Source organism: Lacinutrix chionoecetis (genome assembly GCF_053604665.1).
In genome coordinates, this window is sequence record NZ_JBSHNQ010000056.1 from 1 (window position 1) to 57,671 (window position 57,671).

Genomic DNA, 57,671 nt, shown 5'->3' on the forward strand with positions numbered 1-57,671 from the left:
TAACTATCAATTATTAAGGTTAGAACTGTCTATGTCAGACACCTCAAGTCGTACTATGGTTTTAGGCTTTGATGATGCTTTTACAGACAATGGCAGAGAATACGGTTTCGATGGTGGTTATATTACCACGCCATTAAGTAATGACTTAGGGAGTTTATTAAATGGAGATCAATATGTTATTCAAGCCTTAGCGCCTATTACAGACGATAAAGTGGTAGACTTAACTTTTACAGCAACTGGTACAGAAACCTATACTATTAAAAGCGTGGAAATAGCTAACATAGACCCGAATCAGGATCTCTATTTAAGAGATAACCTACTTAATTTGTATTTCGATTTAAGGAATGAGCAGGGTTACGGCTTTACATCAGCTGCTGGGACGTTTAACGATCGTTTTGATGTGGTGTTTAGCCCAAACCAGGCTTTAAGCACAGAGGAGTTTAATTCCGCAGATAACACTGTTATTTTTTACAATAACAGTCAGGAAACATTAGTTGTAAAGGGTTTAAAAAGCGATGCCAAGCAAATAACACTCTATAATACTTTAGGGCAATCTGTTTTTACTAAACAGAATATAAAATCTGATGCTTTAGATAATGGAATCTCAATTTCTAACTTAAGTACTGGGTTGTATATTGTGAGTGTTAAAACCATGGATAACAGAATAATCGATAAAAAAATAATAGTCGAGTAAATGTGCATTTATCAACTATTTTTAAAGCTTCAGTTTTATACTGAAGCTTTTTTTTGTACTTAAAAATAGTCTTTTCAGTAGAATTCCTTAATTTCGCATTTCTTATAAGAATTTAGACAAAATGAGCACAGGATTCCCTGAATATAAAGGACTTAACTTACCAAACGTAGCAGAAGAAATTCTAAAGTATTGGGAAGAAAATAATATCTTCGAAAAAAGTGTGACCACACGTAATAACGCAGAACCTTATGTGTTTTTCGAAGGTCCTCCAAGTGCCAATGGTTTACCAGGAGTACACCATGTTTTAGCACGTGCGATAAAAGATATTTTTCCACGTTATAAAACCATGAAAGGTTACCAGGTTAAGCGTAAAGCGGGTTGGGATACACATGGATTACCTATAGAACTTGGTGTAGAAAAAGAATTAGGTATTACCAAGGAAGATATTGGTAAAACCATTTCTGTAGAAGATTACAACGCAGCTTGCCGTAAAGCAGTTATGCGCTATACAGACATCTGGAACAACCTTACTCAAAAAATGGGTTATTGGGTAGATATGGACGATCCTTATATAACTTACGAGCCAAAATATATGGAAAGCGTTTGGTGGCTTTTAAAAGAAATATACACCAAAAACTTAATGTATAAAGGCTACACCATCCAGCCTTATTCACCAAAAGCAGGTACTGGTTTAAGTTCGCACGAACTTAACCAACCAGGAACATATCAAGACGTTACAGACACAACCGTTGTAGCCCAATTTAAAGCTTTAGAAAATACATTACCAGACTTTTTACAAAACGAAGGTGATATTTATTTCTTAGCTTGGACAACCACTCCCTGGACGTTACCAAGTAACACAGCATTAACTGTTGGACCTAAAATTGATTATGTTTTAGTTGAAACATACAATCAATATACATTTAAACCAATGAATGTTATTTGCGCTAAGCCATTGGTTGCAAAACAATTTGATGGGAAATTTAAAAAGGTTGAAGAAAAATCTGCTCTTTTAGACTATAAAGATGGTGATAAGAAGATTCCTTTTTATGTGGTAAAAGAATTTAAAGGAAAAGATTTAGTAGGTATAAAATACGAACAATTATTACCATATGCCTTACCAAACGATAATCCAGAAAATGCATTTAGAGTTATTTCTGGAGATTTTGTTACAACTGAGGATGGTACCGGAATAGTACACACAGCACCAACGTTTGGAGCAGACGATGCTTTAGTTGCAAAGCAAGCAGTACCAGAAATACCACCACTTTTAGTAAAAGATGAAAACGACAATTTAGTACCGCTTGTAGATTTACAAGGCCGTTTTAGACCAGAGATGAAAGAATTTGGTGGTAAGTACGTTAAAAACGAATATTACAATGATGGTGAAGCGCCAGAACGTTCAATAGACGTGGAGTTAGCCATAAAATTAAAAGAAGAAAACAAGGCCTTTAAGGTTGAAAAATATAAACACAGCTATCCTAATTGTTGGCGTACAGATAAACCAATATTATATTACCCACTAGATTCTTGGTTCATTAAAGTAACAGATGTTAAAGACAGAATGTTCGAGTTGAATGACACCATTAATTGGAAACCAAAATCTACGGGAACTGGTCGTTTTGGTAACTGGTTAGCTAATGCTAATGATTGGAATTTATCGCGTTCGCGTTATTGGGGAATTCCATTACCTATTTGGAGAACCGAAGATGGTAAAGAGGAAATTTGCATAGGCTCTGTTGAAGAGCTTAAAAATGAAATGCAACGTGCCGTTGAGGCAGGTATTATGAAAGCTGATATCTTTCAAAGTTTTGAAGTAGGAAACAATTCCGAAGAAAACTATGCTAAAATAGATTTACATAAAAATATTGTAGACGACATCGTTTTAGTTTCTGCAAGCGGACAACCAATGCGTCGTGAAGCAGACCTTATAGATGTGTGGTTCGATTCTGGTTCTATGCCTTACGCACAATGGCATTATCCTTTTGAAAACAAAGAAAAAATCGACGAAAACAAAGCATTTCCAGCCGATTTTATCGCCGAAGGTGTAGACCAAACACGAGGTTGGTTCTATACTATGCACGCCATTGCAACTATGGTTTTCGATTCTGTAGCCTATAAAAATGTTGTGTCCAATGGATTAGTGTTAGATAAAAACGGTCAAAAAATGTCTAAGCGTTTAGGTAACGCTACAGATCCGTTTGAGACCTTAGATACTTACGGAGCAGATGCTACACGTTGGTATATGATATCGAATGCAAATCCTTGGGATAATTTAAAATTCGATTTAGAAGGAATAGAAGAGGTAAAGCGCAAGTTCTTCGGAACACTTTATAACACCTATTCATTTTTCAGTTTATATACTAATATTGACAAATTTGCGTACACTGAAGCAAATATACCTTTAGCAGAAAGACCAGAATTAGACCGTTGGATTTTATCAGAATTACACACATTAATTGAAAAAGTAGACGCGTTTTACGCCGCATACGAGCCAACTAAAGCGGCACGAGTAATTTCTAATTTTACACAAGATTATTTAAGCAACTGGTATGTACGTTTAAGCAGAAGGCGTTTCTGGAAAGGCGATTACCAGCAAGATAAAATTTCGGCTTACCAAACCCTATATACTTGTATGGTAACCATTGCTAAGCTTGGTGCGCCAATTGCACCTTTCTTTATGGATAAGTTGTATTTAGACTTAAATTCGGTTACCAATAAAGAAGCTTTTGAAAGCGTACACTTAGCTGAATTTCCGACTTTTGAGTCAAGCTATGTAGATAAGTCTTTAGAACGAAAAATGGAAAGTGCACAAACGATATCGTCTTTAGTATTGTCATTAAGAGCAAAAGAAAAGATAAAAGTGCGTCAACCGTTACAGAAAATAATGATTCCTATAGATTCTATAGAACAAAAGAATGAAATTAATGCTGTGGCAGATTTAATTAAAAGTGAAGTAAACGTCAAAGAAATTGAGCTTTTAGAAGATGCTTCAGATATTTTGGTAAAACAGGTAAAACCTAACTTTAAAGCATTAGGACCTCGTTTTGGAAAAGATATGAAGCTGATTGCCAGTAAGATAATGCAATTCACTTCAGAAGATATAAAAAATATTGAACAAAATGGTACTATTGATGTCGAGTGTAATGGAAAAATTATTACATTAGAACGCAGTGACGTTGATATTACTTCTCAAGACATCGAAGGATGGCTTGTAGCTAACGAAGGAGCTATTACAGTAGCTTTAGATGTAACTATTTCTGAAGAATTACGTGAAGAAGGGATTGCTCGTGAGCTCGTGAACCGTATTCAAAATTTACGTAAAGATTCTGGTTTTGAAGTTACAGATAGAATTTCTGTAGCGCTCCAAAAAAACGATCAAATCACTAAAGCAGTTAAAACAAATTTAGAATACATCAAGGCCGAAACATTAACAGATAACCTTGAGATTGTTGAACAGGTAAATAACGGTATAGATATTGCATTCGACTCAATAAATACAAAATTATTTATCACAAAAAATTAATATTATGGCATCAGAAAATACAGTAAGATATTCAGATAAAGAATTAGCAGGATTTAAAGCTATTATCTTAGAAAAAATAGAGCACGCTAAACACGATTTAGAGCTAATAAAAAGTGCCTACATGAATGACCATAATAATGGTACGGAAGATACGTCTCCTCAGTTTAAGGCATTTGACGAAGGTAGTGCTGTTATGAGTAAAGAGTCTAACTCACAATTGGCAATCAGGCAAGAGAAGTTTATTCGCGATCTTAAAAATGCTCTAATTAGAGTAGAAAACAAAACGTATGGTGTTTGCCGTGTTACTGGTAAGCTAATTAACCCAAAACGTTTGGAACTCGTGCCACACGCTACTTTAAGTATTGAAGCAAAGAATATGCAACAGTAATAAATAACACATCATAAAATAAAAAAATGCCAGCATATAATATGCTGGCATTTTTTTATTTTATTACATGGTAAACCATAAATTCCACGGAATTTTTGCCAAGACTAAAAGTAAGGCTAAGGTATAAAATATAGCTAAAGGTTTTAATTTCCCTGCAGAGGTTAATTTCTTTTTATGTTTAGAATAGCCTATGGTAATAAAAACCACGGCTAAAAGCATTGCAATGGGATGCTCTACTGCATTAGATCTTAAAGCAGCATTACCCATTACTTCTTTCATGGTGTTTTCTCCAAAATAATCTTGTGTAAACCATAGTATTATTCCTATAAGAAATTGAATGTGCGAAACAATTAACGTAAATAACGCAATACGAAAGTCTTTTGCTTCGTATTCTTTTTTTCCAAAATATTTAACAAGTGCATTAACTGCAGCAATTACCATCATTAATAAAACAAGGTAAGCCCAATAAGAGTGCAACATTCTAATCATAATAACTGTTTTTTTAGTTGTTTTAACAAATGTAGTAATAAATAAGGCATAAAAAAACCGCTTCATAATGAAGCGGTTTTAAATGTATTAAAAATTAGAATTTAAAAGTTGTAACGCATACTCGCATTAAATGTTCTTCCAATTCCTAAGTAATAACCAAATGCATCTCTTTGGTTAATATATGCTTCGTTAAAAAGATTATAAACGTTTGCTCTAAAAGTCATTTTATTTGCTCCTAAATCAAAATTATATGTTACACCTGCGTCTGCCAATGTGTAAGCTGGTAACCTAATAGAACTATAAGTTCTACCTGCTAAAGCATCTGCAGCAACATCTGCTGGATCAACAAATTCATATAAATCTGTATAAATATTATAATCTATATCTGCAGATAAACCTTTAAATAATTCGCTTCTTAAGCCAAGACCAAATGAGGTTTGCGGTGCATTACCAACTTTTACATTAGTTAGGTTAACATCTCCATCTGTTGTAATAAAGTTTCCTGTTTCATTATTTTGTAATGTAAATGGCGTATTACCTTCGTACTTCCAGTTTCCTAAAGAACCATAGGCTTTAATATTAAACTTAGATCCAAATCCTCTGTATTCCATATCGAATTCAATACCATTATGCACTTGTGTAACATCTGTTAACCTGTACGTTGAAGTTTCATCATCGCTTGTGCCTAATACATTATCTGCTCCTGGTTGTTGTGGGCCGTTTATTGACAAAAACCTATTTCCCCAAGTGGTGTTGTAAATATCTAAATTAAAACGAAATACGTTGTTTTTAAAACGGTATCCACCTTCGAAACCTGTTATTTCTTCATTATCTACGTCTGGCTCAACGATATTGTTAGAGTATCTAATATCAGAAAATATATTATCTAAAAATGGTTGGCGCGAATAAGTACCTGCATTGGCAAAAACTGAATGATTATCATTTAATTTATAAGCTGCACCACCTTTAACATTATAGCCTCCTTTAGATACTTTATCAGATTTTCCTAAACCTTCACCTCGTCCAGAAAATCTACCTTCTCTTTGGTAAGACTGTGTTGAAACAGCAGCCTGAATAAATGCAGAAAATGAATCTTGTTTGTATTCTGCTTGTCCAAATCCACCAATATATCTAATATCTTCAGAATAGTTGTAATCGTATCTTTGGTCATCATCTGCATAGTTAAATAATGCCGACCATGGATTTGCTTCGAAAGTTTCAGATATAACGTAGTCACTTGGTCTATCGGTTCTAAAATTATCGTTATAGCCATTTAAGCCTAATAAATTTTCCAATTGTCTAAAGTGATCACCTCTGTATGTTCTGGCATCTAGACCTACATTAAACGACCAATTTTCGCTTTTTTCAATGTTTAAATTAGATAGTAATCCATACCAATTGTGGTTGTTAACAGATGATCTTCTTAGGTAAGAATCTCCAAAATTACCGTTACCGTTAGCATCTGCTGTTGCTATGTTGTTTAGTACAATTTGATCAAAATTAATTTCTCTTTCATTTGGACCTGTTATGCCAACATCAGAATATCTTACTCTTCCGTTACCCACATTTCCTGTTCCACCACCACGTCCCCACGAGGCATATAACACGGTTGATAAATCTAATCCTTCATTAAGGTTTAAATCCCAGTTTAAGTTTGCTACTGGTTTATGGTAGTAATTACGTCTTTCTGTAAAACGCTCTCCATTTAAAAAACCAGAATTATCGTTGGCTTTCTCACCATATTGCTCATAAAACTCTAAGTCTTCTGAGAAATTTTGGTCATGCCATTGTGGTGCTCCTGTTAATAAGAAATTGAACGTGTTCTTTTCATTTGGTTTATAACCAACAGAGAATAAATAATTTTGTCCTTGTCCAGCAGTTCCTATTGAATACTTTCTATGTGCTTGCCAATGATCTAACAATACCGAATAAGCCCAACCACTTTCTTGTATTCCTGAGTTGTATGCAACAGTAGCTTTTCCGTAGGAGTCATTACCTCCTAATAATCTTACAAAACCACCTTTTCTCTTGTCTGTCGTTTTTGAAACAATGTTAACCGTTCCACCAACCGATGAAATTGCTAATTTTGAAGAACCCAGACCACGTTGTACCTGCACCGCATTTGCTACATCACTCATTCCAGACCAGTTAGACCAATACATTCTACCGTCTTCCATACCATTAATTGGCTGTCCGTTTAATAAATAAGCTGTATTTATCTGGTCAAACCCACGTAAGAAAATCTGGCTATCACCAAATCCTCCTGCTTGACTTGAAACATATACTGAAGGTGTGTTTTTCATTGCCTCACCAAATTCAACATTACCCGAAGCTTTTAGTTGAATGTCTTTACCTCTAATTGTAGAAACAGCAACCGGAGTTTCTCTCGATCCGGCTAAATCAATAACTCCTGTACCTATAATTACTACTTCTTCTAAAGAGTTGTCTGATGCTAAAGATATTGATCCAAGATCAACACTTCCTTTAAAAGGTAAAGTTATAGATTCGTAACCCACAAAAGTGATTACTATTTGTCCAGAATCTGATAGTGTTTGTAATGAAAAATTTCCATTAAAATCTGTAGAAGTTCCATTTGTTGTTCCTTTTTCCAAAACGTTTGCGCCTGGTAAGGGTCCATTAATTTCTGAATCTAATACAGTTCCTGTAACTGTACTTTGAGCCATTGTGATTGCAGAACAGAAAATAGCAGCTGCAAAAAACAACATTTTAATTGTGTTTTTCATTGTGTTGATTTAAAGTTAATTTGTTTAAATTTTTTGCAAAAATACGTATAATTATGCCTTGTACATTAACTTAATGTTAACATATTTTTACATTATGAAGATACTATTTAAACTATTGAAATTTAGATATTTGCAAATAACCTATTAACAAATTTTTTAACAATAATTACCTGAACTTAATAAAAAATGCTAAGAGGCCTTGGGTGGAACTATCATGGTTTACAGACGTTTCCTCATGTATGTCTTTTAAAATAGTATTGGCCAATTGCTTACCTAATTCTACACCAAATTGGTCGTAGCTATAGATATTCCAGATTACTCCTTGTACAAATATCTTATGTTCGTACATAGCAATAAGCTTTCCTAAACTCTCTGGAGTGAGCTTCTTAATAAAAATAGAATTGGTGGGTTTATTGCCTTCAAACACTTTAAACGGAGTAAGTTTTTCTATTTCTTCATTTGAAAGATTTTGTTTTTTTAATTCGTTTATCACTTCATCTTTAGACTTTCCGTTTAATAAAGCCTCAGTTTGTGCGATATAATTTGAAATTAATTTCTCCTGATGATCTATGTTACCATGAAGACTTTGAGCAAAACCTATAAAATCTGCAGGAATTAATTTCGTGCCCTGATGAATAAGTTGAAAAAATGCATGCTGCGAATTTGTACCTGGTTCTCCCCAAATTAATGTGCCAGTTTGGTAATCTACACGATGGCCATTTCTATCTATACTTTTTCCATTACTTTCCATAATGCCTTGTTGCAAATAGGTTGCAAATTGATTAAGGTATTGCGAATAAGCAATTACAGCTTCACTTTCAGCTTTAAAAAAGTTGTTGTACCAAACGCTTAATAGCGCTAATACAACAGGAATATTATTCTCGAAGGCTTCATTTTTAAAATGAAGATCCATTGCATTAGCTCCTTTTAAAAGTTTGTTGAAATTATCGAAACCAACTGCTAAACTTATGGTTAAACCTACTGCACTCCATAAAGAAAAACGACCGCCAACCCAATTCCACATAGGAAATATGTTGTCTTCGTCTATTCCAAAGGCCTTTACTTTTTCGATATTTGTAGAGACAGCCACAAAGTGTTTGGCGACATCCTCTTGTTTACCATGCTTAAGAAACCAAGTTTTAATGGTGTTAGCGTTAGATAATGTTTCTTGGGTTGTAAATGTTTTAGAGACAATTACAAATAGTGTTGTTTCCGGATTTAATTTTGTGATAACCTCACTTACATGATCGCCATCTACATTGCTTACAAAATGAGTAGTTAAATTATTTTTATAATACTGAAGCGAATCTACAACCATTGCTGGACCTAAATCACTTCCGCCAATACCTATGTTCACGACATCTGTAAATACTTTATTTGTGTAACCTTTTCTTTTTTCGCTAATAACGCTTTCTGTAAAGGCCTCTATCTTTGCTTTCACCTCAAAAATGTCAGGCATTACGTTTTTGCCATCTACTAAAACAGTATCTGTTTGTTCACCTCTTAAGGCAGTGTGTAAAACGGCTCGTCCTTCGGTTTTGTTTATAGTTTCTCCTTTAAAATAAGCATCAATGGCTTCTTTTAAGTTTACCTCTTTAGCTAATTCTAAAAGCAGATTTAAAGTGTCTTTAGTAATACGGTTTTTAGAAAAATCGACGTAAAAATCGTCCCAATTAATACTAAATTGATTTGCTCTGTTTTTATCCTGAGCAAACAACGCTTTCATTTCAAGATCTTTTGCGCCTAAAAAATGTGCTTCTAATGCTTTCCAGGCTTTGGTTTTAGTTGGGTTTATTGAAGGTAAGGCCATTGGTTTTAATGCTTGTTTTAGAATCTTGTAGATTCATGCTTAACAGGTCAATTTCGTTAGATTCTACTGGATATTCGATATCGTTATCTAATTTCGCTTTAAGCGGTTTTATATGCTCTAAAAATTTAATTTTTAAACTATCTGATATGGGTTTTGCCTCTGGTAATTTTTCTTTAAATGGATCTACCTGTTTCCCATTTTTCCAGAAGCGATAACACACATGAGGACCAGAAGTATTACCTGTCATGCCAACGTAACCAATAACTTCGCCTTGTTTTACAAAATCTCCAACTTTGGCTTTACGGGTTTTCATGTGCAGGTATTGGGTTGTATAAGTGGCGTTGTGCTTCACTTTTACATAATTGCCATTACCGCCTCGTCTTGCAGATTCTATAACCGTTCCGTTTGCGGTTGACATAATTGGTGTACCTTGTTTAGCGGCAAAATCTGTTCCTTTGTGTGGCCTTACACGGTTACCATACAAAGCTATTCGTCTTTTTAAATTATAACGGGAGGAAATACGACTAAAACTAACAGGCGATTTTAAAAACGCACGACGTAAATTTTTAGCTTCATCATTAAAATAATCTCGTATGCCTAAAACAGAATCGGTTTCAAAATCGAAAGCATAGAAAGGTTCTTTATTATGTTCAAAATAAGCTGCTTTTATATCGTGAATACCAGCATAAATAGAATCGTCTATATATTTTTCGGTATAAATAACTTTAAATTTATCGTTTTTTTGAAGTCTTGAAAAGTCGATAGTCCAAGCGTAAATATCACTCATCTTTAAGGCTAACATAAATGGTTTGCCTTGCTCGTCCATGGCGTTAGAAATATTGGAAGTTATCACTCCAGAAGCTGTTTTCTCTACGTATTTAATAGGTTTATAACTAGTGTAGGTTTTTATAGAATCCTGAAAATCTATTACCACATAGCGTTCTTTGGTTGGCTGGTATATAAAGCATTTTGGACTTTGAAGCGAATCGTTAGTACACAGTAAAGTATATGGTTTTCCTACTTGTAGTCTTCTAATATCGAAACTGTCTTTAGAGGCTTCTGCTATTTGAAAAATTTTCGGGTAGCTAATGTTATTTTTTTCAAGAATATCGCCAAAAGTATCACCGCTTTTAATGGTGTCTTTTTTAACAATAAATTCGTTTAAGTTAAAACCGAATTCGTAGATTTCTTCGGGTTCATCGACTAAAACAGTATCAAGGTCGTTAGTGACCTCAATATCTTTTTTACAGCCTAATACTGAAATAAAGCAAACTAAAAGTATTACAAATTTTTCCCCCAATCGTCTAATTCTTGTTGGCTCCATAAATCTGGAAAAAATATTCGTCTTTGATATTTTGGATGCATATATTTTACCCATTCGCTTCCTCCTGTTGCTTCTGCTGTTTTACCACCAATATTTAGGTAGTGATTTGCTGTGTTATAATGTGCCATTACCCAAGTAATATTTACTGTGTAGTCGTAATGACGCATTGCCTTAATTAAATCTTCGTCTTCTTTAACCGTTTGTGGCAATTTTTTAAAAATACTCCACAAGTTGTGTGTGTTATAGAATTCCACAAATCTAATAAATTCGTCCTTGTATTTCTCTTCGAAAACTGTTAATGTATAAGATTTTTTACCTGTTTTATAGTCTTTTCCTGCTGCCTGCCAATATAAATGCTCGAAAGCATGCTCAAAAGGTGTGTTTCTGTCTATAGTTTCTCTAAAGCGATTATCTATTAAATTAATTAATTCGGTAGAGGCGAATTCTATTTTTCTATACTGCGCACTTTGAAAACCACTTGCTGGTGTTAATGTGTTTCTAAACTTGTTGTATTGTTCCACATCCATACCGTCTTTCATTACTGTAAAGGATGAGGTTAGGACATCGAAATAACGACTAATGCGCATTATTTTAGTTTCGAAAAAAGCAGCTGTAATATTTTCTTTTTTAGCCACTTGATCAATTTCCCAAAGTATCATTTTAAATAATAGCTCATTTACTTGATGGTACATAAGAAATACCATTTCGTCTGGTAGCGTGGTACGTTGCACTTGTAAGTTTAAAAGTGCATCTGTTTGGATGTAATCCCAATAATCTATGGGTTTACTATGTAACAAGCCATCTAAATGTGTGTTTACATTCTGGCCTAATGCTTTGTATTTATCGGTGAGTTGGTCGGTTATTTTTTTGTCTGTACTCATTTAATTATCAACTACAATTTTAAAAGGATGTTTAAGACCCTTAAAGGCTTCTAAATCTGCTCTTAAAGAGCCAACAGCCAAGTCTGCTTTAATACGTAAAGGTACTTTATTTTTGTCTTTTGAAACCCAAAGTGTTAAACTTTCTTCTTCTTTAAACACACGACCAGCCATTACGTACGGTCTAAATTTAAGAGCTTCTATCTTGCCAAATTCTGTACTAATCGTTTCTTCGCCTAAATATTTTAGTTTAAAACCGTAGTTTTCTTCATCGAAAAACATATCTGTTTTAATTTCATCACCCGATTTTAAAGTAGAAACGTCAATTTTATTCCTTAAGTAGTAATACATGGAAACCATGTCTTGTACATTGGGTTTTGTATCAATGGTTTTTTTAGTATTGTATTTTTTATTATGTACTAAAGCTGTTTTTTTATCGTGATCAAAATCGATCTCAATGTTCTTTTTATGCCCACCTTCGTCAATATCTCTAATAAACTTATAAGGGATAATTTTGTTTACATCAATGTAGCTTTCATAACGGTCTTTTACTTTAAAAAACCATTTTATCATGCCTGTTGTCCAGCCTTTTCCCACTACATGAAACACAGGCTTCCCATTAAGTTCTGTTTCTTTTACAGAAAGTGTTGCGTTACCTGCTTTAAGGAAATTGCTATAGCTCATTTTAAATTTAAACCATTCGCCATCCTGAAACGCGCCATCTTGTGCAGATGTTGTATTTATTGACACTATTGCGAGTATTATAAGTAGTAATTTTTTCATGTTATTTGAGTATTATAATCAACTTAAATTCTAAGCATTTATTGCTTAGATACTATAGATTACAATTACTATTCCAAAAATATAAAACAAAAAAATGCCATCTTATAATTTGATGGCATTTTTTGTATATTTAACACAAAACACTATTACAGTGTTCCACGTTTAGCTTGCTCGCGCTCAATAGACTCGAACAAAGCTTTAAAATTTCCTGCTCCAAAACCTTTTGCTCCCATTCTTTGAATGATTTCGAAAAATAGTGTTGGTCTGTCTTCTACAGGTTTTGTAAAAATTTGAAGTAAATAGCCTTCTTCATCTGCATCTATCATGATTCCTAAACCTTTAAGTTTTTCGATATCTTCTTTTAATTCGTGGCTAAACTCTTCTAATCTACCAGGAACTGATTTATAATATTCGTCTGGTGGTGTTGATAAAAACTCTACACCATTTGCTCGTAATTGAGAAACTGTTTTTAAAATATCGTCTGTTGCTACTGCAATGTGTTGCACGCCTGCACCTTCGTAAAAGTCTAAATATTCTTCTATTTGAGAACGTTTTTTACCTTCGGCTGGCTCGTTAATTGGAAATTTTATACGTCCATTTCCATTAGACATTACTTTACTCATTAATGCAGAGTATTCTGTGTGTATTTGCTTATCGTCGAAAGATAAAAAGTTTTCAAAGCCCATAACGTCTTCGTACCATTTCACCCATACATCCATTTGGTTCCAGCCAACATTACCTACCATGTGATCAATATATTTTAATCCTGCTGTCGGTGGATTGTAGTCTGATTCCCATTTTTGGAATCCTGGTAAAAATGCACCGTTATAGTTTTTACGTTCTACAAACATGTGTACCGTTTCGCCATAGGTGTAAATTCCTGCTCTTACTACTTTGCCATGTTCGTCTTTTTCTACGGTTGGCTCCATATAAGATTTTGCTCCTCTTGAGGTTGTTTCTTCATACGCTTTTCTGGCATCTTCTACCCAAAGCGCTACTATTTTTACACCATCGCCATGTTTTACTATATGTTCATTTATTGGTGACTTGCTGTTTAACGGTGTTGTTAGCATTAACTTTATCTTATCTTGTGTTAATACATAACTTACAGAGTCTTTTGAACCTGTTTCTAATCCTCTATAAGCATGCGATTGAAAACCGAATGCTGTTTTATAAAAATGTGCTGCTTGCTTGGCGTTACCCACGTAGAATTCTACATAATCTGTTCCTAAAAGTGGAAGGAAGTCTTGTGCGCCTTCGAATATTTTTTCTAAACCGTAGTTTACTGATTCTATTTCTTTTTTATTCATAATGTTTTATATATAGATTCCTGCCCTCGCAGGAATGATAATTATTTTAATGTTCTAACCAGGATTTGTAATAATCTTCGTCTGCTATTTTCATAGCTTCTTCTGTAACCATTAACGGTTTAAAAGTATCGACCATAACTGCGAGTTCTTCGGTTTTGGTTTTACCTATACTTTTCTCTGTAGTTCCTGGATGTGGACCATGTGGTATTCCTGCTGGATGCAGCGAAATATGTCCTTGGTCTATATCGTTACGGCTCATAAAATCGCCATCTACATAATACAGCACCTCATCACTATCTATGTTACTGTGGTTGTATGGTGCTGGTATACTTTGTGGATGATAATCGTATAAGCGAGGCACAAAACTGCAAATTACAAAGGCATCTGTCTCGAAGGTTTGATGCACTGGTGGTGGTTGATGCACGCGACCTGTTATAGGCTCGAAATCGTGTATTGAAAATGCATAAGGATAATTGTAACCGTCGTAACCTACAACATCAAATGGATGGGAGGCATATACCATTTCGAAAATTTCGTCTTGCTTTTTAATTTTCATTAAAAAGTCGCCGCTTTCGTTATTGGTTTCCAGCTCGTAAGGTCTGCGTAAATCCCGCTCGCAATATGGTGAATGTTCTAATAATTGCCCAAACCAGTTTCTGTAACGTTTTGGTGTATAAATTGGCCTTCGAGATTCTACTATAAACAATCTGTTATCTTCTGTATCGAAGTCTATTTTATAGATAATGCCTCGAGGTATAATTAAATAATCTCCATATTTAAAGTCTAAATTACCTAAATGTGTACGTAATTTTCCTGAGCCTTTGTGGATGAAAATCATCTCGTCTGCATCGGCGTTTTTATAAAAATAATCTGTTGTAGATTTTTTTGGCGCTGATAATATAATAGTACAATCGCTATTGGTTAGAACAGCCTTTCGGCTTTCTAAATAATCGTTTTCGGGTTCTACTTGAAACCCTCTAAACCGATAGGACTGAATATGATTTTTCTTTGCAATTTTTGGCGCAACACTGTATTGTTTTTTTATTTCTTTTACTTGTGTTGGTCTTTGCTCGTGGTAAGAGTTTGTACTCATACCATCGAAACCTATGGTACCAAAAAGTTGCTCGTAATATAAGGACCCATCTTTTTTCCTGAATTGGGTGTGCCTTTTATGTGGTATGTTTCCTAATTTATGATAGAACGGCATTTTTAATTTTGAGTTTAAGGATTAAAGCTTAAAAAATTTAAAGCTTGTAATAAATGCAAAATAAGGATAGCCTAAATTACTCTGGATTTCTCTTTATAAGAAATTTTAAGAACGTTAATATGTCTTGCCATTGGTAATCCATTAGTAACAAATATCGTGAATTTTTTGCAGGTTTTAAAATAAGAAATTTAAAACCAAAAACCTAAATTAAAAAACCAATAACTTTCATTTGTTTCTGGTGAGAACGTATATTTAGCTTCTATTGGGCCTAAAAAGGTTTCTAAACCATAGCCAATTGCATAGCCTGAATAATCTGGCCAAGAGAACCAGTCTATATCTGTAGAACTAAATAAGCCGTCTGCTACATTAGCATAGTTGGCAGCTAAAGTAATGTGGTTTTTATTAAAAATCTCGTAATCCAGATTTATGGTTCCTTTAATAAAACTGTCTCCAGGAATTGCTAAATAATCGTAACCATAAAAGGTTTTGAAATTATTAATAAAATTGTTGCCATAGCCCCCTAAAACAAAATCTAAATAGGTGTTATCTTTTGCGTTAATTTTTGCTCCAGCTTCATTAAAAATACTAGCGCTAAATTTGGGAGAGAAAGCATAGGCATAGCCTAATTCTGCTTTTAAAATTGAAAATTCTGAAAAATTATTATTAAAATCTGAAGAGTAGAGGTATAAATTAAAATCGGTATTAAAATAGAAGCCGTCGCTTGGATAGTATTTGTTATCGAAAGAATCGTAACGCAGATTGGCAAAAACACTTACATAATCGCTTTTATCGAAATTGGTTTCACTCTGGCTTGTTTGAGAGATTACTGTTTCAGTTTTAATTTTATAGCGTTTATGTTCTGCACCAAGCTTAAGGGTTAAATCGTTTTTGTATTGTGTTTGAACAAATATTTTGTTGGTTAAATCTGTTACCTTAATACCTAACTTATTTATTCCGGCAGTTGCCAATTGCTCTGGAGACAAGAGTGATGCTGCAGCAACATTTTTATCGAACTCATTATAACGAGAACTTAAACCAACGCTCCAGTAAAACCCTTTATCTATATAATACTCAAAATTATATCTTACATTATCTCCTGCTATTAAATCTAATGAGACCGCATCACTTTTAAATAAAAGCTGATTTTTAGTTACATTCGCCAAAAGTGCACTTTTGTATAAGCCGTCATAATGAATTCCAAATTTTAAAAAGGCTGTTTTATTGGTTTCGTTAAGTTCGGTATATAGATCGTATCCAGAAACCCCATCATCTATAGTAGGCACCAATTTGTAAGTAAAACTATCAAAATTATTAGTTGCTACTAAATTGTTTGTTCCACTAATAAAACGCTGATAACTAACTTTCTGATTAGGTTTTAACTTTAACTTTCCTAAAACATAAGAAATAGTATAATTGTTCAACCCTTTAAAATGAATTTGATTTATTTGAAGCGTATCTGGTATTTTTGGCACACTAAAAAAATCTCTTTTTTTAACTTGTTTATTAACCAATGTATTAAGTTGGTCCATTTTAAGTTTGGCAGCAATTTCTCCATTTTCTATTATTTTATTACCATCGCTAAAAGAGACTACTGTAAACTTTGTTATATCTGGTTTAATATAGATATCGGTTTTAGGGGCTTTAATTTTCATATCGTTTATGGTACGAAAATTATTTATCTGAAATAATATAGATGGCGCAGAAGACAAATCGTTTCTATTTGCCAATCCATCTTGCACATCGACTCCAATAATAACGTCCATACCTTTAGCACGCAACTCGTCTATAGGGTAATTATTGGTAACACCACCATCTATTAACAACTGGTCATTTATATTTACAGGCTGAAATAAAGACGGAAATGCGCCACTTGCTTTAACTGCTTGTGCCAAATTGCCTTTATCTAATAGCACAGGTTGCCCAGTTTCTATATTTGTAGCGATACAGAAAAACGGGATTGGTAATTTACTGAAATCGTCTACCTTATTAACGTGTAAAGTGAGTTGCGATAATAAATTAAAAGTGTTTTGACCTCGGGATAGCGCAGATGGCAGTTTAACCTGAAAATTATCAAACGGCAAAATAACTGCATATTTTTCGAAATTTTCTCGCTCGTAAAAGGTTTTTGCAGCTCTTGGAATGTTGTCGTTAATAATTTTATCGAAATCTACATTTCTAAATATTGAATCCAGTTCTTCACCAGAATACCCAGACGCATATAACGACCCTACAATGGCTCCCATACTGGTACCTGCGATATAATCTACACGAATACCTAAGCTGTCTATAACTTTTAAAGCGCCAATATGCGCAAGCCCTTTTGCTCCACCTCCACTTAAAACAAGACCAACCTTGGGCTCATTTTTAATATTCTCCTGTGCATTTATCTTAGTGTTTACAGATATTAATAGTAATATTACAATGATAAAATATTTCATTTATTAGATTTCATTTTTGTGATAATAATTATACACCTTTTCTGCTCGCGACACACCAACAACGTGCTCAAGTTCATCCAGCTTAGCGTTAGCAATACGTTTGGCAGATTTAAAAACTTTTAGCAAATCGATAATAGTTTTTTCGCCAATGCCTGGTATTGTTTCAAGTTCTGTATTTAATGCTTGTTTACTGCGCTTATTTCTGTGATGCTCAATACCAAAACGATGTGCTTCGTTTCTAAGTTGCTGAATAATTTTTAATGTTTCACTTTTTTTATCTAAATATAATGGAATTGGATCGTTTGGATAGAATAATTCTTCTAAACGTTTTGCAATACCAATAATTGCAATTGTCCCTCGTAAGTTTAAGGCGTCTAAACTTTTTAAGGCCGAAGATAATTGGCCTTTGCCTCCATCGATAATAATAAGTTGTGGTAATGGCTGCTCCTCATCTAATAATCTTTTATATCGTCTGTAAACCACTTCCTCCATGGAAGCAAAATCGTCTGGACCAACAACTGTTTTTATATTAAAATGCCTGTAGTCTTTTTTGCTTGGTTTTCCATTTTTAAAAACTACACACGCAGCCACAGGATTAGTACCTTGAATGTTAGAATTATCGAAACACTCTATATGTCTGGGCTCTTCGGTTAAGCGTAAATCTTTTTGCATTTGCGCCATAATTCTATTTACATGGCGATCTGGATCTGTTATTTTAACTTGCTTAAATCGTTCCATCCTGTAATATTTTGCATTACGTATGGAGAGGTCTAAAATTTTTCTTTTATCACCTAATTGTGGTAGGGACACTTTAATGTCTTCTCCAACATCCACTTTAAAAGGTACATAAATTTCTTTTGAATTAGAATTAAAACGCGCTCGAAGTTCTATTATAGCAAGTTCCAACAATTGCTTATCTGTCTCATCTAATTTTTTCTTTATCTCTAAAGTGTGAGACCTTATTATAGAACCGTAAGATATTTGTAGAAAATTAATATAGCCATAACTGTTATCGCTTACAATAGAAAATACATCGACATCACTAATTTTAGGATTAATAATGGTTGATTTTGCTTGATAATTTTCGAGTATTTCTATCTTTTCTTTAATTTTCTGGGCGTCTTCAAAATGCATGTTGTTAGCTAATTCCTGCATTTGCTCTTTAAATTGACCAAGCGATTCTTTAAAATTTCCTTTTAAAATTTCTCTAATGGCGATAATATTTTCATGGTAGCTTTTTTCGGTTTCCAAGCCTTCGCAAGGCCCTTTGCAATTACCTAAATGGTATTCTAAACACACTTTATATTTACCCTCTTCAATTTTATCTTCAGACAAATTATAATTACAGGTTCGTAGTTGGTATAAGCCTTTTATTAAACCTAATAAGGTTTTTACGGTTTTCATACTTGTATAAGGGCCAAAATATTCGCTCCCATCTTTAATCACGCGACGCGTAGGGAATATTCTTGGAAAACGCTCATTTTTTATACAAATCCACGGATAGGATTTATCGTCTTTTAGTAAAACATTATAACGAGGTTTATGTTTTTTTATTAAATTGTTTTCAAGTAACAGGGCATCATTTTCTGTCTCAACAACAATATGTTTTACATTGGCAATTTTTCTAACTAAAACTCTCGTTTTTCCGTTGTCATGTGTTTTAGTGAAATAAGAACTAACTCTCTTTTTTAGGTTCTTAGCTTTTCCAACGTAAATAATATTACCTTCGGCATCAAAATACTGGTACACACCAGGCGCACTGGGAAGTGTTTTAAGCTGAATATCTAAGGAAGGGTTTGCCATAAACCAAAGGTAATTATTTATAGACCGTTTTAAAAAAGCAAACGGTAACTTTATTCAATAAAATTTTACGATTTTTGAATCACCAATTAATTACACAGGAACACTATTAAAATAAAAGAATGAGTAAAAAAATAATTGGAAGAACAGATAAAATAGATTTTCCAAAACTTAATTTATTTGCAATCGACGCCAAAATAGATACAGGTGCCTATACCTCTGCAATACATTGCTCTGAAATTGTTGAAGAGGATACTAAATTGAAATGTACTTTTTACAGTAAGGGACATCCACATTTTAGTGGTAAAATTGTTGTTTTCGAAAATTATACCTTTACAGATGTAAAAAGCAGTAATGGTTTTGTTGAAAACAGATATAAAATTAAAACCGATGTTATCTTTTTTGGGAAAACTTACAAAATAAACTTAACATTAAGCACACGAGAAGAAATGAAATTTCCTGTATTAATAGGAAGACAATTTTTAAAACAAAAATTTATGGTAGATGTGGATTTAAAAGATTTATCATATAACAAAACAACCTAATGAACATAGTTATATTATCGAGAAATGCACATTTATATTCAACTGAAAGAATTGTTGAGGAAGGCCAGAAACGTGGTCATAAAGTAGAAGTAATAGACCCTTTAAAGTGCGATATTATTATAGAAAGAGAGAAACCTGCTATCTATTATAAAGATAGATATCTTGATTATGTAGATGCTATTATTCCACGCATTGGAGCCTCTGTTACCTTTTACGGTTGCGCTGTTGTAAGACAATTTGAGATGATGAATGTTTTTTCTACTGTTACCAGCGACGCCATTTTACGTTCTCGCGATAAACTAAAAAGTTTACAGCGCCTAAGTAAAGCAGGAATTGGCATGCCTAAAACTGTATTTACAAATTATTCGCGCGATGCACGAGAAGTAATAGCACATGTTGGTGGTGCACCAGTTATAATAAAATTATTAGAAGGTACTCAAGGTTTAGGTGTTGTTTTAGCCGAAACAAAAAGTGCTGCCGAGTCGGTGTTAGAAGCCTTTAATGGGTTACAGGCCAGAGTTATTGTTCAAGAATTTATAAAAGAAGCCAAAGGCGCAGATTTACGTGCATTAATTGTAGATGGGCAAGTAGTGGGAGCGATGAAACGTCAAGGAAAAGAAGGCGAGTTTCGTTCTAATTTACACAGAGGTGGAAGTGCAAATATTATTAAATTAAGTCATGACGAATTAAAATTAGCTATGAATGCGGCTAAGGCACTAAAACTCCCTGTGTGTGGTGTAGACATGCTTCAATCTGCTCGTGGTCCTTTATTATTAGAAATAAACTCCACTCCTGGATTAGAAGGTATAGAAACTGCAACAGGAAGGAACATAGCAAAAAGCATTATTGCATTTATTGAAAAAAACATCAATTAAATAGTGGAGAAAAAGGAAGATATATTAGAAATTTTAGGCACTAAAATAAAACTGGGAGAGGGTAAAGAAGTTAGTTTTAATCTTGCCAAACTCCATACCAGAACACCTGTAGATGTTCCTATTATAATAGAACGCTCTAAAAAACCTGGTCCTACAATTTTATTTACTGCAGGTATTCATGGCGACGAAATTAATGGTGTAGAAATTTTAAGACAGATTATTGCTAAAGGTATTAACAAACCTAAAATAGGAACTACAATTTGTATTCCTGTGCTAAATATTTTTGGTTTTATTAGTATGGATCGCGAATTTCCAGACGGTCGCGATTTAAATCGTGTTTTCCCAGGAAGTAAATCTGGTTCTTTAGCTAGTCGAGTAGCCTATTCTTTAGTGTCTGAAATTGTACCTCATGCCGATTTTATAATGGATTTTCATACAGGTGGCGCCATGAGATTTAACGCGCCACAAATTAGAATAGCTGAAGGAAATGAAGATATTAATATAGCTGCCGAAATTTTTGGAGCTCCTTTTTTACTGTATTCTAAAAACTTAAATAAATCCTTTCGAAACACCTGTAACCGCATGAATAAACCCATCTTACTTTTTGAAGGTGGAAAATCCTTTCATATAGATAACACTGTTACCAATACTGGTGTTAATGGTGCTAAGCGCATAATGAATCATTATGGTATGTTACAAAGGAAATTTAATGTATCTAAACCAAAAAAGAAGTGTATTTTTATAAAGGACAGCAGGTGGATTCGCGCCAATTTCTCTGGCATGTTTAAAGCTTCAATAGTTATAGGCTCTAAAGTTGAAAAAGGCGAGGTGATAGGAAATATTACAGATCCCTATGGCAAGTTTAATCATTTTGTAAAAGCTTCTAACACTGGATATATTATTAATGTAAACGAGTCGCCAATTGTATATCAAGGTGACGCCCTTTTTCATATTTCTACAGAATTGGTAGACAGATAATGATAACTAAAGCAGATTTACGGAAAAAATACAAGAAACTTCGTAGCAACTTAAACGAAGAAACTAGAGATGCACTTAGTATTGACATTGCCAATAAACTATTAAATTTAGACATCTGGGAGCATGAGTTTTATCATCTTTTTCTTTCAATAGAATCTTTAAAAGAAGTAAATACAAGTTTTATACTTAATATCCTTTCGGGAAGAGATAAACATATCGTGATTTCTAAAAGTAATTTTATAGATAGAAGTCTTCAACACTTTCTATTAACAGACAACACTAAAATTAAATTAAATAAGTACAACATTCCAGAACCTGTGGATGGCATTGAGATAGAGCATTCAAAAATAGATGTTGTTTTTGTTCCGCTTTTAGCTTTTAATAAAAACGGTCAGCGAATAGGCTATGGTAAAGGTTTTTACGATACTTTTTTAGCCAATTGCAAACCAGAAACTATAAAAATTGGCTTGTCTTTTTTTGAGGTAGAACCTAACTTATTTCCTGTTTTAAGCACAGATATTGCTTTAGATTATTGTATTACTCCAAACAACACGTATGTATTTTAAAAAGTATCCTCATTTTTAGGAAATGCTTTTTTATTGAAAAATAACAAAATACCAAAACCACTTGCAATGGCAACATCTGCAATATTAAAAACAGGTTCAAAAAATATAAAATTTTCTCCGCCGGCAAAAGGCATCCATTCTGGTAAGTTACCTTGCCACAGTGGGAAATACAGCATGTCTACAACATTACCAAATAAAACTTTATCGTAACCTCCATTAGTAGGCAAAAAAGAAGCTACTTGCCCGTAGCTATCGTTAAAAAACACTCCATAAAATACAGAGTCTATAATATTACCTAAAGCTCCTGCAAAAATAAAAACCAAAGCCAAGATAAGTGTTTTAGATTGTTGTTTTTTAACAGCGTTTACTAACCAATAACCTATACCTGCTATGGCTAATATTCTAAAAAGCGTTAAGCACAGTTTTGCTGTTCTATCACTAATGAAAGGGATAAAATCACTTAATTTGGTTCCCCAAGCCATACCATCATTCTCTACAAAATAGATTCTAAACCAACTAAAAACATTTAAAGATTCGTGTAACTGAAAATGCGTTTTTATGTATAATTTACTTATTTGATCGATAAGTAAAATAATGACAATTAAAATGAAGGCTTTCTTTAAAGACATTTTAAAATTTTGAAGCTAAAATAACACCTATTTAACTATTTTTTTGTTTTATAGATGTTAATGTTTCCGTGGATAGAATGGATTTCGATTTTACTTTCTGAAGGTTCTATTTTTTCGCTAACAAGATTTCCAGTCTTCGTTTTTGCATTAATGGTAGCAGTATTTGTTTCCAACATAATATTTCCATTGAATGTGTTTATAATAGCATCTCCAGAGAAATTAAGCAAACCTATGTTTCCTTGATGCAGCTCTACTATTAATTGTTTGTAGGTACCAGCTATTTGTGAAGAAGCAATGCTGCTTTTACAATACAAATTCAGGTTTTTAGGAATTTCAAGAAACAATTCTATAGACAACACTTTGTGTGCACTTAATTTATCGTTTGGGTTTTTAAATATTGTTTGATTTACAGTTGAGATTATTAAAGAATCTTTTCTAGTATCGGTAAAAACTATAGTGTTTTGTGCATATTCTCCTTCTGTTTTAGTAACTATTGAAATACTATTAGTTTCTGTAGTTTTAACATCAATTTTAAATAGCGCATCACCTTCTACAACAATGGTTTGAATGCTGCCGTTGGTTATTGTTTTTTCTTCAACTTTTTGAGCGTTTACTAAAACAAAGGATAACAGAAATAATATGAATACTTTCAATTTCAAGATCATTCAATGTAATAAAAAAAACGCCAACTCATTAAGCAGGCGTTTTTCATTTTAAAAATAATGAATTTATTCTATTTCCTTAATTAAGTAAATATAAACTGGAAAGTGATCACTAAACCCGTCTGTAAAACCTCCATCTGCGAAGCTTCTTAAAGGGTAGCCTTTATATCGACCTCTTTTATTGGTTAAATAATTTTTATTGTAAATGCCGGCTTTGTAATATCTAAAGGACGAATAATCTGTTTCAATTAATGGTTTAGTAACCATAATTTGGTCGAATAAACTCCAGGCATCTCTATACGCTGTTGTGCCCAAACCTTGTTTTTTAAACATATTAATATAAGGGTTATAAATCCCTTTTATTTTCACATTTTTTTTCTTCCCTTTTGCTTTTAATACGTCTTTTACACTCTCATTAGTTGGGTCATCGTTTAAATCTCCCATGGTAATAATTTTAGCATAAGGATCTATAGCTTGTAAAGAATCTATAATACGTTTGTTAAGCTTGGCAGCTGCAACACGTTTAGGACGACTTCTCGCCTCACCACCACTACGCGATGGCCAATGGCTTACTATTATGTGCACAAGATCACCCTCTAATTCGCCAGAAACCAGTAATTGATCTCGCGTGTACACACGCTTTTTTGTATTGTCATCGAAAATCTTTAAAGTATGTGAGCTCTTTGAAATGGGTTGAAATAAATCTTTTTGGTACATTAAGCCAACATCGATACCACGTCTGTCTGGAGACTCAAAATGAACAATACCGTAATCTTTAGCTAATAGTAAAGGATCGTTTGCAACGTCTTCTACAACTTTTACGTTTTCAACTTCACAGATACCAATAATTGCCGGTGCATTTCCAGTGGTTTCTGTACCAATATCTGAAATTACACGAGCCATATTATGTACTTTCTTTTTGTAAATTTCCTCACGATCTGCCTTAATTTCCATCATTGGGCTGGCTTCATCGTTTTTTTCTGTATCGTTTACAGTGTCGAATAAGTTTTCAAGATTGTAAAATGCCACCGTATGGATTTTATATTTCTTTTCTTCTTGAGCATTAACGCTTACAAAAGCAGTAATAAGTGCAACTGAAAGCCATAGTTTAAAATTCTTCATTAGGTAAATGTTATGTTTATGTTATGCAAGCATACAAAATGCTTGCCAAAGGTAAATGTTTCTAATAAATAATGTACCTTTGCACGCCTTAAATAACTATTATTTAACGTGTAATCTATTAACTATTTAATCTAGGTATGAAAAAAAGTTTTTTTATTTTTCTATTCGGAATGCTTTCCATTACTACATTACTCGCTCAAGAAACTATTGTAAAAGGTAGTGTAAAAGATGCTGTAACGGGTGAGCCTATTCCAGATGTAACAATTACTGTTGAAGAAACAGGACAAACCGAAACTACCGACGGTTTGGGACAATTTCAATTTAGCCAACCTGTTCCTTTTGGAGAACAAATGCTTAAAATTTACAAAGTTGGATTTTTACAAAAAAGATATCCAATAGTAGTAAATGAAGGTAAAACGGTCGACATTCAGGATATGACTCTTGAAATAGATCAAGGTAGTCAGGCAGATTTATTTACTATTACTTTATCTGATGATGAATTAAACGATGACACCGCAGGAGCAGACAATATTTCTGGATTGTTATCATCGTCACAAGACGTATTTCAACGTACTGCGGCTTTCGAATTTAGCTCATCTTTTTTTAGAGTTAGAGGTTTAGATTCAGACAATGGAACCGTTTTAATGAATGGTATTGAAATGAATAAATTCGATACTGGAAGACCACAATGGAGTAATTGGGGCGGATTAAACGATGTTGTTCGTAATCAAGAATTATCAACCGGTTTAGCGCCTTCAGCTTACACATTTGGAGGTATTTTAGGAACCACAAATATATCTACAAGAGCTTCTTCTTACAGAGAAGGTGGTCGTGTTACTTATTCTTCTTCAAACAGAAGTTACACCAATCGTTTAATGGCAAGTTATGCTTCCGGATTAATGGAAGATGGCTGGGCTTACACAATTATGGCAGGACGTCGCTGGGGAGATGAAGGTTTTCAAGATGCATCCTTATACGATTCAAACTCATTTTTTGCTTCGGTTGAAAAGAAAATTAACGATAAACACAGTTTAAATTTCACCTCTATTTATGCACCTAATAGAAGAGGAAAATCATCACCAAACACTCAAGAAGTTTACGACCTAAAAGGTATTAAGTATAATGAATATTGGGGTTATTTAAATGGTGAGAAGAAAAACTCAAGAATTAAAGAAGTAGAAGAACCTATTATTATGTTAAACCATTACTGGGATATTTCTTCTAAAACAACTTTAAATACAAATATTGGTTACCAGTTTGGTAAAGTAGGAAACAGTCGTTTAGACTATGCTGGAGGTGCAAACCCAAGTCCTGCTTATTACCAGAATTTACCAAGTTTCAGTTTAGCAAATCCTGATGGACCAGATTTTAGCCAGGCTTATCAAGACCAACAAGAATTTATTAACGATGGTCAAATTGATTGGAATCGTATTTTTGATGCCAACCTAACTAATAATGCCGCTGGCGAAAGTGCAGCATATGCATTATACGAAGATAGAAATGACGATAAACTTTTAACAATCAACACGATCTTTAATACCGAATTAAACGAAAACATTATTTTAAATGCAGCAGTTAATTACAGAAAATTAAAATCTGAAAACTTTGCTGAAGTTATTGATTTATTTGGTAGTACTACAGGTTATACCAACGTAGATTCTTTTGATGGTTTTCAATTCGATTTATTAAACCCAGATCGTGTAATTTTTGAAGGCGATAAGTTTAGATATAACTTTAACTTATTAGCGAATGAATTATCTGGATATGCTCAAGCACAATTTAAATATAATAAAGTAGATTTCTTTTTAGCTGGAAGCATTACTAAAACCGATTACCAAAGAGAAGGCTTATACCAAAACGAAGCTTACATAGATAGTTCTTTAGGTAAAAGTGATAAAGTAGATTTTACAGGTTATGGCGCAAAAGCTGGTTTTACCTATAAAATTACTGGAAAACATTTATTAGATTTCCATGGAGGTTATATTACACAGGCACCTAATTTACGTAACACATTCTCTAACTCAAGAGAAAACAATAGTATAGTTGGTGACAGAACTGGTCAAGAAATTACCGAGGAGAAAATTTCTTCGGTTGACGCAAGTTATATTTTCCGCTCACCAATAGTTAAAGCCCGAATAACTGGTTTTTATACTAAAATAGAAGATGCCAACGAAATTTCTTTCTACTTCGCAGATGGTATTGGTGGCGATAATGCAAACTTTGTACAAGAAATATTACAAGGCATAGATAAAAAGAATATTGGTGCGGAATTAGGTATCGAAGCACAAGTTACACCAACTATTAAATTAAAAGGTGCTGCTTCGATTGGGCAATATACTTACGACAATAATCCTAATTTGTACTTGACTACTAACAGTGATATAACTGCACCAGATGAGTTAACACAAAACGGATTTAAAAACTTTGGAGAGGCAAACCTGAAGGATTATAAAGTAGCTGGTGGACCTCAACGTGCAGCATCTGTAGGTTTTGAATACAGAGACCCAGATTACTGGTGGTTTGGAGCAACAGCTAACTTTTTCTCGAATACTTATTTAGATGTTAGTCCAATTACAAGAACAGAAAACTTTTATTTAGATGCTGATGGATTACCATTTAATGATTACGATCCTGCTATTGCTCGCCAATTGTTACAACAAGAAGAGTTTGATGAGTACATGGTTGTAAACCTTGTAGGTGGTAAGTCATGGAAAATTGGTGATAAGTTTGTTGGTTTCTTTGCCAGTGTAGGAAACTTATTAGATAAAGAGTACAAAACTGGTGGTTTCGAGCAAGGTAGAAACGCAAACTATCGCGAATTAAGAGATGATAACAGTAATCCAACACGTGTGTTTGGACCAAAATACTGGTATGGTCGTGGTATAAATTATTTTGTAAATGTGTACCTTAGATTTTAAAAAGAAAAAGAAAAATTAATAATATTAAATTTAACATTATGAAAACGAGTAAATTTTTAACATTAATATTAAGTTTTGTAGCCGTGTTAGCTATAACATCTTGTGTGGAAGACGATGACTATACTATACCTGATAGTTTAGGAACTGAAGAAAATGCAGGTTTAAATCAAATTTTATCAGATTTAGAAAGTGGTGCACTAACCGAAATATCTATTTCGGCTTTAAAAGCTCAGTTTGTTGGTAGTACAGAAATAATTGAATCTGATATTGTAGTAAAGGGTTATGTAAGCTCATCGGACGCTACAGGAAACTTTTTTAAAGAATTTTACCTTCAGGATGCTCCAGAAAACCCAACTGCAGCCATTGGTGTTGTTTTAAATCAAGTAGATTCTTATAACCAATTTAACTTTGGAAGAGAGGTTTATATTAAATTAAACGGTTTATACTTAGGTGAAAACTCATCTGATGTAGTAACCATTGGAGGTACTTTAGACGATGGTGACGTAGACCAATTAACACCAAATCAAATCCCAATGCATTTATTTAGATCTGGTTTAACTACAGAAATAGTACCTACAGTATTATCTCCTAGTGACGTTAACGATTCTCATTTAGGGATATTTGCTATGTTTGAAAATGTACAATTCCCTGCGGGCTTAGCTGGTTCTACTTTTGTTAACCCTACCGATAGTTTCGATACAAGACATCCATTAATAAGTTGTGAAGACGGTTCTAGCTTTTCTTTAGAAACCAGTTCTTTTGCAAGTTTTAAGCAAGTACCACTACCTATAGCAGGAAGAGGATCAATTGCTGGTGTTGTTACTCAAGGTTTTGGAGGTTCTCCTAAAGTTATGGTTTTAAACACCACAGAAGATATTGATTTTAACGATAACCGTTGCGACCCTGTATTCGAAGAGTCTTTTAGTGATGCTGTCGATAATTCTACATTAAATACTGCAGGCTGGATTAATTTTGCTGAAGCAGGTAGCGAATTATGGACAGAACAGGTATTTAGTAACAATGGTTATGCAGAATTCTCTGCATTTCAAACTGGAGATTCTAGCAATATTGGTTGGTTAGTATCACCTGGTATTGATATGGATGCTCAAGATGGTGAAATATTAACCTTCCAAACAGAACATGCTTTTCCAGATGCTGGACATGATGCTATTGAAGTATTAATTTCAACAGATTTTTCTGGAAATGAAGCTGATATTACTTCTGCAACATGGACAAATTTAGATTTTACATCAAGTTTAGAAGCAGATTTCGATAGCTGGTATACATTTACAAGTTCTGGAGAAATAGACCTATCGTCTTACACAGGAACAGCTTACATTGCTTTTAGATATACTGGAAGTGATACTTCAAATCAAAACACAACAATTCACGTAGATAATGTTACGGTATTTGTACCATAAGTTATAAATATTATTATTCAAAAAACCTGATAGTTAATTCTATCAGGTTTTTTACTTTTAAGATATGACAATTTTCGACCGCTTTTTCTATTTTATATTTACACGTTTTAAAGCACAGTTTAAACAAAAAGCAAACACTATTGCTTTAGTTTACATTTCGGTTTTACAAATTGCTATACTCTTTCTTTTAGGCGCTTTTTTTGCTGCTTTTTTTAGTCAATTACATGTCAATTCAATATCAAGTGAAAATGCATGGGTATTGTTTGTTATTGCTTCAATAGCTATTCATCTTAAAAACTGGATAAGCTATAATGGTAAAACAAGAAAAGTGATGAATGCTAAATTCAATAGAAAAAAAGCTCCAAAATACAATATGCTATTGCTTTTTTCACTGCCCTTTATTTGTGTTTTAATGGGCTATATTTTTCTTCAAGCAACCTAAAATATAAATTAAAAAAACAACACGTTTTTTTATATTTTACAAATAAAATTTATCTATTTACCTAATAATCAATTATTTATTTATTAAATTTATATATTGATTGATAGCTATTATTAATTTAATTCATTTGTTATGAAAAAATTATTACTAGCATTTTTACTTTTTATAACCTTTACTCAGGTTAACTCACAACAGCAACAAGAACTTTTAATAGATGTACCAGAAACTTGGGAAACCGATATATGGCTAATGGGTAGCTGGACGTTTACCTCAATTGTTACTTACACATTTAATACAGATTGCATGCCAACGCAAGGCTTATTGGAAACAAATAATTTTGCTACCAATATGTTAGAAAATTCGGCGTTACTAACCACTACATATAATGCTAATAACTTATTTGAAACCAACGTTAATCAAACTTGGAATAGTACAACTAATATGTGGGAAGATTCGTTTAAATCAGAATTTGAATATGATGGTAATAACAACCCAATAACCATAACCAATTTTGCATATGTAAGCAATGCCTGGATACCTGTAGATAGACTATTACAAACCTTTACTGCCAACAATCTATATCTAACAAGCACAGCCCAAAATTGGGATGGCTCTTCCTGGGTAGATAGCACAAGAGCAGAATTCACTTATAACGCGAACAATACGTTAGACATAGTATATAACTACGTAAAAAGTGGATCTAATTGGGTAAATAATACGCGTGTAACCAACATGTATTCTGGAAATTTAATTTTTCAAAAAGAAACATCACAATGGGATGGCTCTAATTGGATAAATAACAGTTTAACTACTTACACGTTTGATAGTAACAACTTTTTAATTAATCAACTAGAACAAACCTGGAATGGCACTGTTTATGAAGACCAACAGCGTGTGTTAAGAACCAACAATGCAGATGGTAACCCTACTGAAAGAATTACGCAAAATTATTTGTCTGGGAGCTGGACCAATGCCACCAGAGATACAAGAACCTATCCACCATGTGCAACACTAAGTGTTGAAGATTTTGAAGATAGTATTTTAAAAGTTTTTCCTAACCCTGTTTTAAATACAATACATATTACCTCTCATAAAAAAGGACATCTGTTATTTTTAGATTTAAATGGAAGAACGCTTCTCACCACAACCATTAATACTGGAAACAATACAGTAGATATTGGTAAAGTACAAAGTGGAGTTTATGTTTTAAAAATTAAAATAGAGAAAAGCATATTAACAAGGCGCGTAATAGTAAAATAAAGCTATAGAGCTATAACCCTAAATTAAAACCCGCTAATTTGGCGGGTTTTTTATGTTTTACAAACTCATTTAAACCAGTAATCGATTCAACTTAACCGGTTATAAAGCGACTCTTTATTTAGCAATGCAATTAATTAATATTTGCAGTGTAAATGTACATAATACAGTTCTCCCAAAGAATATTTAACACGATAGGGTAACAAAATAGCAACCCTATGTATTTAAAACTGTATAACAAATTAAAACTAAAATGATGAACAATTTAAAACACATTATTAAACTATTAGTTGTTGCATTAGTATGCGCTTCGTCGTTCACTGCTAGTGGACAACAGACAAAAAATGATACCAATTATTTTCAACTATCACCCAGAATTGGGTACGATTTCCCAACGTACAAAAATAATACGCCAGACATAGATTATAATGGTGGTATAGACTTAGGACTATCTTTAGATTATTATTGGAACACCTTTGGTTTAGGTATAGATGTCGATTATATTAAAAACCAGCCAGAAAGTGTTTTCGATACGAACAATTTATATAGCGTTGGTGGCTCTCCAATTACAACTTTTAATTTATCTCAAGATAAGATTACAAGATTGTTTTACGGTATTGGTCCAAATGCTCAATTTAGAAGTAAGTCGCGAAAATTTAAAACGGAAATAAACACACGTTTTGGTCTCGCTTCAATAAAAGGAGGCAGAACTTTATTAGAAAATGCAAATCCAGGTAACGAATTACTTAATTTTCATGTAGGTTACAAAGACTCTGGAGTACTTACTTTTAAAGGTCAACTACGGTTTTCGTATATGCTAAACTCTAATTTTGGTATCAATGCTGGTGCTTATTACATGCATCACTTTGGAGCAGAAGAACTGGTAGATGCGCCTTTAGGCATTTCGGCAGCAAATTATCCATTAGTGCCTTTTACAGCGCCTACAGGAGCAACAGGTAACAGACTGGATCCTAATGGGTCCATAGTAAGAAATGAGGCTTGCGATTGCGATATTTCATCGGTTGGCGTATTTGCAGGAATCACCTATCAATTTGCTAAAAACAACAAAAAAGAAGTCTGTGAGGTTTGTGGAGAAGACCACATGCCGAGATGTTGCGCAACTTGTGGTTGTGGTGTAACTGTAACAGCTGTCGATAAATTTACTGGTGAAATATTACCGTTTACTGATGTTATTTTAACAGATATGTACGAAAACATAGTGCAAACAGGCACCACTAATTCTTATGGTGTAGTTGTTTTTAACGATGTGCAGGAAAATGATTATTTCGTAACTGGAAAATTATACAATGTAAGTTTAGAGGAAACCACTATTTCTAAAAAAGAATTTATCGCTTGTAAAAAAGAAGGTAATGGCATCCAAAAGGAAATTAAGTACGGTGATTCTAACTTTATTTTAAAAGGAGATGTTGTAGAATGTAATACCGCAGTAGGCATACAAAGTGTAGATATTTTATTGAAGGATAAAATAAATGCTGGCCAAAAAAATACGCTGTCTGATGCCGAAGGTGATTTTATATTCCACTTAAAGCAAGCGTCAACATTCGCCTTAAATGGAAGAAAAGATGGCTATTTCTCTAACGAAGTAGAAGTTTCTACAACAGATTTAGACAGAAATAAGTCGTTATTTATAGATTTCGAAATGTGTGTAAACCCTTGTGGTCAAGCTATAAAATTAGATAACATCATTTTTAACTTAGACCAATGGGACATTCTTCCAGCTGCGCGTCCAGATTTGGATTATGTTGTTAAATTAATGCAAGACAACCCAACCATTAAAGTAGAAATGTCTTCGCATACAGATGCGCGCGGAAGCAACCAATACAACCAGGAACTTTCTCAAAAAAGAGCAGAATCCACCGTGAATTATTTAATGACTAAAGGCATTACCAGAGACCGTTTAATGGCTCGCGGAGCAGGAGAAACAGAATTATTAAACAAGTGTGCCGACGGTGTGACGTGTACTGAAAACGAGCATACCATAAACCGTAGAACAGAATTTAAAGTGGTTTGCCCACAATAAAATAAAGTATAAAAGAGGCTATTAATCAATGCCAAGCCAAGATGGATTTAAGACTTATAACTAATGAAGTCTTGGCTTATTTTGAAAAACTAAAAACAATGAATACTAAATATATCATATTGAAGAACCAAGAGATAAAATCTCTTATTTTCACCGGACTTAAATTTTTATTTATAATGCTTATACTCGCTATGTCTTTATCTTGTAGCGATGAGAAAGATTGTGAATACATTCAAATAAATAGTAATTGTGACGCTTCACCACGGCTGGAATTAAGCACAGGATTAGATGCAAATGGCAATGTTATACCAACTGCTATAGGCTCTGTAGATCCTTTTTGGAAAATAATAAATAATCCTAAAACAACCTCGTGTAATGCTGCAGTAGCAAGCACATTTAATGGTAGTGCCTTTGCTGTAAATTTAAACTCGTCCAGTCCAACAGCATGGGCTAACCAACCAAACACAGCAACTTTATCACCTTATAATACTGGAGATAGCAGTGCTTCGGGATGTGTAAACCCGGATAATAGTAATGGCGATCCTATTCCTTACGTATTCGAACGGTCTTTTTGTGTACTTGAAAACACAACTATCGACTTAGAATTAGATTTTAGAGCAGATAATAGAATCTATTTAGAACTGGTAAATAATAATGGTCCTACGGTTTTAACAAGCCCTGTTTACACCTATTCAGGACCTCCTTTAAATTGGGTTAATTTAGGAATCCCGCTTACCTCTGGAAGTTACAGTTTAAGAGCTTATTTAATTAATGAGGGTGGACCAACAGGATTTTCTATAGACGGTTTTATACGCACAACAAATGTAGATAATGCGCTTTCAGAAAATGTACAAGGCTGCTGCGAAAATAATGTAATAAATGTCTTACACGTGATAGATAATAATTGCAACGCAGCTTACGATAGTTCTGATAGTTTTGGTGATAACTGGACCATACATTTAAGAGATGCCACTAATTCTATTATTAGAACTGCTGTAACAGACATAAACGGAAATGTGTTTTTTGCTGGACTGGCAGACGGAACGTACACAGTTGAAATTGTGACACAAACAGGTTTTACCACTGCTGCAACAACTTATACTGTTATAGTGGCTAATAACGAAGTTAAAATTGAGGAATTTTACAGCTGCCCTTAATAGTTATAATCCCAAGGCTGTATTAATAGTCTTGGGATTCATTTTAAAAAATTTTTCTTATTCAAGCAAACACAATATTAACAAGCAAAATCTTACCTTAGTGAAATAACTAAGCTATTAATTAAAACTATAATCTTATGAAAAATATAGCAACTAAATCATTGCTAATAATCGCTATAGCCTTAGCAATACTCCTCTTTCAAGAATGCGAAACAAATAACACTTGCGACTGCAATTACGAAGATCCAATTGGCACCTTAACACAACCCGAAGCCGATGTAAAAGAAGAAACCTTTAAAGATAAAGAACTCGTTAAAAATAACGTTTTACTACATGTATTAAATAACGATTTAGACAATCCAGATGTAATTATCCAACTAGAAAATTTAAAACAGCAATTAGCAGCAAGTAACATTCCTGTGGGAGCAGAAAATAGAGAAGTCTGGTTCGATTTAGAAAATCTCGAAAATTATATTAACTACGTAAAAACCGAATCTTTAGAATTAGGTTACGAAAACTTAGGTTTAAGAGTCTATTTTGCAGCAAAAGAAACAGATTCTATTAGCACAACAGTGTTTTTTACACCAACTTATAAAGAAGGTACCAGAGGTGCAGAAGACAATAAAAATACACCTGGACTAAAACGCTTAAATTATGGAAATAGTGGTGATCCGGCAATCGAACATACATCAAGCGGTAATTAATAAATGTGGTTTAAAATAACACTTTTTATCATTCAGCTATCTGCAATTATTGTAGGGATATATTATTGGAAAGATTACTATAATACTAAGCAAAAGTACTTTCTCTTTATAATAATATTCGCTTTTCTAATCGATTTATTTAGTGGTCTAATAAGTGGCTACACAGGGAAAAGATTTAGTCTATTGTACAATATATTAACCATAGTTTCATTTCTGTTTTACTTGTATTGGTTTTATCATCTTTTAAATAAACGTAAGCTTATTTTATTATTTATATTAATATATTTAGTTACAACAATTTATTTTTTAATCACTAAAAACATTATCACAGAGCTTTACAGCAGATTATACTTGGTAGGTACTATTTCTATATTAGCCTGTTCCATTTTATATTTTGTAGCCATGATTAAAACAAATTTGGTAATAGAGTATAAACATTCGCAGCGGTTTTGGTTGGTAACAGGCTTGTTAATATTCTATATTGGTTATTTACCTTTACACTTACTCTTACCAATTATAAAAGCAAATTCGTTAGAATTTAAAATTCCAATGATTATATTAAATGTACTACTTAGCGGATGCTATATTATTAGCTTTAACGTTGCTAAATACAAAATCGATGAGTAACGAGTTAAACACTATTTTAGTCACTTTGTTTGCTGTGGCATTATTTATAATAATAGCCGTAGTCGTTCTTTTTATGACCTTTAATAGTCGGAAAAACAAACTTATTCAAGAACAATTAGAAACACAGTTAAACAACCAAAAACGACAGCACGAATTAGAGTTAAATGCTTTGAGAGCACAAATGAATCCGCATTTTGTACATAATTCTCTAAATGCCATTCAATATTACATTCAATTAAATGAGGTTGAAAAAAGTGAAGATTATTTATCCAAATTTTCAAAATTAATGCGTCTTTTTTTCGAGTATTCAAGAAAGCAGAATATTTCTCTTGAAAACGAATTAAAATTATTAAAAAATTATCTTGAAATTGAAAAATTAAGATTCGAAGATAACCTTGAGTATAAGATTGAGGTAGATGCTAAGTTAGATTTAGAAGATTTGTTTTTACCGCCCATGATTTTACAACCAATTTTAGAGAATGCGATTAATCATGGTATTTTTCATAAAGAAGGACAAGGGCAATTGTATTTAAAATTTACGGCTTCAATTAATAATGGCTTTAAAGTAGAAATTACAGATAATGGCATTGGTATAAATAAAGCCCGAGAATTGTCTAAAGATAAAAAGCAAACCCATACAGAACATTCCAGTTTTGTACTTGAAGAACGCTTAATTTTACTTAAGGAAAGTAAACATTGGGATATCGATTTTACTATTAACGATCGTTCTGAAACCGAAAAAAACCAAACAGGAACAAAAGTGACTTTACATTTTAAAGATTTTGATAATGACAATTAAAACCATAATAATAGACGATGAGCGTAAAGCATTAGCCATTTTAAAAAATAAGCTTGAGCGCCTATGTCCTGAAATAGAAATTATAGCACAAACGCAAAACCCTAAAGAAGCCATAAAGTTAATTAATACTCTTAAACCAGATTTAGTGTTTTTAGACATTGCCATGCCAGAATTAAATGGTTTCGATGTTTTAAAGCAATTTAAAAAGCCAAATTTCGAAGTCATTTTTGCTACTGCTTTCGATAATTACGCTATTGAGGCTATTAAGCATTGTGCTATTGGTTATTTGGTAAAACCAGTAGATAACAGCGATTTAATTAGCACTGTAAAAAAGGCAAAAAAAAATATTGAAGAAAAAACAGCACTAATAAAAAACACACAACTTATAGAAAATTTAGGGTTGCAAACGTTTCAAAAAAAGAAAATAATTATACCAAGTATGGATGGTTTAGAATTTGTAAAAATAGAAGACATACTGCATTGCGAAGGTGAAATGGGCTATACTAATATTCATTTAATGAACGGAAAACCATTAATGAGCTCTAACAGTATTGGACATTTTAATAAACTTTTAGAACACAATAATTTCTATCTTGTGCATAAATCTCATCTTATTAACCTTAGCTATATCGATAAATATTTAAATGAAGGCTATGTTATTTTAAATAATACAGTTAAAATACCTGTTTCAAGAAACAGACGGCAGGCTTTTTTAGAACAATTAAAAAAACCACTCGATAATTAAAATCAAGTGGTTTCCATGGTAACCAACCAACTAAAAACATAAAACAGTTAAGGGTTTCAACTATTTTTTTTTGAATGTATTATCTCCTTAGCAAAACAATACTCATTTATTACAGCACAAATGTATGTTTAAAACACTTTAAACAAGCGCGTTATGTAATAACTGTTAGAGATTTTGTAATAGTCGTTACATTTAAAAAAATAAAGCTTGTGCCAACCTAAACGTGTTGGCATGTGCATTTATAATGGTTTTAATATCTGGACTGTAACCACCACCCATACTACACATAACAGGAATGCTATGGTTAATACACGTTTGTAAAACAAACTGGTCGCGTGCTTTACAACCTTCAATAGACAACCCTAATTTGCCTAATTTATCTGAAGTAATCACATCTACGCCACATAAATAATAGATAAAATCTGGTTTTACTTGGTCTATTAAATTATTTAGATTTTCTTTTAAAACGGAAAGATATTGGGCATCGCCAACATTATTTTCTAATGCAATATCTAAGTCACTTTGTTCTTTTTTAAAAGGGTAATTATTTTTGCCATGCATAGAAAAGGTAAACACTGAAGCATCATTTTTAAAAATTTCCGCTGTACCGTTTCCCTGATGCACATCTAAATCCACAATTAAAATTTGCTTGGCTAAACCTTTATTCTGAAGGTATCTTGCACCAATAGCTTGGTCATTTAACATACAAAAGGCCTCTCCTCGATTGGTGTAGGCATGGTGCGTGCCACCAGCAATATTCATAGCGATACCATATTTCAAAGCAAATTCACTTGCTTTTATAGTACCATCTGCAATAATTATTTCACGTTTTATCAAAACCTCACTTAGCGGAAATCCTATTTTTCTCGCATCGCGCTGGTTTAAAGTAATATTTAACAAATCGTAAAAATATTCGGGATCATGTACTGCTAAAATTGGAGCTTCATCAAGCATTCTAACAGGTTCAAAAAAATTATCCTCCGTACAAGTGCCTTCATGTATTAATTGCGCTGGTAATAACTCGTACTTTAGCATAGGAAAACGATGACCTTCTGGCAAAGGGTGGCAATAAATAGGATGATAGGCAATTTTTAGCATTATTTATTAAGTTTAAGCTGAATGCGTTTTCGTGCCACATCAACCTCTAAAACCTTAACGATAATTTGCTCATGCAAATGCACATGCTCGTTAACATCCTTTACAAAAGAATCTGATAAATTTGAAACATGAATTAAGCCACTTTCCTTAATCCCAATGTCTACAAAACAGCCAAAATTGGTAATGTTATTTACTATACCTGGTAATAATTGTCCGGAATGAAGGTCATTTATAGACTTAATATTTTCATTAAAACTGAATGCTTTTGCTGTTTCTCTAATATCTAATCCTGGTTTTTTTAACTCGTTTATAATATCTTCAAGCGTTAGTAAACCAACGGTTTGGGTGCAATACTTTTTTAAATCTATTTTTTTCAGAATCGCTTCATTACCAATTAATGCTTCAACTGTAACACCTTCGTCTTTAGCCATGTGCTCAACAAGTTTGTAACTTTCTGGATGCACAGCAGAATCGTCCAACGGATTTTTAGCCTCTTTTATTCTTAAAAAAGCAGCACCTTGCTCGAAAGCTTTTCCACCTAATCGAGGGACTTTTTTAATAGCATTTCTGGATTTAAAAGCGCCATTTTTATTACGATAATTAAAAATGTTTTCGGCTAATTTAGGGCCAATTCCAGATACAGCACTTAGCAATGGGACACTTGCTGTATTTATATTTACACCAACAGCATTAACGCAGGCTTCCACAACCATGTCCAATTGCTTTTGAAGCTTATTCTGGTCCACATCATGCTGGTATTGCCCAACACCAATTGATTTAGCATCTATTTTAACGAGTTCGGCTAATGGGTCTTGCAATCGTCTTCCTATTGAAACCGAACCTCTAACAGTTACATCGTAATCTGGGAACTCGTCTCGTGCAATTTTTGATGCAGAATAAATACTTGCTCCAGCTTCGCTTACTACAAATACCTCTATGTTGTTTTTAAACTTAATTTTTTTAATTAAAGCTTCGGTTTCGCGAGAAGCTGTTCCATTACCTATAGCAATAGCTTCTATTTTATAGGCTTCGGTTAAAGAAGCAATTTTTTTCATGGCACCAATACTGTCGTTTTTTGGAGGATGCGGATAAATGGTTTCGTTATAATTTAAAGCGCCTTGCTCATCTAAACATACTAATTTACAACCTGTTCTAAATCCAGGATCAATAGCCAACACACGTTTTTCTCCTAAAGGCGAACCTAATAATAACTGCTTTAAATTTTTTGCAAAAACGGATATTGCTGCTTCATCGGCTTTTTCCTTTGCATTATTTAGAGCCTCATTACTTAAAGAGGCAAATAATAAACGTTTATAAGCATCGGAAATGGCTAATTCAATTTGATCTGCACAAGCATTTTTGCTTCGTATTATCTTATTATCGATTCTTTCTAAAGCACGGACCTCATCAATTTCAATTTTTACACGAATAAAACCCTCTTTTTCAGCTCTTAAAATAGCAAGAAGTCTATGCGATGGGATGCGTTGTAAGCTCTCGGACCAATTAAAATAATCTTTAAATTTCTGTGCTTTTTCACTTATGCTGAGTGCAGTCGAAGTATCTGCAGCTTTTGTTTTTACAACTTTGGTAGTAATTTGAGCGTGTTTCTCTATTTGGTTTCGTAAGGCATTTCTAATATCTGTACGTTCGTTAATCCACTCTGCAATAATATGTCTTGCGCCTTTTAAAGCCTCTTCTATAGATGTAACCTCGTCGTTAATATATTTAAATGCAATAGGCTCTAATGCGTTAGCATTTTGAGACATAATGATTTTAGCTAAAGGCTCTAAGCCATTTTTTCTCGCCGTTTCGGCTTTGGTTTTTCGCTTTTTTTTAAAAGGTAGATATAAATCTTCAAGTGCTGTTAAGTCTATGGTTGCCTCAATGCTATGTTTTAATTCTTTGGTTAAAACCTCTTGCTCTTCTAATGCTTTTAAAATGGTTGTTTTTCGTTTTTCTAATGTTTCAAATTGTTCTTTGAATTTGAGGATATCACCTATTTGTACTTCATCTAAATTACCAGTAGCTTCTTTACGGTAACGTGAAATAAATGGTACTGTACAGTCTTCGTCTAATAATTTAAGTGTGTTTTTAACAGACGTTTCGTTTAACTGCGTGTGAGATTTAATATAATTTAAAAGCATAAAAAAAGACCTTATTTTTTGTAAATAAGGTCTTGTAATATATTTAACTCTGCTTAATTTTCCGAAGAAAAAAATAAAAGATTTTAATTTTCTCCAGATTCTCTTTTAGCGTCGTCAATCATTTTTTCGTTAGGTAAAATAGCAACGTTTACACGTCTGTTTTTAGCTCTACCTTCTGCTGTACTGTTGTCATTAGTTGGTTGTGCTTCACCAAACCAGTTTGTTGTAAGTCTGCCACTACTAATACCTTGAGCAGTAATGTAATTAGTCACCGCATAGGCTCTGTTTTTAGATAGTGTCATATTACTTTCGTCGCTACCTACACTATCGGTGTGTCCCACTACTAGAATATTTGTATCTGGATATTCTCTAAAAACATTCACCAATTTATTTAAAGATGCTTGTGATGCTGCATTAACGTTATATTTGGCTGTATCGAAATACACGCCACTATTTTCATCGAAAGTAACAACAATTGCATCGTCCACACGCTCTACTTGAGCTCCTGGAATTTCTTCTTCAATTTTTTGAGCTTGTTTGTCCATTTTGTTTCCAATTAAAACACCAGCTCCTCCACCAACAACACCACCAATAACAGCACCTAATTCGCCATTACCTCCTTTACCAACGTTGTTTCCAATTATGGCACCTAAAATAGCACCACCTGTAGCACCAATTACTGCACCCTTTTGTTTATTATTTGCATTTTTTACTGCATTACAATTTGAAAGTGTAATGGCTAACATTAAAGCTAATGCTATACTCGAAATTTTATTTATAGTCGATTTCATAATTTATTATAGTTTTGAAAAGTTCATATTAATTGTAAATGGTTTACCATCTACTGTTACTGTTTGTTGCCACTGCATTGCTAATTCTGATAATTGTGACAATTTCATTCTAAAACCTAAGTTGGTTTCACTCTTGCCTTTGGCATTTGTTGGTTTTAAAAGGAAACTATACAACCCGGTTTGGGCGTCTGTTTCCTGTATAGTGAATATAAAATTTCTATCACCAACATCACAAGTACTATTAACAATACTGTAAACACCAGTATTATTATTTGGAATAAATTGCCATGTACTCTGTTCGAAACATTTCTTTGAAGTATCGTCTAACAACATTACATTGTAGGTGCCAGGCTCACTGTAATCTATAGAATTAAGAACCCATTGTCCTTTTATAGTTTTCTCAGATTGTCTTACAACCTTCGATCCGCCACAAGACCACAGGAATGTGATTGTAAGCAGTAATAATAGTAGTTTTTTCATTAGTTTTAAGTTTGATTTAAATTAAAAGTACAATCTGAAAAATGAAAGAATACTAAAAAAAACTCAATTAGCATATTTTTAACTAAATGGATGTGATGACCGTAAAATTGAGTGTTATCAAATAATTTGAATTAAGAAAGCTAATCGAAAATAAATAGTCTGTATAAGCCTGTTTCATGATTGAAAGAGCCCCAAACGTAGTCATCATTATAGCGAAAGACAGCTTGTGCATCGAGGTGGCTAAAGTCTTTAATAAAAGTGCTAATTTTATCGAAACCGTTTTCAGGAATTCTATTGGAATTATGATTAAAATGCTCATTAAATAAACATTGCATTTGAACAGATTTTGTTTTGTTGTAATTACTAAAAGTAGCAAATAATGCACCTCCTGCAACACCTCCAAGAGCAGCTCCTATAATGGCTAACGTTCCAGATGTAGGTTGCGTAGACCCGATGGTAACAACATAATTGTCTAAATCTTTATAAACTGAAACACCTAAATACTGATTGCTTATTTTTCTTAAATATTGCGATGTGTTTTCAAGTACGCGTCCAGAGTTTTCTCCATCACCTACTTTTTGAATCATTTTTGTGTTCTTAAAATCTATTATTTCATATTTGCCAACCTTATAGTTTTTAACCATCTCTAATGCTGGATAAGTATATATGGAAAATAATAGTTTATCGTTTGTAGCATACACGTTAAAATAATGATTATCGAAAATAAAAGAATTAATTCCAGATTTTAGTTCGCCTTTTAAAAAGCCTAAATTTTCGATGGCATTAAAGGTTAGTTCTCCTGTTAATACATTTATATCTGCAACAAAAGTGCGCTTGCCAAAAAAATTATTTATAAGTATTATTTTGCCATTGTTGTAAGAGACTTTTGTTTGTGCTGTTACGCTCTCTAAAGCTAAAGGTTCTCCTACTTCAATTTTTTTTATTTTGGAAGCTACCGAAAATAGAATACTATTAAAATCAACCTCAATATCTGTATCTGTCTTAATCTCTTGCTCTGGTAAAACAATTTCCTTTTTGTTTAAAACAGCATCGTTATCTAAAGTATAAAGGTTTAATGTAGACGTTCTACGAACAGAAGTAAGAATGTAGAATTTATCCTTATCCGAAAAACTTTCTATTAGTTCTTCTTTTTCAAAATTAATATCTAAATCGTCTACTAAAAGAGAGGTTTTTGCTTTAAAATCTACTTGTAAATAGCCGTATTTTAAACCTGAGCTCCGTTTAAAATAGAGTAAATAATTATCTCCTTTTATCGAGTGACCAATAATATCTCTACTGTTTTTTAGGATATCTTCTACAACAAGTTTAGAGATTAATTCTTGGTTTTGATTATATAAATACGCTGTTAGTTGTTTTCTTTCTTTTAAAAAGAATGCAACATTTCCTGTTTCAGCATCTACTATTGGTAGGGCATCTTTTAGGTTTACATACTCGTCTTGTAAACCAGTTTCTATAACTATCCAGTTTCTTTGAGCGGCAATTGTAGTGGTAAAAAATACAAAAATAATGAGCGAAAATAATCTTATAAACATAGCTTAACTTATATGCAATCCATTACTAACATTAGCATCGTCTGGATTAACAAATACCAGTTTGCCTTCTCCATTTTCAGTCATTAAAATCATGCCTTCACTTTCTACGCCACGTAGTGCTCGTGGTGCTAAATTAACTAATACAGTCACTTTTTTTCCAACAACTTCTTCCGCAGTAAAACTTTCTGCAATACCAGAAACAATGGTTCTAACATCAATTCCAGTGTCTACTTTTAAAACTAAAAGTTTTTTAGCTTTAGGCATTTTTTCGGCTTCTAAAATAGTTCCTACACGTATATCAAGCTTAGTGAAATCGTCGAAAGTAATCGTGTCTTTTTGTGGTTCGACTACTTTATTTGCGGCTTCGTTTGCCTTTTTGCTGGCCTCTAATTTATCTAACTGGGCTTGTATTTCGCTGTCTTCAATTTTAGAAAACAGTAACTCACCTTTTCCTATTTTATGATTTGCAGGAAGCAAAATTTCTTTGGTTAAAATAGCATTCCAATTGTTTTCTAAACCTTCAGCGTTTTCTGTTGTTTTTATAGCAACACTTGTACTTTCACTTTTATTATTGGGAGCAAGTTGAAGTATTCTTTTTAATTTAGCCGAAGTAAATGGTAAAAAAGGCTCGCTTAAAGTTGCTAAAGCTGATGCTATTTGCAATGCAACGAACATAATTGTTTTTGTTCGCTCTTGGTCTGTTTTAAATAATTTCCAAGGCTCCTCGTCTGCTAAATATTTATTCCCTAATCGTGCTAAATTTATTAATTCCTGAGAAGCTTCTCTAAAACGGTATCGTTCTATTGAGCTTTCTATAACACTTGGGTACACTTTAATAGCATTTAACGTTTCTTGATCTATAACAGAAAACGCACTTGGAGTTGGTACAACGCCGTCGTAATACTTATTGGTTAAAACCACTACACGATTTATAAAGTTACCAAAAATAGCTACTAATTCGTTATTATTTCTTGCCTGAAAATCTTTCCAGGTAAAATCATTATCCTTTGTTTCTGGAGCATTTGCGGTTAATGCATAACGTAATACGTCCTGTTTTTCTGGGAAATCTTTTAAATAATCTGGTAACCAAACCGCCCAGTTTTTTGATGTTGATAATTTGTTTCCTTCTAAATTTAAAAACTCATTTGCGGGCACGTTGTCTGGTAAAATATAAGACCCTTCTGCTTTTAACATTGCCGGGAAAATAATACAATGAAACACAATATTATCTTTACCTATAAAGTGAACAAGTTTTGTGTTCTCGTCTTTCCAATAAGGTTCCCAATCTTTATTCTCTCGTTGAGCCCATTCTTTAGTTGCAGAAATATAACCAATTGGCGCATCGAACCAAACGTACAATACTTTGCCTTCTCCTTCTGGTAAAGGCACAGGTATTCCCCAATCAAGGTCGCGCGTTACTGCTCTTGGTCTTAAACCATCGTCGATCCAGGATTTTACCTGCCCATAAACATTTGGTTTCCAATCTTTTTTATGGCCCTTTAAAATCCATTCTTTTAAAAACTGCTCGTGTTTATTTAATGGCAAAAACCAATGTTTTGTTTCTTTTAAACTTGGTACATTACCTGTAATTGCCGATTTTGGGTTTATTAGATCGGTTGCATTATGGCTGGTACCACATTTTTCGCATTGATCGCCATAGCTTTCTTCATTACCACATTTTGGGCAGGTACCAACAACAAATCTATCGGCTAAAAACTGATTTGCTTCAGCGTCGTATAATTGTTCTGAGGTTTCTTCAACAAATTCATTTTTATTGTACAAGGTGGTAAAAAATTCTGAAGCTGTATCATGATGAATTTGAGCAGTTGTACGTGAGTAGTTATCGAAAGAAATTCCGAAGTCTTCAAAAGATTGCTTAATAATGGCATGATATCTATCTACAATTTCTTGAGGCGTAACGCCTTCTTTTTTTGCTTTTATGGTTATGGGTACACCGTGTTCATCGCTACCACAAATGAATGCCACATCGTTTCCAGTTAAACGTTTGTATCGTGCATAAATATCGGCAGGCACATAAACGCCAGCTAAATGTCCAATATGTATTGGTCCGTTAGTGTATGGCAATGCTGCGGTAATGGTGTATCTTTTTTGATCTTCCGACATGGGTTCAATTATTTTATAAGCAAAAATAACCATTACCTTTTTTAAAATTGAATTCTTTACTTCAGATTTAATAAAAAGGTAACTTTTTTATATAGATTTGAGATAAAAAGCTATGAAATACTTATTTATTATTCTATTAAGTGTGGTTTGTCAACCATGCCTCGCTCAAGACATTGAATCGCCAAAACAGAATTCGAACAATCCAATAACTTACTTAAACATTTTAATTGGTGCTGGCGGAAACAAAGAAGTTTCTGGGTTAACTCTTGGATTAGAAGGAAATTACCAGTTAAATAAAGATTTGTTAACCTTTAGAATGTTGCTTATATCTGAGAAAAAGGAAAATCCAAATATATTTGATGCCTTATTAATATTTCCACTATTTTTTGGAGGAGATTCTTTAAATGAATATGCATTGTTATATGGCAAAAGATTTATTTTTGATGGATCTGCTTTAAGTGTTTCTGCTGGTATTTCTCAAAATATTATTAAATATTCTGAGGAGATAAACAATAACAGAGTATTTTATAGGGATAATTATACAGCGATTCCTTTTGAGGTAAATTATCATTTTTTCAAAACCAGAAAAAAAAGATTTAGAGTGCTTTACGGTTTAATTCCTATTGGAAAACCAACTGGTTTTGGAAGAAGCTTTGGTTTTAAATTATTTGGTAGTTTTGGAAAGCATAACTACGTTGGATTTGGAATTACGACAGGCTTAGGTTGGCACAAAAAATACAATTAAAAAAGCCTTTAGATAACTAAAGGCTCTTTATAAAATGATATAGATTTTTCTATCTAATAATTATCGATTTACTATAATGTTGATTTCCAACCGAAATTCTATAAATATATTGGCCTGTACTTAGTCTTGTATTGGTTTCATTTTTAACATCAATACTGTATTCACCAGGAAAAAGCATTTCATTCTTTAATGTAGTCACTTCTTTGCCCATTATATCATAGAGTTTAACATCTACATGCTGCGTGTTTGGGTTTTTAATTTTTATAATGGTATCGTTATTATCCATTAAAACGAAATGTGCAAACCCGTTGGCCACATCAAAATCGTCAACAGTAAGCGATGCGCAATTAAACCCTAAATCTACGGTGTTAAACGTTTGCCCAAGTAATGCCTGATTAACAACCGAAGGATTAATACATAACCATTCCTGCATTACAGTGGCATAAATTTCTCTAAAATCCACATTATAAATCAAGTTTCCATTTTGATCTAACGAGGTTAAACTCGGGTGGTTACCTACAAAACCATTGTTTTGTAAACCTGGTCCAAATAATAAAAGTGGCGATGCTGTGCCATGATCTGTACCGTTAGAGCCGTTTTCGTCTGGTCGTCTTCCAAACTCACTAATGGTCATGGCTAACACATCTTGGTCGTGACCAGACGCTGCCAAATCGTCGAAAAATAGTTTTACTGAATTCGATAAATTAGTTAATAATTCCTGATGGTCTGTTGCCTGATTGGCATGCGTATCGAAACCACCTAATGTTACCATATATACTTTAGTACCTAAATTTCCTTTAATCATTCTGGCAACATTTGCTAATTGTCTTCCTAAACCAGCATCTATATAATTAACACTATTTACCGAGTTTGAATAGGCAGAATGTATTACCTGCGCGTAATTAAAGGTGGTATTTGTGGTGCCTCGCATAAATTGAAGCTGCGAACCATAAGTACAACCTGGTAAATTAGTCATCTCATGTAGCGTTCCATTTTGTGCTATATTTTCTAATTGCGATGGGTTTGCAACCGAAAAAGCATAGTTACTGTTATCGCCATCAAAAATGAGGTTGCCAATACTACCTATTTGAATAGCTGCAGGAATTGCTGGCGGATTAACTAAATAATCGGGATACAAACCTTCAAAATAACGACCAAACCATCCTGTTTCTACAGTGTTGTTTAAATCTGTTGAAGCCCAAATATCTGAGCCACTAAAGTGTGATAAACTGGAATCTTGATACCCTACGCCATGCACCACTTTCATCGCTCCATTTCCCCAAACGGTCTGTAAATCGGTCATGTAATTTGGCATACCAACATTGGCAGAAAGGTTATATAAATTATTTAAATTGTGTTTTATGGTTGGTCTTAAAGCCTGGTAAACATCATATTGATCTAATGGTACAATGGTGTTTAATCCGTCGTTTCCACCTTTCAACCTAATAAGTACCAGAATTCTATCGGTCTCACTTTGGCTAAGAGCCAAGGCTAAAGGTGATGCTTTCGAGGCCGATATTGGTGTGCCGCCAAGCATCATCGTTCCGCCACCTACAAGACCTAAAGCTTGTAAAAATGAGCGTCTGTTCCATTTTTTATGTTCCTGATCGTGAATATCGGCTTTAGTTTTTGGAGTGTTATGAGTATCGCACATAGTGGTTTTTATTTAATTTGAAATTCTGGAATTCTGTTAATATGCTGCAAAAGTAAATACACTTGATATGGTGCAGATCCCCAATACAAATTCCAAGATCCATCATCGTAATAATTTTGTGGCACATCTGCTTTAAATACATCTGTAGCGATATCGTAATCTGCAGCAGTATGTAATTCTTTAGGTGAAAAACGGTCGATAATAGATTTTGTAATAACGTATGGGTCGTTGCTATCGTTAGAAACATCTATGGCAAATGTTCGCATAACGGTTGAGTCTTCGGCCCAAATCATATAAATCATGTATTCCATTAATTCCCAACGTCCGGTTAACGTGCTGGAATTTATCCAATCGTGGTCGCCTTGCCATCCTGCAACATCTACAGGATTAAATAAGCGTTGTCCCGCTACACCATTTAAATACACTAAACTTTCTTTAAAAGAGTCTGTAATAGTAAAGCCTGTTACTTTTAAAAAGTTGATAGTTAAATCGTAAGGGCTTTTTATTTGTGTGCCCACACTTAGAGAATCGAAAAAATGCTCACTTTTAAAAAGTGCTCTTAGCACGTTTGCAATGTTAAAATCCTGCACAAAAATAGCTGCCATGTCTTGTACAATAACACTATTTACTGTAGGGCTTACAAAATACTTGTATAGTTTTTCGCAAATAAAATTGGCTATTAAAGGTGCTTTTTCCTGAAATAAAATATCTATAACATCATCGTAACCCCAATTTCCTGTTTGATTGAAAATGGTTTTGTTAGATGTATTAAATGAATTTGGATTAAAACTAAAAGCGGCACAAAACCCGTTGTATCCATTATATCCTGTGAGCGCTTTTGCAGTTTCCACAATATCGTTTTGTGTATATCCATTGTTTACTCCTAAGGTAAACAGCTCGTACAACTCGCGCGCATAATTTTCGTTTGGTGCGTAAGAGGCATTTTCTAATCCGTTTAAATACACCAACATCGCGTTGGTAGTACCAATTGCTCTTACAAAATCTTCAAAATCTCCCAAGGCGTGAATTTGCAACGTTTTGTAATATTCCCATAAAAAACTGGAACAGTAGTACGATTCTAATTCTGTTACAAAATGGTTACTCCAAAATAGCGTTAATCGCGCATGGAGTCCATTATTTAAAAAACGATTTATAAAATCGACTTCCAATTCTCTGTGTCCATTCTGGATTTCCTGATCTGGATCTAAACCAGCATCCATAAAATCCTGATAGGTCATGGTAGACCAAGAAGGCGTTGGAGTAATTGGTGCAGCAATTGCAGCATTGACTATATTATCTATTAGTGTTTCTGGAGTTTGTGATAATGCCAGATTAATTTCGCTGTTCGAGGCGCCAAAATGAAGCCGTCTGTAGAGATGACTTATTTTTTCGGCATTCCATGGGTTTGAAGCAGAAGGTGTGTATACCGAAAGGCTACTGGTGTTACAAGAAGTCGAGGTTTGCATAGGCTATTAATTATTAACAATACAAATAATTTGGTTGGAATGTTAACGTATTGCCAGAGAAATAGCTGGTAAAATGCTATGGGAATTTCTATAGATTTGCAATACTTTTATCCACTTACTATTCTATAAATACGTAGTAAACTTATAATTAGGACTTTAAATATAGGAAAAAGTTTAGTTATTTTAAGTCGTGTTTCGGTTTTAACTTTATAAAAATATCGTGTACATTTACAATATGATTAAAAAAATACTCCTAATCGCTTTGTTGATTTTCTTCGGAAGTACAATTACTTCAGCACAAAATAAAACAAACATAAATACGCAAACTACTTTGATACAACCACCCTATTTAAAAGCAGGAGATACTGTTGCTATTGTTGCTCCTTCTGGTGTTTTAAAAAACCGAACAGATGAAATAACAAGAGCAAAAAAGCTGTTAGAAAGCTGGCAATTACATGTAGTCATTGGCGAACACGTTTTTAGTAAAGACAATCATTTTGCAGGTACAGACGAGGAGCGTTGTGAGGATTTTCAAAAAGCATTAGACAACCCGAACATTAAAGCCATTTGGAGTGCAAGAGGTGGTTATGGGACGGTTAGAATTCTCGATAAACTGGATTACAGTAAATTTTTAGCACAGCCCAAATGGATTATTGGTTATAGCGATATTACTGCACTGCATAATCAACTACACACAAAAGGAGTAGAAAGTATACACGCTATAATGTGTGTGAGTTTAACCGAAGATTTAGAAGATATAAAAGAAAGTGTTGCCACCTTTAAAGCTGCTATTTTTGGAAAACCTTTAAATTACACTTTAGCAGCCTCGAAATATAATAGAACAGGAGATGCCACAGGACAATTAGTTGGTGGAAACTTAACAATTTTACACACCATGTTAGGCTCGAATACGAGTATTGATGTGAGCGGTAAAATTTTATTTATTGAAGAAATTGGAGAGTATAAATACCATATTGACCGTATGCTGCAAAGTATGAAACGTGCTGGATATTTTGATAATTGCAAAGGCGTTATTGTTGGAGATATTAGTAAATTAAGAAAGAACACCACACTTTGGGGAACAAGCATAGAACAGCTTATTTTAGATGCATTGTCTGAGTATAATTTCCCTATAGCTTTTAATATGCCTGCCGGACATGAGGATGATAATCGTGCAATGATTATGGGAAGAAACGTAAAGTTAGTAGTTGGTAGTAGCCAGTCTACAATTACTTTTGAAGAATAAATAAAATTAATGTTAAGAGCAGGATAAATTTGACTGCCAACTGAATACGGAATACTGAATACTGCCAACTAAATACTGATAACTGATAAACGACAACTAAGGTATGGCACAACACAACGAATTAGGAAACAAAGGAGAGCAACTGGCTGTGGATTTCCTGCTTAAAAAAGGCTATGCTATTTTAGAACGCAACTATAGATTCCAAAAAGCTGAAGTAGATATTATCGCGCAAACAAAAGATACGTTAGCTATTATTGAAGTAAAAACCCGTTCGACAATAGATTTTGGAAACCCTCAGGATTTTGTTAAACCAAAGCAAATACAACGTTTAGTAAAAGCTGTGGATGAATACGTTGTTGTTAACGGATTAGATGTTGAAGTTCGGTTTGATATTATCGCAATTGTAAAAGAAAACAAACAGTTTAAAATAGAGCATTTAGAGAATGCTTTTTATCATTTTTAATTGTTTAAATCAAAAAAGCTCCAACATTTCTGTTGGAGCTTTGAGTATTTTTAATCTTAAAATTAGGCTTTTCCTTCTTTAGAGCAGCACGCCTTTTTACAATCTTTAGCGCAAGCCATTTTTTCTGCTTCTGTTTTGTCTTTACAACAGTCTTTTTTACAGTCTGCAGCACAAGCTTTATTTTCTGCTTTAGAGAAATCATCAACCGTTTTCATGTCTTTAACCTTGTAAGTATCTGCAACACTTGTTACAGTAGCTTCAAGAGACGTTGGTGTTACTTTAGCTTCATCATATTCTACCATTGCTAACTCACGTCCAAAATCTACAGTGGCAGATTTTACACCTTCCATTTTAGCCATTTTTTTCTCGATAGTCTTAGCGCATCCCATTGCACAAGTCATGCCTTCAATTTTAAATTCGGCTTTTGCGTATGTTGCGTTTGGGTCTAATTCTGCTTTGGTTACTTCTGTTTCTGTTTCAACAGTTTTAACTTCTGGCTGGACCTCGTTTTTACAACCAAAAGCTACTATTGCAACTACAGCAATTACTAATATGTTTTTTATTGTTTTCATAAATGTTATTTTAAATATTAAAATATTATGTACAAAACTAATAATTATATCTAATTATTGCGTTAAAAATTTCATTTTTGCAGTCCTAAACTAATTCACAATCAAACCATAAGTATTTACTATGAGCTTTAAGCTGTCTAAATGGACCTACCTTATTATTTTATCAGTAATTTGGGGCACAAGTTTTATTTTAATAAAAAAAGCATTAATTGGCTTAACGCCTCTTCAATTAGGAGCTTTACGTACTGTAATTACTGGATTGTTTTTATTTGCTGCTGGATTTAAAACGATTAAAACCATAAAAAAAACCAACTGGAAATGGATTGCCTTATCTGGTTTTTTAGGCTCATTTATTCCTGCCTTTTTTTTCGCCATTGCCGAAACCGAAATTGACAGTGCGGTTGTATCGGTTTTAAATTCTTTAGTGCCATTAAATACCGTGTTAATGGGATTAGCAATTTTTAAAATTACCTCAACAAAAAGGCAAATTTTAGGTGTTGTAATTGGTTTTATTGGTACAGCATTATTAATATTAAAAGGTGCAGCACTTAATCCGCAGCAAAATTATTTATTTGCCGGATTTATTGTGGCCTCTACATTTATGTATGCTGCCAATGTAAATATTATTAAACGCTATTTGCAAGATGTAAAGCCATTAGCTATTGCAGTTGGTAATTACGTTACTATTATAATTCCTGCTATAGCCGTTTTAATTTTTTCGGGATTTTTTTCTACTGAAACCTTTAACAATCCTAATTTAGGATTATCTGTTTTTTACGTGGCTCTCTTATCGCTTTTTGGGACGGCCATTGCAAAAGTGCTGTTTAATACTTTGGTACAAATTTCAACACCTGTTTTTGCCTCTTCTGTTACTTATATAATGCCAATTGTTGCACTTATTTGGGGTGTTTTAGATGGAGAGTCTTTTAGCGCTTTGCAAGGTGTTGCTACTGTTATTATACTATTTGGTGTGTATTTGGCGAATAAAAAACAAAAAAAACCTAAAGCCTTTCGGCCTTAGGTTTTGTAATATACTATTCTTGAATAATTAAAACTATTCGAAATCACTCATCGTCAATGGTGCATTTACTTTTACAGAACTTGTTTTAAGCTCTATATTTTGTCCAGCCATTGGTAGTGTGCTGTAATGTGGAAATTTTATACCATCAACTTCCTTATAATCACCAAACATAGCATCTTGAACCACATCTTGTCCTCCTGGACCTTTCACAGTTTTAGAACTTTTTAGTTTTAATCCTGAAGCAACATCATAATAATTTTTAGCTGTTTCACCATCTGCATCTTCTATTTTTACAACATAAGCATCGTTACCGTCTACAGTTTCAATTCCTGTTAAAGCTAATTTTTTTGAAGTATCATTCATTAAATTTAATTCTTCAAATAATCCCTTTTTTTCTTTCATTTCTGCAATTGCTTTTTCAGGCATTGGTTGCTTATTACCCATTTGGGCCATGTAACCTGTTTCGCCATTAAATGCTTGCTTAAATACTGTGCCCATCCCTGCAATACTAACATCGTTAGAAATTAAGTTAGGTGATTTTTGCTTAAGCGTCATTACCATATTCTGACCTTGAAAAGATGCACTCATTTCTTGTACTAAGGTAGTAACATTTTGTAATGCTGTTTTGCCACCAACTGCTTTAATGTAGTTATCTAAAACGGTTTGAGCAGTCATTCCTGCTGGAACTGGCTTAGAAAATACTGGTTTATCTACTGAGTTTGCATACTGGTCGTAATATTTAATTGGGATATATGTTTTTTCCAAATTAGGAATTACCTCACTACCTTTACCAACAACAATAACTCTTGCCTTTTCGCTTGTAAAATATTTATTAGCTACACGTTGTACATCTTCTGCAGTAACCGCATTTATTTTAGTAAGATATGTTTTGTAAAAATCTTTTGGTAAATCGTTTAACTTAATATTTAATGCATAATTAGCCACTGTTTGTGGTCGCTCTAAAGCCAATACAAAATCACCAACATATTTAGCTTTTGCATTAGCTAAATCTTCTGCAGAAACTTTTTCAGTTTTAATTCTTTTAATCTCTTTTAAAGATTCTACAACTGCACTATCTGTAACTGCATTCCTTACCGCAGTAGAAGCATTAAAACGAGACGCACCGTAACGGTCTGTTCCAACACTTGAACGTGCACCATAGGTGTAACCATGCTCTTCACGTAAATTCATATTTAAGTAAGAACCAAAACCACCACCTAAAATTTTGTTTGCAATTAATACGGCATGATAGTCTGGATCACCCATTTTTAATTTTACATTACTTGTAACCGATATATTTGACTGCACTGCGTTTGGCATGTCTATAAAGTCGATTTGTGTAGCGTTTACATTGTTATATGGTTGCGGAATTGTTTTCGTTACCTCAATACCTTTTTCCCATTTTTTAAAGTATTTTTTTACTTGCTTTTCAACGGTGTTAAAATCGACATCTCCCACCACAACTAAATACGCGTTGTTTGGGTTAAAATTTTCCTGATAATAAGCACGAACATTATCTAGAGTAATGTTATTTAAAGTCTCTTCTGTAATAAACTCTCCGTAAGGGTGTTTTTTACCATAAGATAAAGCGCCACCAACTCGGTCTGCAACTGCATCTACACTTTTTGCACTTGATTTTAAACCTTCTATAGCTTTTTCTTTTTCTTTTTGAAATTCTTCTTCTGTTAATAACGGGTTCATTACTGCATCTGCCATTAATTCTAATATACGCTCAGAATATTTAGTTAATGAGTTACCATAGGCACTACTCGATCCAAAGTTTAAGCTGGCACCAAGAAAATCTATTTCCTCGTTAAAAGTATCTTTAGGAATTGAAGTGGTTCCATTACCCATCATGGCTCCCAGAATACTTGTAACCCCTGCAATATTTCCCTCAACATTTGGTTTATTATCAATACGTAAGGAATACGATACTCTTGGTAATTTATGGTTTTCAACCACTAAAACTTTAAGTCCGTTTTTAAGTTCGAATTCTCCAGGAACTTCCAAGGTTATTTTTGGTGCTGGACCTGGTTTAGGTTGCACAGATCTATCAATTTGGGCGGTTACCGCAATTGATAATAAGAAAAGTGCTATAAATGCTGTTATTTTTGTTTTCATTTGTATAAAATTATATTGTTTAAGCTATTACTTTCATAACCTATTGAAGGTATGATAAATCGAATAACTCTATTAGTTTTCTTCTTTAACTTCTGGTAAATACTCTAATATTAAACGTTGATTAGGGTTTAAATACTTTTTAGCCACATTTTGAATTTCTTCTCTTGTAATCGATCTGTAAATATCAATTTCATTATTAATTAAATTAACATTTCCATATAACATGTAATAACGTGCTAAAGAGTTTGCAATACCAGCTACACTCGAATTAGAGTTTACAAAATCATTTTCAAATTGGTTTTGTAGTTTTTGGTAATCTCTTTCAGAGATTAATTGTGTTTGCACTTTAACAAGTTCTTCGTCTATTTCGGTTAACAAGCTCTCTAAAGAAGTGTCTCCTAAAGGTAAACCATATAAAATGTATGTTCCGTAATCTTCTTGACTCTGGTTAAAAGCACCTACCTGTAATGCCATTTTTTTATCATCCACTATTTTCTTGTAAAGCTTAGACGTTTTTCCACCGCTTAAATAGCTAGATAGCATATCTAAAGCGTAGGCATCTCTTTCTGTCATAGCTGGTGTTCTGTAAGCAGCAACAATTGCTGGAATTTGAATATTAGCATCGTATGCTTTCGCGTTAATAGTTTCTGTAATAGGATCTTCTTTCGGGAAATTTCTTGTTACATCTTCACCTCTTGGTATTGGCCCAAAATAATCTTCAATCATTTTTTTAGTTGAAGGAATATCTATATCTCCGGCAACTACTAAAACGGCATTGTTAGGAACATAGAATTTTTTATTAAACGCCTGAAATTCTTCTAAAGAAGCCGCATCTAAATGAGCCATTTTACCAATGGTTGTACCTTTATATGGGTGCTTTTTAAACATATGAAGCTTTACATTTTCGATAAACTTACCATAAGGCTGATTGTCCACACGTAAACGTTTTTCTTCTTTTACTACTTCGTTTTGTGTATCTACACCAATTTGATTAATTATCGGGTGCATTAAACGTTCAGACTCCATCCAAAGACCTAATTCTAAACTATTAGAAGGAAACACTTCGTAGTAATACGTTCTGTCATCTGTAGTGTTTGCATTATTACTGCCTCCATTAGATGTTACAATGTTAAACCACTCACCACGTTCTATATTTTGCGTTCCTTCAAATAAAAGGTGCTCGAAAAAATGAGCCATTCCTGTACGCTCTGGATCTTCATCTTTAGCACCTACGTGATACATTACTGAAGTTGTTACAACTGGTGCAGTGTTGTCTTGATGTAAAATAACGTGCATACCGTTACTTAAATCGTACTCTTCAAATTTAACTTCTTGCGCGTTTGCTGTAAGTCCAGCCAAAAGCAAAGCTGTTAATGAGAATAAATTTTTTTTCATTGTGAGATCGTTTTTGTTAATGTCTTATGTGTCTGTAAACAATACTAATTGTTACATTATTCAAACAAAAATAGTAATAGATAAAGGTTTTTTCTGATTAAACGCTAAAAATTTAACATTGAATTACAACAAATTGAAGAATTTTTTTGGAAATTTATATCTGTACCAAACAAATAAAACCAATACAATATGAAAAATTTCACACTTCCAATCCGCTTTGGTATTGTAATTAGTGCATTACTTATCGCCTATTTTCTAGTATTAGCACTCTTTAATTTACACACTAATCCTATTTTTAGTTTAGGTAATGGTATAATCACTGGGTTTGGTATATTCGAGGTTATAAAATACCATAAAATTAAAGAAGGAAAAGCATTTAGTTATGGTAGTGGCTTTGCACAAGGTATAATAGCCGGCTTTTTAGCAACAATAATATTTTCTGTGTTCTTTTTGTTATATGCCACAGAGCTAAACCCAACCTTTTTAGAAAATATCTTAGAAGTGTTTAAAGGCGATTATAATGTAGGTATTGGTGTGGTTTGTTTCGTAGTTGCTATTATGGGATTCTCTACGACTGTTGTACTTACACTAACTTTTATGCAACTGTTTAAAAACAGCCAAAATACTCCAGACGCCAATGGAAAAAGAGATGGTGAGATTAATATATAACATTTTAACGCTTTATAAATCTCAATGACTCCAAAGAATTACAGCAAATAATAGGCGTAAAAAATTAAAAACGTTTGTAGATTAATTAATTAGAAGTATATTTGCATCCGCTTTCTGACAAGAAAGTGGATTATTTATATAACAAATTAATAAAAACGTTACGCTATGTACGCAATTGTAGAGATAGCAGGGCATCAATTTAAAGTTGAAAAAGACCAAAAAGTTTTTGTTAACCGTTTAGCAACAGAAGAAGGTAAGAAAGTAGATTTCGATAACGTTCTTTTAATTGGAGATGGTGACAATGTAACTTTAGGCGCCCCAGCTATAGGCGGAGCACTAGTAGGTGCTAAAGTCTTAAGACACCTTCAGGGTGAGAAAGTTATTGTTTTCAAAAAGAAAAGAAGAAAAGGTTACCGTGTTAAAAATGGACACAGACAAGCCTTATCTGAAATCGTTATTGAAAGCATCGTAGCTTCAGGAGCAAAAAAATCTGAAAAGAAAGCTGAAAAAGCCGCTCCAAAAAAAGAAACTAAAAAAGCTGAACCAAAAGCGAAAGCTACTGCTCCTAAAGCTGAAAAAGCTGCACCAAAGGCTGCTGCTAAAAAAGCAACTGGTAAAGCAGACGATTTAAAGAAAATCGAAGGTGTAGGACCAAAAGCTGCTGAGGCTTTTGTTAATGCAGGTTTAGATACTTTTGAAAAAATTGCTAAATCTAAACCAGCTAAGTTAAGTGAAATCTTAACTGAGGCAAGTTCAAGATTAGCACATTTAGTAACTGATACATGGCCAAAGCAAGCTAAATTAGCTGCAGACGGTAAATGGGATGAGTTGAAAGAATTACAAGATAGATTAGATGGTGGTATTGAAAAATAATTTTCAATAGTACTTAATTATTAACAATATAAAACCTTAAGACAATGGCTCACAAAAAAGGAGTTGGTAGTTCTAAAAACGGTAGAGAATCAGAATCAAAACGCTTAGGTGTTAAGATATTTGGTGGTCAAGCAGCTATCGCTGGGAACATTATCATAAGACAAAGAGGTAACACGCACCACCCAGGTGAAAACGTTTACCAAGGAAAAGACCATACATTACACGCAAGAGTAGATGGTTTAGTTAAATTCACAAAGAAAAAAGACAATAAGTCTTACGTTTCTATCGAACCTTTCGAGGCTTAGGAATTTAATCCCAATAAATTTATAAACACCTTTCTGTGTTCCGATAATTCGGAAACAGTAAGGTGTTTTTTG

47 protein-coding genes are annotated in these 57,671 nt (G+C 33.4%); 23 read left to right on the forward strand and 24 right to left on the reverse strand.

The genetic code is table 11. The features are described from left to right. The 3 genes from ACVC43_RS01085 to ACVC43_RS01095 all read left to right on the forward strand — a co-directional run. Positions 1 to 694, forward strand: a 694-nt coding sequence (locus ACVC43_RS01085; RefSeq protein ID WP_452222727.1) for a T9SS type A sorting domain-containing protein, incomplete at its 5' end; no start/stop codon positions are given. A gap of 121 nt (positions 695 to 815) precedes the next feature. After that, positions 816 to 4,220, forward strand: coding sequence for an isoleucine--tRNA ligase (gene ileS / locus ACVC43_RS01090; protein ID WP_452222728.1), 3,405 nt, complete (start codon positions 816 to 818; stop codon positions 4,218 to 4,220). Positions 4,221 to 4,224: 4 nt separating this feature from the next. Beyond that, positions 4,225 to 4,608 carry a TraR/DksA family transcriptional regulator gene (locus ACVC43_RS01095; RefSeq protein WP_452222729.1) on the forward strand — a complete coding sequence of 128 codons (384 nt, stop codon included), beginning with the start codon at positions 4,225 to 4,227 and terminating at the stop codon, positions 4,606 to 4,608. A gap of 63 nt (positions 4,609 to 4,671) precedes the next feature. Here the strand turns inward: ACVC43_RS01095 and ACVC43_RS01100 are convergent, their stop codons facing one another. From ACVC43_RS01100 to uvrC, 10 genes are all read right to left on the reverse strand, one after another. Then, on the reverse strand, positions 4,672 to 5,097 hold the full coding sequence (locus ACVC43_RS01100) for a hypothetical protein (protein ID WP_452222778.1): 426 nt from the start codon (positions 5,095 to 5,097) through the stop codon (positions 4,672 to 4,674). Positions 5,098 to 5,198: 101 nt separating this feature from the next. Continuing rightward, the gene (locus ACVC43_RS01105) at positions 5,199 to 7,841 is read right to left on the reverse strand and encodes a TonB-dependent receptor domain-containing protein (protein WP_452222730.1); all 2,643 of its coding nucleotides are present in this window, start codon (positions 7,839 to 7,841) and stop codon (positions 5,199 to 5,201) included. Between the two features lie 166 nt (positions 7,842 to 8,007). Beyond that, positions 8,008 to 9,651 carry a glucose-6-phosphate isomerase gene (pgi, locus tag ACVC43_RS01110; RefSeq protein WP_452222731.1) on the reverse strand — a complete coding sequence of 548 codons (1,644 nt, stop codon included), beginning with the start codon at positions 9,649 to 9,651 and terminating at the stop codon, positions 8,008 to 8,010. Next, positions 9,623 to 10,975: a peptidoglycan DD-metalloendopeptidase family protein gene (locus tag ACVC43_RS01115; protein WP_452222732.1), complete on the reverse strand. Its 1,353-nt coding sequence runs from the start codon at positions 10,973 to 10,975 to the stop codon at positions 9,623 to 9,625. Before ACVC43_RS01115 ends, pgi begins: the two co-directional genes overlap by 29 nt. Next, positions 10,933 to 11,856 (reverse strand): tryptophan 2,3-dioxygenase family protein, encoded by a 924-nt coding sequence (locus ACVC43_RS01120; RefSeq protein ID WP_452222733.1) that lies wholly within the window; start codon positions 11,854 to 11,856, stop codon positions 10,933 to 10,935. Before ACVC43_RS01120 ends, ACVC43_RS01115 begins: the two co-directional genes overlap by 43 nt. After that, positions 11,857 to 12,636 (reverse strand): DUF3108 domain-containing protein, encoded by a 780-nt coding sequence (locus tag ACVC43_RS01125; protein ID WP_452222734.1) that lies wholly within the window; start codon positions 12,634 to 12,636, stop codon positions 11,857 to 11,859. It abuts the gene before it with no gap. 146 nt (positions 12,637 to 12,782) lie between these two features. Further along, entirely contained in the window at positions 12,783 to 13,946 is a 1,164-nt protein-coding gene (hppD, locus tag ACVC43_RS01130; protein WP_452222735.1) for a 4-hydroxyphenylpyruvate dioxygenase, read from the reverse strand. Between the two features lie 46 nt (positions 13,947 to 13,992). Then, positions 13,993 to 15,153: a homogentisate 1,2-dioxygenase gene (locus tag ACVC43_RS01135; RefSeq protein WP_452222736.1), complete on the reverse strand. Its 1,161-nt coding sequence runs from the start codon at positions 15,151 to 15,153 to the stop codon at positions 13,993 to 13,995. 188 nt (positions 15,154 to 15,341) lie between these two features. After that, positions 15,342 to 17,591: a patatin-like phospholipase family protein gene (locus ACVC43_RS01140; RefSeq protein WP_452222737.1), complete on the reverse strand. Its 2,250-nt coding sequence runs from the start codon at positions 17,589 to 17,591 to the stop codon at positions 15,342 to 15,344. A gap of 3 nt (positions 17,592 to 17,594) precedes the next feature. Then, positions 17,595 to 19,394, reverse strand: coding sequence for an excinuclease ABC subunit UvrC (uvrC, locus tag ACVC43_RS01145; RefSeq protein ID WP_452222738.1), 1,800 nt, complete (start codon positions 19,392 to 19,394; stop codon positions 17,595 to 17,597). Positions 19,395 to 19,513: 119 nt separating this feature from the next. On the opposite strand from uvrC, the gene ACVC43_RS01150 reads away from it, so the two are divergent. Genes ACVC43_RS01150 through ACVC43_RS01165 form a run of 4 tightly spaced genes read left to right on the forward strand, consistent with a single transcriptional unit; the run spans position 19,514 to position 22,355 of the window. Next, positions 19,514 to 19,936: an ATP-dependent zinc protease family protein gene (locus tag ACVC43_RS01150; RefSeq protein ID WP_452222739.1), complete on the forward strand. Its 423-nt coding sequence runs from the start codon at positions 19,514 to 19,516 to the stop codon at positions 19,934 to 19,936. After that, positions 19,936 to 20,811, forward strand: a complete 876-nt coding sequence (gene rimK, locus ACVC43_RS01155) for a 30S ribosomal protein S6--L-glutamate ligase (RefSeq protein WP_452222740.1) — start codon at positions 19,936 to 19,938, stop codon at positions 20,809 to 20,811. The genes ACVC43_RS01150 and rimK overlap by 1 nt, the downstream gene beginning before the upstream one ends. Then, positions 20,812 to 21,789 (forward strand): succinylglutamate desuccinylase/aspartoacylase family protein, encoded by a 978-nt coding sequence (locus ACVC43_RS01160; RefSeq protein WP_452222779.1) that lies wholly within the window; start codon positions 20,812 to 20,814, stop codon positions 21,787 to 21,789. Between the two features lie 2 nt (positions 21,790 to 21,791). Beyond that, complete coding sequence (locus tag ACVC43_RS01165) at positions 21,792 to 22,355, forward strand: 5-formyltetrahydrofolate cyclo-ligase (RefSeq protein WP_452222780.1); 564 nt, start codon at positions 21,792 to 21,794, stop codon at positions 22,353 to 22,355. Here the strand turns inward: ACVC43_RS01165 and ACVC43_RS01170 are convergent. From ACVC43_RS01170 to ACVC43_RS01180, 3 genes are all read right to left on the reverse strand, one after another. Next, positions 22,352 to 22,984, reverse strand: a complete 633-nt coding sequence (locus tag ACVC43_RS01170) for a lipoprotein signal peptidase (RefSeq protein ID WP_452222741.1) — start codon at positions 22,982 to 22,984, stop codon at positions 22,352 to 22,354. The genes ACVC43_RS01165 and ACVC43_RS01170 overlap by 4 nt on opposite strands. Before the next feature lie 35 nt (positions 22,985 to 23,019). After that, the gene (locus ACVC43_RS01175; RefSeq protein ID WP_452222742.1) at positions 23,020 to 23,637 is read right to left on the reverse strand and encodes a hypothetical protein; all 618 of its coding nucleotides are present in this window, start codon (positions 23,635 to 23,637) and stop codon (positions 23,020 to 23,022) included. A gap of 75 nt (positions 23,638 to 23,712) precedes the next feature. Beyond that, entirely contained in the window at positions 23,713 to 24,768 is a 1,056-nt protein-coding gene (locus ACVC43_RS01180) for an endonuclease/exonuclease/phosphatase family protein (protein ID WP_452222743.1), read from the reverse strand. Positions 24,769 to 24,905: 137 nt separating this feature from the next. On the opposite strand from ACVC43_RS01180, the gene ACVC43_RS01185 reads away from it, so the two are divergent. The 9 genes from ACVC43_RS01185 to ACVC43_RS01225 all read left to right on the forward strand — a co-directional run bounded on the left by ACVC43_RS01185 (position 24,906) and on the right by ACVC43_RS01225 (position 36,879). After that, positions 24,906 to 27,686, forward strand: a complete 2,781-nt coding sequence (locus ACVC43_RS01185; protein WP_452222744.1) for a carboxypeptidase regulatory-like domain-containing protein — start codon at positions 24,906 to 24,908, stop codon at positions 27,684 to 27,686. Between the two features lie 38 nt (positions 27,687 to 27,724). Further along, entirely contained in the window at positions 27,725 to 29,107 is a 1,383-nt protein-coding gene (locus tag ACVC43_RS01190) for a DUF5689 domain-containing protein (RefSeq protein ID WP_452222745.1), read from the forward strand. 64 nt (positions 29,108 to 29,171) lie between these two features. After that, positions 29,172 to 29,549, forward strand: a complete 378-nt coding sequence (locus ACVC43_RS01195; RefSeq protein WP_452222746.1) for a hypothetical protein — start codon at positions 29,172 to 29,174, stop codon at positions 29,547 to 29,549. A gap of 132 nt (positions 29,550 to 29,681) precedes the next feature. Further along, positions 29,682 to 30,809 carry a T9SS type A sorting domain-containing protein gene (locus ACVC43_RS01200; protein WP_452222747.1) on the forward strand — a complete coding sequence of 376 codons (1,128 nt, stop codon included), beginning with the start codon at positions 29,682 to 29,684 and terminating at the stop codon, positions 30,807 to 30,809. A gap of 250 nt (positions 30,810 to 31,059) precedes the next feature. Beyond that, positions 31,060 to 32,847 (forward strand): OmpA family protein, encoded by a 1,788-nt coding sequence (locus tag ACVC43_RS01205; RefSeq protein WP_452222748.1) that lies wholly within the window; start codon positions 31,060 to 31,062, stop codon positions 32,845 to 32,847. A gap of 176 nt (positions 32,848 to 33,023) precedes the next feature. After that, on the forward strand, positions 33,024 to 34,004 hold the full coding sequence (locus ACVC43_RS01210; RefSeq protein ID WP_452222749.1) for an SdrD B-like domain-containing protein: 981 nt from the start codon (positions 33,024 to 33,026) through the stop codon (positions 34,002 to 34,004). A 137-nt stretch (positions 34,005 to 34,141) separates the two neighbouring features. After that, positions 34,142 to 34,708, forward strand: a complete 567-nt coding sequence (locus ACVC43_RS01215) for a hypothetical protein (protein ID WP_452222750.1) — start codon at positions 34,142 to 34,144, stop codon at positions 34,706 to 34,708. A 562-nt stretch (positions 34,709 to 35,270) separates the two neighbouring features. Then, positions 35,271 to 36,134, forward strand: a complete 864-nt coding sequence (locus tag ACVC43_RS01220; RefSeq protein ID WP_452222751.1) for a sensor histidine kinase — start codon at positions 35,271 to 35,273, stop codon at positions 36,132 to 36,134. Further along, positions 36,124 to 36,879 carry a LytR/AlgR family response regulator transcription factor gene (locus ACVC43_RS01225; RefSeq protein WP_452222752.1) on the forward strand — a complete coding sequence of 252 codons (756 nt, stop codon included), beginning with the start codon at positions 36,124 to 36,126 and terminating at the stop codon, positions 36,877 to 36,879. Before ACVC43_RS01220 ends, ACVC43_RS01225 begins: the two co-directional genes overlap by 11 nt. Before the next feature lie 192 nt (positions 36,880 to 37,071). Here ACVC43_RS01225 and ACVC43_RS01230 read toward each other — a convergent pair whose 3' ends face one another. From ACVC43_RS01230 to metG, 6 genes are all read right to left on the reverse strand, one after another. After that, positions 37,072 to 37,977, reverse strand: a complete 906-nt coding sequence (locus ACVC43_RS01230; protein WP_452222753.1) for a histone deacetylase family protein — start codon at positions 37,975 to 37,977, stop codon at positions 37,072 to 37,074. Beyond that, positions 37,977 to 40,121 carry a Tex family protein gene (locus ACVC43_RS01235; protein ID WP_452222754.1) on the reverse strand — a complete coding sequence of 715 codons (2,145 nt, stop codon included), beginning with the start codon at positions 40,119 to 40,121 and terminating at the stop codon, positions 37,977 to 37,979. Before ACVC43_RS01235 ends, ACVC43_RS01230 begins: the two co-directional genes overlap by 1 nt. An 83-nt stretch (positions 40,122 to 40,204) precedes the next feature. After that, on the reverse strand, positions 40,205 to 40,912 hold the full coding sequence (locus ACVC43_RS01240; protein ID WP_452222755.1) for an OmpA family protein: 708 nt from the start codon (positions 40,910 to 40,912) through the stop codon (positions 40,205 to 40,207). A 6-nt stretch (positions 40,913 to 40,918) separates the two neighbouring features. After that, on the reverse strand, positions 40,919 to 41,392 hold the full coding sequence (locus tag ACVC43_RS01245; protein WP_452222756.1) for a lipocalin family protein: 474 nt from the start codon (positions 41,390 to 41,392) through the stop codon (positions 40,919 to 40,921). Between the two features lie 140 nt (positions 41,393 to 41,532). Further along, positions 41,533 to 42,945: a hypothetical protein gene (locus tag ACVC43_RS01250; protein ID WP_452222757.1), complete on the reverse strand. Its 1,413-nt coding sequence runs from the start codon at positions 42,943 to 42,945 to the stop codon at positions 41,533 to 41,535. A gap of 3 nt (positions 42,946 to 42,948) precedes the next feature. Further along, entirely contained in the window at positions 42,949 to 45,069 is a 2,121-nt protein-coding gene (metG, locus tag ACVC43_RS01255) for a methionine--tRNA ligase (protein ID WP_452222758.1), read from the reverse strand. Between the two features lie 112 nt (positions 45,070 to 45,181). Here metG and ACVC43_RS01260 point away from each other — a divergent pair, with 112 nt between their 5' ends. Then, the gene (locus ACVC43_RS01260; protein ID WP_452222759.1) at positions 45,182 to 45,814 is read left to right on the forward strand and encodes a hypothetical protein; all 633 of its coding nucleotides are present in this window, start codon (positions 45,182 to 45,184) and stop codon (positions 45,812 to 45,814) included. Between the two features lie 49 nt (positions 45,815 to 45,863). On the opposite strand, the gene ACVC43_RS01265 is transcribed toward ACVC43_RS01260, so the two are convergent. Both ACVC43_RS01265 and ACVC43_RS01270 read right to left on the reverse strand, forming a co-directional pair. Further along, entirely contained in the window at positions 45,864 to 47,468 is a 1,605-nt protein-coding gene (locus ACVC43_RS01265) for a DUF1501 domain-containing protein (protein WP_452222760.1), read from the reverse strand. Between the two features lie 8 nt (positions 47,469 to 47,476). Continuing rightward, positions 47,477 to 48,934 carry a DUF1800 domain-containing protein gene (locus ACVC43_RS01270; RefSeq protein WP_452222761.1) on the reverse strand — a complete coding sequence of 486 codons (1,458 nt, stop codon included), beginning with the start codon at positions 48,932 to 48,934 and terminating at the stop codon, positions 47,477 to 47,479. Positions 48,935 to 49,169: 235 nt separating this feature from the next. On the opposite strand from ACVC43_RS01270, the gene ACVC43_RS01275 reads away from it, so the two are divergent. Both ACVC43_RS01275 and ACVC43_RS01280 read left to right on the forward strand, forming a co-directional pair. Then, on the forward strand, positions 49,170 to 50,180 hold the full coding sequence (locus tag ACVC43_RS01275) for a S66 peptidase family protein (protein ID WP_452222762.1): 1,011 nt from the start codon (positions 49,170 to 49,172) through the stop codon (positions 50,178 to 50,180). Between the two features lie 103 nt (positions 50,181 to 50,283). Further along, the gene (locus ACVC43_RS01280; protein WP_452222763.1) at positions 50,284 to 50,643 is read left to right on the forward strand and encodes a YraN family protein; all 360 of its coding nucleotides are present in this window, start codon (positions 50,284 to 50,286) and stop codon (positions 50,641 to 50,643) included. A gap of 62 nt (positions 50,644 to 50,705) precedes the next feature. Here ACVC43_RS01280 and ACVC43_RS01285 read toward each other — a convergent pair whose 3' ends face one another. Next, entirely contained in the window at positions 50,706 to 51,215 is a 510-nt protein-coding gene (locus ACVC43_RS01285; protein WP_452222764.1) for a cation transporter, read from the reverse strand. 121 nt (positions 51,216 to 51,336) lie between these two features. On the opposite strand from ACVC43_RS01285, the gene ACVC43_RS01290 reads away from it, so the two are divergent. Further along, complete coding sequence (locus ACVC43_RS01290) at positions 51,337 to 52,236, forward strand: DMT family transporter (RefSeq protein WP_452222765.1); 900 nt, start codon at positions 51,337 to 51,339, stop codon at positions 52,234 to 52,236. Between the two features lie 33 nt (positions 52,237 to 52,269). Here the strand turns inward: ACVC43_RS01290 and ACVC43_RS01295 are convergent, their stop codons facing one another. Next, positions 52,270 to 54,357: a M16 family metallopeptidase gene (locus tag ACVC43_RS01295; RefSeq protein WP_452222766.1), complete on the reverse strand. Its 2,088-nt coding sequence runs from the start codon at positions 54,355 to 54,357 to the stop codon at positions 52,270 to 52,272. A gap of 72 nt (positions 54,358 to 54,429) precedes the next feature. Then, positions 54,430 to 55,752 (reverse strand): M16 family metallopeptidase, encoded by a 1,323-nt coding sequence (locus ACVC43_RS01300; protein ID WP_452222767.1) that lies wholly within the window; start codon positions 55,750 to 55,752, stop codon positions 54,430 to 54,432. Positions 55,753 to 55,941: 189 nt separating this feature from the next. Between ACVC43_RS01300 and ACVC43_RS01305 the strand changes: the two genes are divergently transcribed. The 3 genes from ACVC43_RS01305 to rpmA all read left to right on the forward strand — a co-directional run bounded on the left by ACVC43_RS01305 (position 55,942) and on the right by rpmA (position 57,599). Beyond that, entirely contained in the window at positions 55,942 to 56,421 is a 480-nt protein-coding gene (locus ACVC43_RS01305) for a DUF4199 domain-containing protein (RefSeq protein ID WP_452222768.1), read from the forward strand. 165 nt (positions 56,422 to 56,586) lie between these two features. Next, positions 56,587 to 57,294 (forward strand): 50S ribosomal protein L21, encoded by a 708-nt coding sequence (gene rplU, locus ACVC43_RS01310; protein ID WP_452222769.1) that lies wholly within the window; start codon positions 56,587 to 56,589, stop codon positions 57,292 to 57,294. Between the two features lie 44 nt (positions 57,295 to 57,338). Continuing rightward, positions 57,339 to 57,599 (forward strand): 50S ribosomal protein L27, encoded by a 261-nt coding sequence (gene rpmA / locus ACVC43_RS01315; protein ID WP_452222770.1) that lies wholly within the window; start codon positions 57,339 to 57,341, stop codon positions 57,597 to 57,599. Positions 57,600 to 57,671: the final 72 nt, after the last annotated feature.

Coding starts and splice junctions, on each gene's coding strand:
- ACVC43_RS01305 (WP_452222768.1), top strand. CDS start 55,942: ATGAAAAATTTCACACTTCCAATCCGCTTTGGTATTGTAATTAGTGCA.
- ACVC43_RS01180 (WP_452222743.1), bottom strand. CDS start 24,768: ATGAAGAATTTTAAACTATGGCTTTCAGTTGCACTTATTACTGCTTTT.
- ACVC43_RS01115 (WP_452222732.1), bottom strand. CDS start 10,975: ATGGAGCCAACAAGAATTAGACGATTGGGGGAAAAATTTGTAATACTT.
- ACVC43_RS01185 (WP_452222744.1), top strand. CDS start 24,906: ATGAAAAAAAGTTTTTTTATTTTTCTATTCGGAATGCTTTCCATTACT.
- ACVC43_RS01135 (WP_452222736.1), bottom strand. CDS start 15,153: ATGCCGTTCTATCATAAATTAGGAAACATACCACATAAAAGGCACACC.
- hppD (WP_452222735.1), bottom strand. CDS start 13,946: ATGAATAAAAAAGAAATAGAATCAGTAAACTACGGTTTAGAAAAAATA.
- ACVC43_RS01195 (WP_452222746.1), top strand. CDS start 29,172: ATGACAATTTTCGACCGCTTTTTCTATTTTATATTTACACGTTTTAAA.
- rimK (WP_452222740.1), top strand. CDS start 19,936: ATGAACATAGTTATATTATCGAGAAATGCACATTTATATTCAACTGAA.
- uvrC (WP_452222738.1), bottom strand. CDS start 19,394: ATGGCAAACCCTTCCTTAGATATTCAGCTTAAAACACTTCCCAGTGCG.
- ACVC43_RS01265 (WP_452222760.1), bottom strand. CDS start 47,468: ATGTGCGATACTCATAACACTCCAAAAACTAAAGCCGATATTCACGAT.
- ACVC43_RS01235 (WP_452222754.1), bottom strand. CDS start 40,121: ATGCTTTTAAATTATATTAAATCTCACACGCAGTTAAACGAAACGTCT.
- ACVC43_RS01240 (WP_452222755.1), bottom strand. CDS start 40,912: ATGAAATCGACTATAAATAAAATTTCGAGTATAGCATTAGCTTTAATG.
- ACVC43_RS01205 (WP_452222748.1), top strand. CDS start 31,060: ATGATGAACAATTTAAAACACATTATTAAACTATTAGTTGTTGCATTA.
- ileS (WP_452222728.1), top strand. CDS start 816: ATGAGCACAGGATTCCCTGAATATAAAGGACTTAACTTACCAAACGTA.
- ACVC43_RS01215 (WP_452222750.1), top strand. CDS start 34,142: ATGAAAAATATAGCAACTAAATCATTGCTAATAATCGCTATAGCCTTA.
- ACVC43_RS01190 (WP_452222745.1), top strand. CDS start 27,725: ATGAAAACGAGTAAATTTTTAACATTAATATTAAGTTTTGTAGCCGTG.
- ACVC43_RS01245 (WP_452222756.1), bottom strand. CDS start 41,392: ATGAAAAAACTACTATTATTACTGCTTACAATCACATTCCTGTGGTCT.
- ACVC43_RS01280 (WP_452222763.1), top strand. CDS start 50,284: ATGGCACAACACAACGAATTAGGAAACAAAGGAGAGCAACTGGCTGTG.
- ACVC43_RS01150 (WP_452222739.1), top strand. CDS start 19,514: ATGAGTAAAAAAATAATTGGAAGAACAGATAAAATAGATTTTCCAAAA.
- ACVC43_RS01290 (WP_452222765.1), top strand. CDS start 51,337: ATGAGCTTTAAGCTGTCTAAATGGACCTACCTTATTATTTTATCAGTA.
- ACVC43_RS01285 (WP_452222764.1), bottom strand. CDS start 51,215: ATGAAAACAATAAAAAACATATTAGTAATTGCTGTAGTTGCAATAGTA.
- ACVC43_RS01260 (WP_452222759.1), top strand. CDS start 45,182: ATGAAATACTTATTTATTATTCTATTAAGTGTGGTTTGTCAACCATGC.
- pgi (WP_452222731.1), bottom strand. CDS start 9,651: ATGGCCTTACCTTCAATAAACCCAACTAAAACCAAAGCCTGGAAAGCA.
- ACVC43_RS01210 (WP_452222749.1), top strand. CDS start 33,024: ATGCTTATACTCGCTATGTCTTTATCTTGTAGCGATGAGAAAGATTGT.
- ACVC43_RS01225 (WP_452222752.1), top strand. CDS start 36,124: ATGACAATTAAAACCATAATAATAGACGATGAGCGTAAAGCATTAGCC.
- ACVC43_RS01100 (WP_452222778.1), bottom strand. CDS start 5,097: ATGATTAGAATGTTGCACTCTTATTGGGCTTACCTTGTTTTATTAATG.
- ACVC43_RS01170 (WP_452222741.1), bottom strand. CDS start 22,984: ATGTCTTTAAAGAAAGCCTTCATTTTAATTGTCATTATTTTACTTATC.
- ACVC43_RS01295 (WP_452222766.1), bottom strand. CDS start 54,357: ATGAAAACAAAAATAACAGCATTTATAGCACTTTTCTTATTATCAATT.
- ACVC43_RS01140 (WP_452222737.1), bottom strand. CDS start 17,591: ATGAAATATTTTATCATTGTAATATTACTATTAATATCTGTAAACACT.
- ACVC43_RS01120 (WP_452222733.1), bottom strand. CDS start 11,856: ATGAGTACAGACAAAAAAATAACCGACCAACTCACCGATAAATACAAA.
- ACVC43_RS01125 (WP_452222734.1), bottom strand. CDS start 12,636: ATGAAAAAATTACTACTTATAATACTCGCAATAGTGTCAATAAATACA.
- rplU (WP_452222769.1), top strand. CDS start 56,587: ATGTACGCAATTGTAGAGATAGCAGGGCATCAATTTAAAGTTGAAAAA.
- ACVC43_RS01095 (WP_452222729.1), top strand. CDS start 4,225: ATGGCATCAGAAAATACAGTAAGATATTCAGATAAAGAATTAGCAGGA.
- ACVC43_RS01105 (WP_452222730.1), bottom strand. CDS start 7,841: ATGAAAAACACAATTAAAATGTTGTTTTTTGCAGCTGCTATTTTCTGT.
- ACVC43_RS01220 (WP_452222751.1), top strand. CDS start 35,271: ATGTACTACTTAGCGGATGCTATATTATTAGCTTTAACGTTGCTAAAT.
- ACVC43_RS01270 (WP_452222761.1), bottom strand. CDS start 48,934: ATGCAAACCTCGACTTCTTGTAACACCAGTAGCCTTTCGGTATACACA.
- ACVC43_RS01275 (WP_452222762.1), top strand. CDS start 49,170: ATGATTAAAAAAATACTCCTAATCGCTTTGTTGATTTTCTTCGGAAGT.
- ACVC43_RS01200 (WP_452222747.1), top strand. CDS start 29,682: ATGAAAAAATTATTACTAGCATTTTTACTTTTTATAACCTTTACTCAG.
- metG (WP_452222758.1), bottom strand. CDS start 45,069: ATGTCGGAAGATCAAAAAAGATACACCATTACCGCAGCATTGCCATAC.
- ACVC43_RS01230 (WP_452222753.1), bottom strand. CDS start 37,977: ATGCTAAAAATTGCCTATCATCCTATTTATTGCCACCCTTTGCCAGAA.
- ACVC43_RS01250 (WP_452222757.1), bottom strand. CDS start 42,945: ATGTTTATAAGATTATTTTCGCTCATTATTTTTGTATTTTTTACCACT.
- ACVC43_RS01300 (WP_452222767.1), bottom strand. CDS start 55,752: ATGAAAAAAAATTTATTCTCATTAACAGCTTTGCTTTTGGCTGGACTT.
- rpmA (WP_452222770.1), top strand. CDS start 57,339: ATGGCTCACAAAAAAGGAGTTGGTAGTTCTAAAAACGGTAGAGAATCA.